The following is a 56,330-nucleotide window of genomic DNA, read 5'->3' as shown; positions in this document are numbered from 1 at the left end:
ATCCACATCGTGGCATTTCCGAATACTGCCAGTCCAAGGAACACGACCTTGATCCCAAGAGCCAGGGCAATGTTCTGCCAGAGTACGGCGTGGGTCTGGCGAGACAAGCGTATGGTTTCCGGAATGCGCCGCAGGTCATCGTTCATGATCACCACGTCGGCTGCTTCCATGGCCGTATCGGTCCCGGCAGCACCCATGGCCACGCCGATGTCGGCACGGGCCAGGGCAGGTGCATCGTTGATGCCGTCGCCGGTCATCGCGGTCGGGCCATAGCGAGCCTGCAAATCTTCGATGGCCGCCAGTTTGTCCTCAGGAAGAAGATTTCCCCGGGCGTCGTCGATGCCGGCTTCCTTGGCGATGCTCGCGGCCGTCGCCGCATTGTCGCCGGTCAGCATGACCGAGACGACACCGAGCCGGTGCAGATCGGCCACCGCCTCCCGTGAGCTTTCCTTGATGGTGTCGGCCACCGCAAAAATCGCCAGCACCTGCTGTTCCGTCGCCAGCATGGTGACCGTCCGGCCTCGCGTCTCGTGCACCTGAAGGCGAGCCTCAATTTCTGCACTGCACAGAGCGCGTTCCTCAATCAGGCGATGATTGCCGAGGATCAGCAGTTGGCCGTCGGCACGCGCTTCCACACCCCGTCCGGCAAGGGCGAGAAAATCGGTCAAGCCGTTCTCCGGAAGCCTGAGACCGGTCGCAATCGCTTTTGAGACCGGATGGTCCGAGTGCCCGGCGAGGCTGGCCGCCCAAGCGAGCACCTGGGATTCGGGGATCGTCGAGGGAAGGAGTTCCGTGGCGACCAGACGGGGTTTGCCTTCGGTAATGGTGCCGGTCTTGTCGAGGGCAATGACGCGCAGTTTGCGGGCCTCCTCAAGATAGACGCCACCCTTGATCAGGATGCCGCGTCGGGCCGCTGCCGCCAGCCCGCTGACGACTGTCACCGGCGTTGCAAGCACCAGTGCGCAGGGGCAAGCGATGACCAGCAGCACCAGGGCCTTGTAGATCGCCTGCGTCCAAGTCCAGCCGAGGAGCCAGGGTGTCAAAATGGCCACGGCAAGTGCGATGCAGAACACAGCCGGGGTGTAGATTGCGGCAAACCGATCCACGAAGCGTTGGGTTGGCGCTTGCGTCCCCTGCGCCTGTTCGACCGCGTGAATGATGCGGGCCAGCGTGGTGTTGTCGGCAGCAGCCGTCACACGGAACTCCAGGATGCCGGTTTCGTTGATCGTGCCGGCAAATACCGGGTCGCCTACCACCTTGTCAATCGGGATACTTTCGCCGGTGACCGGCGCCTGATTGACCGCACTGCTTCCTGCCGTCACCTGACCATCGAGCGGTATCCTGGCGCCGGGTTTGACCCGCACGCAGGACTCCAGCGTTACCGCTGCGGCCGGAACGTCCAGCCACGTTCCATCAGCCTGCCGAACTTCCGCCGTCTCTGGCGTCAGGTCGAGCAGGCCCTTGATGGCGTTACGCGCCCGATCCACGGAGCGGGCTTCGATCAGTTCGGCAATGGCATACAAGGCCATGACCATCGCCGCCTCGGGCCACTGTCCTATGAGGAAGGCCCCGGTCACCGCCACACCCATCAGCGCGTTCATGTTCAACTGCCCGCGCCGCAATGCCGCCACGCCTTTGCTATAGGTGGAAATGCCGGACAGCCAGATGGCGACGACGGCCAATGTCATACCGAAGCCCTTGAAAGGCAATGTGTCGGGCGCGAAGAAATCCAGCGCTTCCGCGCCGACGGCTAGCCCCAGTGCCACAATGCTTCGCCATAGCTCACTGACGCTGGCGTTTTTATTCGCTGCCACCCCTGCCGACACCGGCTTGGGGTCAAACCCCGCCTTACGGATGGCGGCCAAGGCAGCATCGAGGGCATCCGTCGTCGCATCTATTGAAACGGTGCGTGCCGACAGTTGGAAACGCAGGGAACGGATCCCCTCGATACCGGCCACCGCTCGACGGATGTCATTCTCCTCGTTCGGGCAGTCCATGCTTGGAATCAAGAAAACGGGCACGCCATCGCTTTGAGCGAGATCGGATGCTGCCGGTCTTTCTGCGACTGCGGGCGCTGCTGCCGAACAACCGCCGGCACATCCGCAATGGGCGGTTTCCTGAAGGGGCTTGGGGTTGGGATCAAGACTCATGGCGTTCTCCTTGTTTCCCACATTAGAAACCCTTGAGTGACTACAGAGTCAAGTGATTACAATAAAGAAAAATATTCGGAGCCAAAGCAATGCTTGAGTTCGTCAAAGTTCTGGGATTGTTCGCCATAACCGCGCTGGCCGAGATTCTCGGCTGCTATCTGCCGTGGCTGGTGCTGACCCAGCAGCGTTCAGTTTGGCTGTTGATCCCCGCCGCCGTTTCCTTGGGGCTGTTTGCCTGGCTGCTGACCCTACACCCAGGTGCCGCCGGGCGAATCTACGCCGCCTACGGTGGTGTTTACGTGGCGATTGCCCTGATCTGGCTATGGCGAATCGATGGCGTTGTCCCAACTCGATGGGATCTTGTCGGCAGTGGGGTCGCACTGGCCGGTATGGCGATCATCATGCTCCAACCGGCTCGGCCCGTTTGAGCGGCAGGAGACGAAGATGAAAATCGGGGAGCTGGCCCGCCTTGCCGGTACGAATGTGGAAACGATCCGCTATTACGAGCGTGATGGGCTGCTGCCGGTAGCGGCACGCAGCGACGGCAATTACCGCATCTATGGGGATGCCCATGTCCAGCGACTATCTTTTATTCGGCGTTGTCGCAGTCTGGACATGATGCTGGATGAAATCCGGGTATTGCTGCACTTCAAGGAGTCACCCCAGGAAAACTGCGCGGATGTGAATCGTCTGCTTGATCGGCACATTGGGCACGTCGCCCAACGGATGCAAGAACTCCAAGAACTGGAGAGGCAACTAAAAGACCTGCGTGAGCGGTGTGGCGAGGCGCGGGATGCTGCCCACTGTGGCATTCTTGACGGCTTGTCTCAAGCGTTTGTACCTTGCGGCAAGACGGCATCCCATGTTCAGGGAACGCATCGGCATGGCGCAAACCGCAGCTTGGCGAAAGGTAATCAAGGCAACCAAGTTTGATGGCATTAGCTTAGCGTACGATTTATTCCGTTTTCTGTGATGGCCCCAATCAGCGCTAAGTCCAATTTTGACACGTATGTCTGCTGTACCTGTATCCGACACCGAGCAGGACGCCGTGTTGGTTGGCTGGACGTCGACGAAGCCCCGCGCGATACCGTACGAACGATAAGGAGGAGGCTCTTCCAGGGAGTTCATTACCTGATAACTCTTATTATCAGTTATACGTTTATACGCCAGATCGGGCATAATCGCGCTATCCGACCTCCCGGGAGCCTGCCATGTTGCGCCAGATCCGCTATGAATCCGCCCAGCGTTATTACCTGGTGCGTTGCGCCCGCAATCTGTTTGGCGACCTGGTGCTGTCGCGCTACTGGGGTGGCCTGGGCAGCCGGCGAGGCGGCGAGCGGCATGCCGTCATGGCCGATACTGACGCGCTGGCCCAGGCACTCGCCGAGATTGCCCGGCGCCGGCAGCGCCATGCTTATCGCGAGGTCAGCCGCCAATGAGCCAGAACAGCGAAGTCCTGCTGCCGACGACGCGCTACACCCGCGCCGATTTCACCGCCTTACGGGCGCATCTGAACCGGCTGCCGGCCCACCAAATCAGCTCACTTTATTACGCGGAAGACGATCTCGAGGAACTCGGCTGTAGCACGCCGAGCGCCTTGCTCGCTCGCCTTGAGGGGCTACGCGATCGCCTGATCCTGCGCGCTTCTGAGAAAAACCCGAATCTCGCCGAATTGTTGCGCTCGGCCCGGCAAAAGCAGCTCTGGTCGGCGAAGGTGATCGATTTCCTGGTCCAGGCGGCGGAAGACGACATGGCCGTGCCGCGCCGCCAAGATACGGTGTCAGCCTGGTTCAAACCGCGTATTGCGCAGGTGCTGCGGGGCGAGCAGGTGCGCTTCCTGGGCGAGCTGATGGCGCTGATCGAGGTCCGCGGTGAGGGCTGGTGGCGGCCCGTTCCCCGGATCGGCGCCGGCAAGGCGGCACGCCTCGAGGCCTGGCTGGGTCAGCATGCCGCCAGCCTGGGCGAATTGCAGCGTCAGCCTTTGTCGGTGCTGAGCGGAGAACTGGTGCTCCTGTCGCCGGACACCTCCCGGCTGGTGCCGATCGAACGTGCCTTACTACCGTCCGCGCTGGACGGCCACGATGGCGTGAACCGCAATGAGCGATTTTGTCAGATCGCGGCCCGCAATGACTACCAGGCCATCGAAGCCTACCTCACCAAATTTCGCCATCAAGAAAAAACGCGGCGCGCTTACCAAAAGGAAATCGAGCGCTTCTTGTTGTGGTGCATCACCGTCCGTAAAACGGCCTTGTCGTCAACGCTGCAGGACGATTGCGAAGCCTACAAGGACTTCCTAGGGCAGATTCCGGCGCCCTGGATCGGCCCGCGGCGTCCGCGTTCCGATCCGCGCTGGCGGCCGTTTGTCGGGCCCCTATCGCCGGCCAGCCAGCGCTACGCCGTACAGGCGATCCGTTTCTTCTTTAACTGGCTGGTCGATGTCCGCTATCTGGGCGGCAATCCCTGGGCGACGGTGGGCGATCCCGCCGTGGCGCGGTCGATCTTGCCCCTGCAGATTGACAAGGCGCTGTCCACCACCCTCTGGGACAAGCTCAGTCAAAATGGGGGAATACTCGATCAACTCTGTTACACCGATGATAATTCCCTGCGTGTACGCTACAAATTGCGGGGCGCTACGGCAAAGTTGTCGATGTCAGCCCAATTTCGCCTGGTCCGCGCCGCCTTGTTGCTCATTGGCGATACCGGCCTGCGCCGCGAAGAGGCGACTTATGCCACCCGCGACAAGCTGAAACCCCTGACCGACGCGGATGGGCTCTGGGAACTCGACGTACTGGGCAAGCGCAACCGGTGGCGAACGGTATTTCCTTCCCCACGGGCGATAGCGGCATTGCAGGCCCACTGGGCAGATCGCGGCAGCGATTTTAGTTTTGCGATGGTAGAGACGCCCTTGTTGTCGCCGCTCTCGGCCCCCGGTACCCGAACGGCCGCACTCAAGCATAGGGATAGGGAGGGCCAGATGCGGGATCAGGGATTTAGTGGGGACGGCCTGTACCGGGTGATCAAGACGGCGCTGCGGCGGATCGCGGCGGATGAAGGTTTTACGTTGAGCGACGCGGAACGAGCCCACTTACGCCAGGCAGCTCCGCATGCGCTTCGCCATACCTTCGGGACGCAAGCCGCAGCCGGGGAGGTACCGCTCGACGTGATTCAAAAAGTCCTGGGGCATGCCAGCCTACAGACGACAACGATTTATGTGCAGGCGGAAAAGCAGCGGAGTATTACTGAGCTCGGGAAGTTTTTAATAAATCCGAATAAGCGCTTTTCTGACCCGTCAAATTGACACCCTGAAAAGAACACAGGCCGGTATCCCGGCCTTAATAAATCATCTGCAAGCACAGAATTAGGCGAACTGACTCACGACCATGAGCAATGCGCTGATGTGGCAGAAATAACGCTATTTAAATCCTTTGGGTGCTATTTCCCGTAACAACTCACCTAACGGCGCTCGGTGGCAATGGCTGGGATATCGAGGTGCTTGGCGAGCGGAGCAAGCTTCGAACTGTGCCGATTCCGAACGCTTCTAGAAACGGCAGCCGATGTCCGAGTTCCAGATCTGTCTTAAGCTGAACCGCTAATCGACTTTAGTCTGTCGTCAATTTCGCGCTTCCATGCTCGCCAAGCGTAAAAGTCATCTTTCCCTGCGAACCAGGTGACGTGATCGCCAGTGCCCTGGTACGGATGCCCCTTGGGTGAGATATCGATCCATGCTTTTGCCGCGAGACGAGCCAGCTCAGCCGTATCCTTCGATTTAGCGTGGTGAGTGAGATCCCGTACGAGACCTGAGTTGCCGAAGGTGTCGATCAGTCCGCGAGGCGTGTTTCGATTGGCTTTGCAGAAATCGTTAATCTGATGCTCGAACTCGGCCAGATCGACTGAAAAGCTAACCACCTCCAGCTTCTTCGGATTCTTTCCAAACAGCTCAACGACCATGTCATCCAGACGTGCTTCTTCGGCTTGAAGGCGGTCGCTATCTCGTTTGACTTCGGCTTGCTTTGCCGTACGCTGAGCCAGCTCGAACGCATTGCCCATCTGATCAAGAATCTCGAAGGCTCGCTTGAGGGCAGTGATGTCCTCAGCAATGATTGCACGATCACCGTCGTTGAGATGATTCGTAATCCCCAAGACCTCCTTGCACGTTGATGCAGCAGCTCTCGATCTGGTTCTCAGGCGTTTTGCCTCATCTGCCGATCGCCATGCACTGTTTGCAAAGTAGTCAGCGAAGACTTCACTTCTCGTTTTCTTTTTCTTGCCAGCCATAGGTGTGTATCCAACAAAAAACTCCCCGGAGGGCGTTAGTTATTGAGCAATCAGATTGTCCAGGTTGTCTTCAAGCAGCTTCTTGAGCTTACCGACATCAAGCCCCTCGGCCTGGATTTTCGCCTCACGGTCAGTGTAAATCAGCTTTATCGGTGAACGGAGGCCCGGTCTGGAGATTTTGATTTCCTGGCGACGCTGCATGCGAACCGATGAGGATTTGAATTTCGACTCAATCCACGAGCGAATCTGGTTCTGACGGATCTTGTCTTCAGCCAACAGGGCAATAGCCTCAGTAAAAACTTCAGGCTCGTCACGGGCGATATCTTTTAACTCGTTGGCCTGAGTGGCACCAAGAATCTTCGGATTCACTTCGAGGATAGCTTTTGCCCCATCCGGAAAATCGTCGAAGCCAAATAGGAAGCCAACGAGTTGGCGCGAAACACCAAGCACCTGACCGATCTCGCTATTGGTTTTGCAGAACGCGTGATCTTTGAGAAGCTTTGCATGTTTAAAGCGCTCGTAGTCAGAAAGCTCTTTGCGAACAAAGTTATCCGATGCCAAAGCACATGCAGCTTCTGAGTCGGTCATATGGCGAACCACAACCGGCACATTGGCGTGGCCAAGTCTGCGGCACGCTTCGAGACGGTGGTGGCCAGCGATTACTTCGTAATTGCTAGAGTCTAGCATTCGCACCACTACCGGGCTGATCACGCCGGATTGGACGATGCTGGCCATTAGCGTCTCTATGTAGTCGCTGTCGGCAACAGCACGCACCTGGAAGGGGGAGGGTCGGATTAGAGCAACAGCAAGCTCAGTAACGGCAGCTTTATGAGCGCTAGAGTCTAGCGTTGTCGGCTTTTTGACCTTCACAGGGGCGGTGCTAGAGTCTAGCGCCGGGGTCTCGGGAGTGATTTCAACTGGAGTGCTAGAGTCTAGCATGGCCGCTGCGGGAGCATCGGGCATCGCATCAACGACCTTCTGGTCTGGCTTGCCGATCTTTCCGCTGCTCATCAAACCGCTTACCTTCGCCATGGCAATCTCCCTTAGTTTCCGCGTGTGGACGGAATAGATTCGTCGAATCCAGCCAGCGTAATCTTGTAACGTCCGAGCAGCGATTTCGCAAGATCAAACATAGCTTTTGCACCTGGACTATTTTGGTCTTGCTCGACAACAGCACCTTTGGATTCCGCACCCGGCAACGCCTGTTGGCGATGAAAACCCGAGAACTGCTGGATCACATTTTCGTTGAGCTGATGCGGATACTTGGCCACCAATACTTCGAGCGCTTCTTTCGATTGCTTGTAGATCGCCGAATAACCATTAGCCACGATTTCAACGTCAGAGGCGTGATTTGGAAAGGCTGCGTTGATTTCATCAACGTTGCCCAATAGGATCGGCAGGGCTTTGAGGTTTTCGCGATCGAGCCAGCATACGGCAAGTTGAGTACGGCTCGCCACCATGACGTTCATCGAAAGCAATGATGTACCAGGAGCTGAATCAACAACGATCACGTCGTATTGACCAAAGAAATCGGTATTTGCAGCGAACAGACGCTCGAAAACAGTTTCTCGCTGCATCTGGTTCATTAACCAACCGTCAGCGTTGGTGAGCGTAATGTCGGCTGGGATGATATCGAGCATACCACCCAGAAACACAGTACGGACAGCACGGCTGACATCTGCATGACCCTTATTGGCCACTGACTCTTCCATCAAATGGCCTATGTGGGTGATGTCTTCGCTTGAGGCCTCGATGCCCATCATGTTCGTCAACGAGGCCTGCGGATCTGCATCGATCATCAAGGTCTTGTAACCCATAAAGGAGAAGGCAGTAGCCAAATTGGCAGCGACCGTTGTCTTGCCAGTTCCACCCTTTGCCATGCGGCAATTCACAACTGGTGGGCGTTTCGGCTTGATTGTGGACTCGTCGATCTCGTACTGTGCAAGCTTGAGATTACGAACATCAGACGGGCGATATACATGCCGGGAGCCGTCGCCAGACTCCTTGCCGGTCAGCTTTTTGAGTATATGTAGAGAAATTGACGGCCAGATAAGTGCATCACAGACGTATTTGCCCCGAAATGTGGGGTCGCGCAGCGCTTGTGTTTCCGACATGACATACCTCGTTTCGAATATCAACGAGCGTTATCGTATATGACAACAGTGTCGATAACAATATGTTTTTCGATTTTAAGCGAATGTAACTCAAATATCGAAACGGCGCGAAATATCATGATGGCTGGAGCAGGCTCTTTACGAGCCAGTTGTTGAACGTACCTGAAACAAGTTGGGTTTTGAGTCCGGACTTGCGGAATGACGCCAGGGTCGGGCCTTTAAGCGTTTCCTCGAATGTTGCCAGTAGCGCTTCTTGCTCTGCAGGAGGCAGGTTGTCGAATTGATCCCTTGCCTCGTTAGCCTGACTGCGACGAAGGCCATCCTCAGCCTCCACGGTTGCCTTGCGCTTTGCTTCAGCCTCTGCGGTCTTCTTGGCCTTGAGCTCGACCGCTTCAGTTTTGGCCTTTCGCCCTGCTCCGTATTGATTCTTGAGAGCAGTCTTTAGGTAGGCAGCAGGCGACTCAAGTTCAGGCAAACTTGTCTTTGCTAGGCGCTCCTCGACAACCGCCAGGTTGTTTCGCAGATCATCTTCGCCGTGTTTCTGGATCAGCTTTTCTGCCTCTGCTGTGGATACGCCTAGCGCGGTGATCCGCGACAGCAAGGCATTATCGATTGGCGGAGGATCAAGGTCGAAAGCGCTCTGCTTGCTCAACTCAACCGTAAATTGGAGCTCCTTAACCCAGCGGCCTTCCTTGAATTCGATGAGCTCGATGCGAAGGTCTGTGACCGTGTTGATCTCGTCGACGGCCTTCTTAATCACATCGCGCTTGAAATATTTGTATTCAGGCGGTGCTGAGCCTTCTGCGGCCCCAGTGAGGATTTTCCACCACCATTGCCACGTTTCCCGATTGGTAACGCCAGACGGGTTCGTAGAATAGCGCTTGGTGATCTCGTAAAGAACCAAGCCGCCGATTGTGCGAAGGCTCGCAACATAGACAATTGGAAGCACCGTGTAATTGCTACGCGGATTAAGCAATAGCTCTTTGACGCCAACCGGCAGCGAAAAGCCCACGATAAGCTTTCCCCCTCGCCTCTTCTGGCCGGTAGGAAGCGATTCGTTTGTGCCATGGACAGTGTTATCCAAGGTGAAGCTAGGAATCAACACGTCCGACGTAATGCCGCCGTTCTCGGTAGGTCGAATGATCTTTACTGACTGGAGCTCGTCCAGGCTCTCGCGGAGCAATTCGTAGTCGCGTGAGTTGAACTTCGCATCCTTGACGATCTTGGATACCTCAACCCAGTATTTGCCTTCATTGTCTTCCTCGCCCCTCATTCGTTGAGCGTAGTAAAGCAATACGTTGATCAGCTTCCGGCTCAGCAAACTCAGGTGGCCAGACTGGACGCGATAACCAATCTCTGTGTTGTGCTTACGAACCTCGCGGCCACGGTCTAGCACGACAACGGCTGTCGGTTTTTCGGTCGAAGAAGTGCTAGCGATTTCGGACATGATTCGCTAATAATGCACCATAGGTGATTCAAGTGCAATCACCCAAGATCACAGCCATTTCACTTAACGCTCACCTATCAACGTAGCCTGAACAGCGACCCCTGAATGCTTTCCCTTTTAGCTCACCCAAAGCAATTCCTTTTGAGCTCACCTAAGACGGTAAGAGCGATGGGTTTCCTTGTACGCTCACCTCAAGACGTCGATTTCACGTTGCGCTCACCTGAATTTCCTTCAGCGCTCACTTACAGTACGGATCTTTCCTGCATGCCTCACCTGAATCCGATCGGTTTCCTTTTTGACTCACCAAAACGCCTTGAAACCGTTGCTACATAAGGATTTGCGCTTGCTTAATCTTGTGTACTTAAGCTTGTAGACTTAATAAAACACTCAAACAGCGGCGTGTTTTTCATAGGTTTCCTTTTTTGCTCACCCAATCAGCCTCCGTTAGTGCGCGCTACAGCAAAATGATTTCCTGTAGAACTCACCTGACGGTCACTTCATAGGTTTAGGTGAGAGGTAACGGGAAATAGTGTGTAAGCGCTTGCTATGCTGGAATGTCAATTTACACATAACAACTACACAAATTTCCATCTATGATCGCTCTTCAGGTGAGGGCTTACGGGAAACAAATAGCGATGGCCATGGAGATCAGCCCCATTTAAATTGCGAGATCCCAATTTTGGGCGTTAAGCCAAGCTCCTTTCCTGGGTGGCAGGCACTTAGGCACAAACATCTATTTGCGCGTGTCGTCCGTATCTGGGACGAATGACATGTCATCTGGGGCAGCCACGGCGACACCAACATGGAGTACTTTTCCCGCGATAGCAACGATCTCTGCTGGCTTCCAGGCCGCATTTGCGTTGGCTACGGGCCTTTGCGGTTGCTGCGTGCGCCTGTGGGTGATCTACATCACTGGTGGCGCCGGGTAAAATAGGCCCATGCAGATATCAATTAACAACCAGAGCTACGACCTGTCGCATCTAGCCCCCTTTACGCGCGCCATGGATCTCGATCTGCGCGGCGGGCTGGTTAAGAAAAATGCTCGGCTCAGCTTCCGGTTTTCGCAGCACTGCTACTCGCGCGGCCCGTCGGTCGGCGAAGCCATCCCGGTTGGCTGGCGTATCCCGGAAGGCCCGGCCGACAAACCGCGGGATCGTATCTTTTGCCTCCAGCGCTACGCGTACTCGTTGCAGCTGGTAACTCACCTGGATACGTTGATCCAAACCAACGGCACCGTGCAGCGCTCGCGGCACCTCAATTTCTTCGCCACGACTCTGGTGTTGGCGGATGCAGCAGGTGCACAGGTGTCAGTGCCCTATTACATTTTCCTCAAGGCCAGGAAAAAACAGGACCCGAACCAGCCGCCGCGGCTGGACATCTTCGTGGAGTCGGCCTACACGGACGATCCGCACATTCCGGGGCCGTACGGGGTGGGTGCGCCGGTTCCGCTGTCAGTGCTGCTGGGGCAGATTTGGGCGGCGGGGTAGCCAGAAAGACAAAGCCCCCAAGTTTCCCTGGGGGCTTTAAAGATTAGTGCGAGGAACCTGGTGGTACGCAGCTACCTTTACGGCGACCTCGCTGTGCTGCGCTTCTCACGTCATGGTTTTGCAACCGGACGCTGTTTTGCCAAGTCCTGTGTCTCAAGGGCGACAGGCGGGCTAACACTTGGATTAAGTATTACGTAATCCCGGATCCGTGTCAATCACGTTTAACCACGTACGATCATTATCGATCACGCAAAAAGGCCCCGAAGGGCCTTGGGTTGTCGTTTCCCGCATCCATTTTGGTCGGCCCGACTTACTATGATGGCGTGCCACCTTGGAAAAATTCTCAAGAGGGTGCAAAATATCTATGCACTTGTTGTACCGCCATCGCGCAATGTGATTGGCGTTTGAATCCGGTCAGCCCCTGCGACCGGAGCAGCCGCAAGGCTTGGGGCTTTACTCAGTTCCACAACCCAGTCGGGAGATCGCCTCCTGACCAGGGGCAATCTCCATTTTTCATTTCAGGAGATTTGCATGAACAACGCACGCCGCAAGCAACTGCAGGAAGCCATCAACCTCATTGAACAGGCCAAAACCCTGATCGAAATTGCTCGTGATGAGGAACAGGATGCATTCGATAATCTTCCAGAAAGTCTTCAGTCCGCAGGCACGGGAGTGAAGATGGAAGAGGCTGTATCGCAGATGGAGGAAGCTCTCAGCGAGAGCGAAAACATCGTAGACGCCCTCGGCAGTGCCATTGAATAGGCTTGTTTAGTTCAGTTTCGCCACCCGATCGGGAGATATCGCTCCCCGACAGGGTTCGTGTGATCTCTCTATTTTCCATGTACAAAAGGAGATCCACATGTATTTTCAGACTCAGGCTGAGTACGTGCATTACCACTCGCCCGAACAACGGGCGATGCGGAGTGCACGAGCTGAGAGCGAACGCCTCTCGGTAGTTCGTAACGCGCAAGTGTTGTTCAACGATGGCGATATCGCCGGTGCTCGCCAGGTGCTGTTCGATGGCGGGATATCCGACGACGGCGTGGGTGAATATCTACGCCTCTGGCGTGACAACTAATCCGCTTTTTCCGTAGGACTTGAAATGTGACCGCATGGAGTATATATTTAATATATACCTTTTGAGGGCCACGCCATGTCAAACCTACTGTTGAAGTTTCGTGAAAAAGATTCGCCGCTCGGGGTTTCGAGAGAGACTTTGAAGGCGCTCGCAAAGGAGTTAGAAGTGGCCGAAACAATGGTCGTTCATCTGGCGCTTGCCAGTTATGCAAAAGACGTTCTGCCCGGCTACGAAGCCGATGATGGTGCGTTGTCGAAAACCGAGCTGGGGATGATTCGCGATCGTGCGCGTGGCGCATTGCCGAAGGGCAAAGCCATTAGCACGAAGTCGCTGATCTAACTGACCATCATGTGGTCCCCGCCAGAGCCTGGCGACATCGTCTGGTGTCGCTTTCCGGAGCGGGTGCGTGATGTTCCTGGTCCCAAGCCACGGCCTGCATTGGTGGTTACGGTCACCGAGCACGAAGATGGCTACGCAGTGAAGGTAGCCTATGGCACGTCGAAGAAGGTTAATCAGCTTGTTTCTGGCGAATTTGCCATTCGCAAGCTGGATAGTCTGCCGGCCTACACCTTGGCTGGCTTGTCTTTCGACACGAAGTTCAATCTTCGGGAAATGGTGGACTTGCCGTGGAACGATGAGTTCTTCGGTGTTCCGCCTCATCCAACGTATGGCCAAACGCCCAAGCTTGGCAGCTTGCATGCCTGTTTGATGAAGGCATTGACCAGTGCAGCACGCGCCGCACTGCGGTGATTTAAGCCGCAATACCCTGTAACTCGGCGACCGGTCCCCTTGGGCTGGCCGCCTTTTCTCATCTACCCACTGCGGGACGCTTCCCGCAATGGGGATCGTTCCGCGTTCTTTGGAGAGCCCACCATGAACGTAGAACTCGACCGAATCATCGACAAAGTGAAGAAGTGCATTGCACTGTCGAAGTCGGACAATCCACACGAAGCAGCTGCAGCATTACGCCAGGCGCAAGCGCTCATGCGAAAACACGGGATCGACGAGGCTGGAATCGTAGCCTCAGAAGTCAGTGCCGCCGACGTGGAGCACAAATCAGGAAACACTGCCCGCCCACCAGCATGGGAGACCATGTTGATGATGCTCGTTGGGACTGCATTTGGATGTAAGGGACTGTTTGTTCCTGCACCCAAGGTGAATGGTCGACGAGGTGCTGGCAGCTATCGCTACGTTGGAGTATCCCTTGCTCTTCCGGAGGAGCGCCTGCGCATCAAGGAACTGCTCGGCAAGCTCCCGCCCGGGCCAGAGACGAAGGTACGGAAAATCCTCGGGGCCCTCGGAGCCCTATGGAGGCAGGATCCGACAGAACGGATCGTGATCTTCGCCACCTATCTGGGCAGCGTCGAGATGCTCGGCGAGACCATCGCCACGACCTATCCCGGGCAGGGCGTCGTCGTCCTCAAGGGCGGGGACCACGGGTCGAAGGCCGCAGCCGAGAGGCGCTTTAAGCAGGCAGATGGCCCGCGCGTGATGATCTGCACGGCGGCCGGGCGCGAAGGTCTGAACATGCAGCATGCCCGCATTCTCATCAACTTCGACCTGCCGTGGAACCCGATGGACATGGAGCAGCGCATCGGCCGCATCCACCGCTATGGCCAGAAGCACACCGCCCAAGTCTACAACCTCGTCCTGTCCGACACCATCGAGGGCAGGATCTTCCTCCTTCTCGACAGCAAGCTGACCGAGATCGCCAAGACCCTCGGGAAGGTGGACGAGACGGGGGCCGTGGCCGAGGATCTGCGTTCGCAGATTCTGGGACAGTTGTCCGAGCGCCTAAGCTATGAGCGCCTCTATTCCGAAGCCCTCGGCGATCCCGAGTTGAAACGGACTAGGGTCGAGCTCGAGGCCGCGATGAGCAACGCCAGCGAGGCACGGGCCGTCGTGTTCGAGCTCTTCCAGGACCTTTCCGGCTTTTCCGTCGACGAGTACAAGCCGTTCTCCGACGCTGAATCCGGTCTCGGCGCTCTGGACAAGTTCGTCAAGGAGGCGGCCCGCGACGAGGGCGGGCGCTTGGAGCCCGCAGGCGAGGGACTTTCCAAACTTCTCGACCCATCCGGGGCCGTCAGCGCGATTTTCTGCCACGACAGGGACCGGGCGCTTGCCGACGACGGACTCGCGCTCATGGGCCTCGACCACCCGATTGTCGAAGGATGGATGCGGGTCGCGCGTGAGTCCCCCCCTGAAACCCTCGGCGTATCCGTCAGCGTTCCCGGCAAATCGGGTGTGCTTTCGCTTTGGCACGTGGTCGCGACGAACGAGAAGGGACATCGGGTTGCCAAGCGGTACGCCGTCGTCGTGAAGGTGGCCGACGAATGGATCACCGAGGTGGAGGCCGACTGGGCCAGATTCAAGGGAGGATCACGGACCGAGGCTCTCTTCTCGTCGGTCCGTACATACACCCAGGAGGTTTTCAGAAGGCTCTCCGCCGCCATGGTGGACGAGAGCTCCGAGGACGTCCTGGTAAGACACCGCGAGCAGTTCAAGCAGCTTTCCCCGTTGAGCCGCATAGAGGTCGCGAGTTTCACGGAGGAACTCGTGCGCGGCAGCCCGGCCATCCTTCCCGAGATCCTATCCTCGGCCGTGCAGGCCCTGATCAACTTGGAAAAATCGAGGGGAGGGGCCGCGCTCCTCGAAAAACTGACAAAACTCGACGAGACGGATATTGAGGGTCTCGACAGACTCCTCGGTCAGTGGACCGTGCGCGACGCCCTGTCCGTCCTGGACGAGATAGACCACCGCCTTGCCGTCATATCTGCCATCGAGAAACTTTGCGGGGACCCCGGCACGGACGAACTGCACACGCTTCATCCTTTGGTCACCCAGGCGCGATGGCTTTTCGGCCCGGAGTTCGACAGCAGCGAATACGCATCGAACATCACGCTCCGGAACGCGGCCGAGAAGGTCTTCGGCCGAAGGGTCTCCACGGAGGCGTTCTCCAATCCGCGGCAGCGGCCTGACATCATGGCCCTGGCCGACGCGACCTGTTCGATTGTCGGCACCGATGCGTTCGACGGCGGCGAGGCCTCCCTCACGCGCATCCAGAGCGTCCTCATTATCGAGCTGAAGAAGGGGAACTCGACCATCGGCAGGGAGGAGGTCAATCAGGCCACCGGATATGTCCAGGACTTCCTCGGAAGCGGGGCGATGGACGGGACGCCGATGTTCCGGGCCTTCGTCGTCGGGCACGCCATCGACGCGAAGACGATGCGCGACTTGGAAATCAAGGACGAGTCCGTCGTCAGGGGCCGGGTTCAGGCGACCACCTACGGTCAGCTCACCAGATCCGCCCACCAGCGGCTCTTCCGCTTGAAGGACAAGATACCCGCTCGCTACGAGGACGTCTCCGGGTCGGAGCTCTCCGCAAGGGTCATGGGTCTCGCGAGCCAAGCCGACCTTGGCCTGTCGGGCGGCGGCGCGGAATGAAAGACGACTCCGAGGTGCTTGTTCTGAACCAGAAAACAGGGTTAATTGAATTCCCGGACGCCCTTGCTGACCCGGCAGCGCTCGACGCAGTCTCGTATCAGGTCGGCCACGGTCAGCGGATCGGGCACCGCTTCCAGGATTACGACCGGCGTACTGATATCGCTCGTTTGCAGGATTACTCGGCCGCATCCAGCAAGGCGCTGCATGAGCGGCTGATCGACTGAAATATCCTTGACCCGATAGAGCTCCAGGACATCGGATTTTCGAAAAAGCACGCCCGTCTGTTCGCGCAGGCGCTGCATGGTCAGCTCGTAGCTATGATTCGACACGCGAACGTACCGGATCAAGGCAAGGACCATGGGGACCACTAGCCAGCAAAGTAGAAAACAGACCGTGTAATAGGCAAATGAGGAAATATGGCCTTCGGACTCTATCCAGATTGGCTGCGTATCCGGGGCGAATTGGGCCTGGGTATAGTCAATGGGTTCAGTCATCGGTGTCTCGACTTTACTGAGAAATTTGACCGTCGGTGGTAATCAGTACAGGCCATACCGGGATCCCGGCCGCCGTCGCCAGCGCATCGAGCGAGCCGGGAGTCAGTGGTAGCTTTCCGGCAGATTCCCTGAGGCGCTTGAGCGCAGTCTCATCACGTACTGACACGACTAGACAAGACGCATGCATATTTTCCAGAGCGGCCAAGTTCAATGCCAACCAATGCCTGGACAACTGGTCGTCACCAATGACGCAGATAGGAATGTCAGGCCCGCCCTTCAGCTTTCCGCGGATCGGGGGTCCTAACAGACCTGGCTTCGCTTTGGTGGTGACGACTGGAAACATCGGTATTGGCATTGGCGCGCTGGCCATCGGCCGGCGATCACGCTGTGCCTTTTCCGGTGTGATGTATTTGAGGTATTGCGCGATCGGCTCGCCACCGGCGTCGTAGATGACGGTCGGGATGGTCCGTGTTGGAGCCGGCACCGACTGGGCGAATATCACCGGAGACACGATGCTGGCGATGAGACAGGCCATTGCTCGCAAGGATTTTGACATCACCACATCCCCCAAATAATGGCGAACAGGAACGTACCTTTAGTGTCACAGCACCCATATGGGCGCCAGAGCGAATAAGCGTAGGACTCGACCTTGCTGGTCTCGAAATCACCGTAGCCCACCGGCGACGCTGAGTCATTTTGCCCGAACACATGGCAGACCGTTGGGGGAGTCCCCTTGTACGGCGCCGACATCTGCCATTGGCCACCGGTCAGAAGATTTTCCATCGCGGACGGCGGATCGAACACTGTTTGCCCATTGCGTTGGGTGGTGCCACCCGATGAAAGATAGTTGTAGGTATGCGCTTCACCTTGCCGTGTGACGATATCGGCCATGCGCTGTGACAACACAGCAGCAAGCTTGACGTCATGTTGTTGTACCAGCCAACCTGTCCGTGGAAGCACGTTGCCCCAAGTGTTTAGCGGGAACGATCCGACCTCGCGCATGCCCGGGATCCATGTCTCGATACGCAGCATGTCGACGGGCAGGTAGTCGCGCCAGGGCATGGCATCCGAGAAGCTGGAAAAGTAACTGTTGCCGCCCGTGGCTGCACTGTTGCAGAGGTAGCTGGCGGCAAACATTCCTCCCGGATGGCCAATGGCGTCGCCATCACGGAACTTCACGTTCTTGTTCGAACGATTTTTCGTGTTGCTTCGAGTACCCGAACTATCGTTGATCAGCAGTCCGTAAATCGTCGACATCCCCTGAAGGATTGTCTTTTCGATCATCTTGCCAATCATCGGGTAGGGGTGATTATCGAGATCGTGGTAGGTCGACACGATCAGGTCTGGCAACATCATTGAATATCGGTCAGAGGTTTCAATGTGGCATTCGTAAATATCGCAGACCAGGAAGTAACAAATACCGCTCGAATGCCACATCCCACATGACTGCCAGCTATTACTGGCCTGCATGTAGACGGTCATCATGTCCGTCGTTTCGTAGATCGTCGTAGCAGTCGCCGACCCAGACCCGGTCGTTGCTGCTGTTGCCGGCAAATGGCAGAGCAGGGCGGCCAAAAAGACAAGCATTGTTTTGCGCATGGTCACTCCCCTTGCTGCGCCCGCCAGGCGCGATACATTACCCGGGCCTGCTCGACATCGTTCATGCCGTAAAGCACAGCCTTGCCATCAAAAACGATGGCCGGCGTTTTTATGATCTGGTACTCGGCAGCGCGGATCCGCGCGGTCGACGCAATGCGCATCGCCTGTTTGTCTTGAGGTGTCAGCGCATTTAGGCGCTGCGTTGCAATTCGAGCCGCTTCGGCCTTGTTCGGGGGCAAGCCGACAGATAGGCGCTGGGTGACAATGTTCATTGCATCGACGATGTAGACAGTTGCGCCGGCCGAATTCAGGAAATCGGGCTGGGTGCTGAGTCGGAAGACTTCTGTTGTTTCAGCGGCCGCCGTCATGGGAATCATCAGCAGAGCAACAAAACTTGCCGTGCAAGCGTTCATCTGACTACGTTCTTGAACGATTCTGCGACAGCATTCGAGTAGGACATTTCTACTCCTACAAGGCAATACTCGGCATCAATGCTTGTGCCACCTGCCTTGGTTTTTTTCAACTTGGCACCGGCAAACATGACAATTCCTTTGCCGTCCGGAGCTTTATAGTTAAAAACAGTATCCCGCATGTCGTACAAATAGCCAGGAACAGCCCGATGTTTAAATCCGTCGTCTTTCATTCGTCCTGCCCGCTGTTTCAGCCAAGCCGCCTTTTCCTCCAGAGTCATAAAGCCAAACTGATCGATAATGGAGGCGTATGCATAATCAATATTTCCCGGTCCAGAAGCATTTACTGTGTAGCATTGCTGCGGGGATTTCTGCCAACCGGAATCGTCAGTTCCAGATGGGGTAGGGCTGCCCCCTGCGCCTTGTCGCTGCCGGTTGTAGTCCTCAAACTTCTGCTGCGCCTGTGCCTTGCACGTTTCCACATCATCTGCCGCGGCACATTTGACTGAATAGATCATGTCATCGAGGAAACCGAGTGCCATGGCTGGGGTATTGATAACTGCGCCAAGCAGCAGAACAGCCGCCAAATATCGGCGCTTCATTGAGTGATTCATGGACAATCCTTTCGCTACCAGATAAGCACTACGAACAACATGACCACCACCAAGCCGCGAACAACGTCACCATTCATTTCGTATAACTCAGTGCGGCCATCGGCAAACGCTGTCCAGAGACCAAGAAGAACGTAAGCAAGCCAGGTCAAACATGCAGCACCGGCAACTAGCGCCAACATGTTGCGCGTACTGCTCATGGTGCTACCCGATCCCCCTGCGTATCCATCTAGAGCGTTCGCATAAGCCGGTGCTGATGGCGTCGGGAGAATAGAAGCCCCTCCCATCGATGCCGGGATCGAGGTGTGCGTATTTCCTGTCGAGGTGCTATTCGTCGTGCCACCGGAAGTGCCGCCAGTTGGATGGGCGGCAAGGACCGACGCGTAGGTTGTACCGGCCACCGGCAAGTCGTAGCCGCCAAATTGCGCGATGTAGGTCGAAATTCGCGTGTTGTTTGCATCCGTACCGACCACGCCAGTCTGCAAAAACGCTCTCAGCCCCGGATGCGCGCTATTACCAATGCCCAACAGGTGGTAGCCAGCAAGCAACCCACTCTGGGTGATTTGAACCCCGTTTACCGTCTGGCCAACATAGCTATCCAGTCCGTAGTGTTGGATCGTTGCCCAAGCTCTGGAGTTATAGGCGGTTACCGCATTTGTCTGTGCCTGCGCATTGGCGAGAAATGAAGCTTGGCTTGTAATTCCATCCCTGCCAGTCCAAGCGCCGGAAGCGGTCTGGTAGCCGGCGTCTTGCAGGGCCAGGCTCCCCATTTGATAGAGCCCGGCGTAGCCAAACCTGTTAACAGCGTATTGGTTCATTGATGACTCGCGCTGCGCCAATGCTCTGAGATAGTCCGCATAGGTCGTTCCTGCCCATGCAGCAACGCTTACGAAGAGCAGGCTCAACAACCAGTGTCTCCGCACCCAACGAGTTACTGTCGGCATCGTTCAGCTCCTAGAAGTCTTTGCAGGCATTGGGCACTTTTGGATCGGGCACGCGACCTTTGAGAACGTACTTTTGTTGAGCGTCGGCATAGCCATAAACCGGGTAACAGAAGCCGGGGACGGCGGGCATGATCTCCGGCCAAACGCCAGGCCGAGCTGGGCGCTCATCAAAAGCATCACCGTCAGCGGTCATGATCGCGCGCCACCGACCTTGGCCATCGCTGGCCAAAGCATGGACGACTTTGCCCATCATTCCGTAAATGCAACCATTGCCCTCGACCACGATCACTTCAGCGCGCCCATCACGGTTCATGTCACGTACCGTGACAACGGGGTTGCTCGGCTGTTTGCATTCGCGGTCCACCAGCCCTGCAGGGCCAACAGCCATGGGCAGCAGTGCTGCAATTGCCTGACGGTCAGCGACAGTCAGTACCTGCGCATTGGCAACCCCCTGGAACAACAGGTCGACTACAGTCGCCGCCTGACTCGTGCCCGACAGCAGGCAGGCGAGGGCAAGAGACAGTGTTCGGCACATACTTTTCATGGCAATCTCCTATTCAATTTGCCGAATTACTTGGCCATGGATACATCCAGGGCGGTCGCCAGGATTTCGATAGGTACGCGCCCCACCATGCGTTGGCCGTTGCCAAGCACCATCGTTGGTGTGTTCTGGATCTTGTACTGATTGCCGAAAGCAAGGAGCTTCCCGACCTTCTCGAGCGCTGGCTCACAGCCCGCTTCCACTTGGGCAGGGATGGATTCGGTACCAGACATATAGGCATGCCATTTCGCAGCTCGTCGGCCGGCAGGTGCGCATAGCGTCATTGCGACCGCAGGCGTCGAATCTTCAGAAATGATCGGCAGTGGAATGCTGTAAATCGTTACGTCAGTTAGTTGTGAGAGGGTGCTGTGCAATTCCCGACAAACGGAGCAGGAAGGATCCTCGAATACGGCCAGTTGGCGCTTGCCAGAGCCGATCACGGTTTTGATGGCCAGATCAAGGGGCAACTTCTTGAAGTCGATACTCGACACTTTTTGCAACGTCGCCTGGGTCAGATCCTGGCGCTTTTCAGTATCGACAAGACGACCATCAACGAGCGCATAGCGTCCCGTTGAGTCGCTATAGAACACATCGGTACCGGACACAACTTCAAAGATGCCTTGGATAGGCGTGGTGCTCACTGAAGTCACTTCAACCTTGCCACCGGTATAGCGAGCAATGCCGGCTCGAACGCGATCAGTATTGGCATCAGCCAAAACCAAAGACGAAGCAAAGATGCCAACAGCAAGGGCGATCGCAGAGAGTTTTGCAGACATGAGGGCTCCTGTTTTTAAACTGAGGGTTGCAGAATATTTGGGCGCAGCGGAGGACGAAATCCGAACGCTGCAGTGGCACCCGAATGAAGACCAGGACGACGTCCAGACCTTTGGTGCCAGCAATCAGAAAAAACAGGGAAGGCTCCAACAAGCGGTGATATGCCAGAGGTAGCCTTCGCATCACTTTCGTGATGCAAGTCGGTGGTTGGCGCCGAACTGTTGTCCGATGGAAACCACTGCTTACGAGTGAGCATGATAAGTCTTTCAATGACAACGTCAACTATTGCAAGCTCAGTAGCGTTAATTCCTGAAGGGGTAGGCGCCTTATCGCTCGCCTTGACTAAATTCATTCCGTTGTCCTATCCTGATGGTGCGTCTTGCGGCGCTATGGGTTTGCAACACGCACCCTCTTTTATCTAATGACGTTCCGCCATGCAGCCAACGGCCGCATTGATCGAGGCGGTGATTTACCCCTCGCATCAAATTCTTGGCTGAAGGAACTCGACATGAACATCCTGGATCTCCTGAATAAACTGTTCGCTGTCTTTGCTGTAGCGTCGATGGTGTTGGCTTGTGTTGCAAGGCCGTTTCTGTTGCTGCTTAATTGGCTGCCAGAAACGACTAATGACGATGGAGATGATGACGAATGGCATACTTGTTACTCGGGTAGTGTTAATCACGGGCAAGGGCCACTTCCGGGCGATGTCCGCACGTTTTTTGAGGATTAGCCTGCGCGCTTCATGTGATAAGTGCCTCTGCATTTATCGCTTAACAATCCGACCAATTTGTCTTGCCGCTCCGAGACCCTTTTGACCCGCTTGGGTGGCAGTTTTGATTGCTGTTTCCTTCATGCCAGACACCCCTTGCATGATGTTGTACCCGACCCAGCCCATCATGCCGGACCAGACCAGCGGAATACCGAGGTACATGCTGACGAGAACGGTATTGAGCGTGACTCGTTTGATCACACCATCAGCCCCTCCGGATTGCCAACCATCGAAGAACTGGCCGAATACGGTTACGGCATCGGGATACATCGCCTTCAACAGGTGGTCGTCCATCACGCGCGCAATGAACCACATCAGCGGCCACATCTTGACGGTAAAGATTGCCAGGCCGCCCAGGAACATCACCTGCAGGCTGTAGCGGCCAACGACGACAATCAGTGGTAAGAACATGTAGATCGTCATCAGGATCAATGGCTGGGCCATTGTGACGAACTGGACGAGCGGATAGAGTGACATCCTGGCTTCGGCCGCTTTGCTTACGCCACCAGCGATACCAAATATATCGAAGGGCGCCTGCATCAATTTCTCCCCGACGCCACGGTCCTCTCCAATAATCCCAACTGTATCAACCATTGCCGGCCGTTGTTTGGTGATGGCCAGGCGAATAACTGAGTCTTCGATCGTGGCGTTACTGGTTCCTGGATACAGGGTCGTCAGTGCTGTCGTAATCGACGTGGAAAAGGCCCCGCCGCTTGTTACAAAGCCACTCAGAATGTCGGATTTCAGTTGCCCCCACCAGGCATTACAGAGTGGGCGGCCGTTGTCCGGTGGCACTGTCGTGCCGGAAACATCGGCATCAGTCGTTGCGCTCACTGCGAATCCCTCGACCCCACTGGTGGCCGATAGGGTGTCGTAATAACCTGGTTCTGTCTGATAGAAGTGTGAGCCGATCCAGTCCACATCAGATGGGCCATAGGTGCTCAACGTCGAGGCGCCAGTGCCAGAAACAGCAACCGTATTCGAATAGTATTTGGAACGTGCAGGAGTAAAGCATTCAACGTTAAAGCGCTGGATATTCGCCCGCAACTTCGGGTCGTTAATACTGGCCGCTCTCGCCATTTCTTCCATTTGACGAAATCCGGCCATGTCGTTTCCGATCCCGGCCTTGGCCGCCTCGGTAACGCCAGAGGAAACGCCCATGACGAAATACCACCAAGCGGGGATTTCGGCTGTCGCCGGAGCCCCCGAAAATGCATTGGTATACGAGCCGGCTGAGGCGCTTGTCGCGGTCGTTGCGGTGTTGATCGCCGTGGCGTCCGGAGTGTGGTTCAAGGTCACCTGACTCAAGTTGAGACCTGGAATCGTCGTGAAGCACATGGCCAGCACGAAAATCGCGATGCCGAGCTCGACCTCCATCACGCGAATCATCCAGCCGGCATCAGCTCCATCAGTTGAAGCCCGCTTGTGCGCCTCCATCCATGTGCCGAGTACCAGAAAGATGAACGGCAGGTAGATCAGCCCTGTGCCAACAAGGATGTCCTTGAAGATGGCGGCAAAGCCCCATCCGTACATTGTCGTGAAAAGCTCAAGATAACTCTGAACGGTCATTGCAGGATTCCTCTATCAAGCCGACCAAAGAAAGACGCTCAGACCCATCAGCGCCAGTCCCCAGTAGAACATTCGGTCGCGAGCGGCCAACCAGGCCGCCTCGACGTCCGCTGCAAAATGGGCGCGCTTGATAATCGCGGCCCATTTCCACCAGACTGTTGCAAGCCCGGCGAATTGCAGGGCAAGTACCAATGGTCGAGCCAAGGCCAGCCAGTGATGAACACGGGCTGCCAGCGTTTGCGGTGCGCTGCTGTGCAACATGAGTGACGCAGTGAAGGCGCCGACGGCGAACAGAACAAGAACGAGTACGGTGCCGGCCGCTGCTCTAGCCAGTACAGTCCGGAGCACCCGTTTGCTTTGGCGTGGAAGAGCTTCTTCGGAGACCATTACTGCACCTTCCCGTTTTCGAGTGGGCGGGTATCAATTGGCTTGGTTGCAGGCAGGGCGGCTGACGATGCCCTTGCGGCTTGGTATGTCTGCAGCAAGGTGCCGGCCGAGCTGGATATCAGCTCTTTCCTGACGCGCGCCTCATACATTAGGCTGTCGATGGCCTTGTTGACTTCCTCTAGTTTGACATTCACCGGCTCGGTTACATTGTCCGATGATGCTGCGGGGATGGTTTTGCCGGTCATTAGCATTTGGCGAACCAAAAGTGCACGATCAACGGTTCTGGCCAGTGCTATTTCCTGCGATAGGCGACTATAAGCAATCGCCTGCTCCGGCTTTGGCAAAGAGCGTATGGCATCAACCAGATCCCGGGTAACCAACACGCCAGGTGCGGAAGCCGTCTCCAAGTCACTTGCGCTAGGTACGCTGGCGCCCAGAACAGTACCCAGTTGCGTCTGCGCGATAGGAATTTCGTCTTCGAATTTTTTGCTAAGACCTATGCCTGTTTCTGTCCCTTTTGCTGGACAAGTTGGTTGATCGCAAGTCGCAATTTCAAGATCTCCCACCGCGTCCACCGCAAACTCCGATGCCGCCTGAGGCGTAGGAAAAGCCTTAGCGAGACGTGCGCCTGTTCCTGTGTATCCAGCGGTCGCCGAAGCCGTTGTCGGCTGCATCATCGTCAGGTTGTAGGCCCCCTTGACGAGATCCTTCACAATCCGTATCGGCTCCTGCCCCTTTCCGCCTTGCTTTCCGCCGAAGATCCAGGTCATCCCTCCTGAACCAGAATCAGTCTGCACAGTCTGCTTCGCAGTCACCACATCGCCGCCCGAACTGGCTTTTTCCTTCCACTGCTCGCCCATGGCCATCGTTACGTATTTGTCGTATGGGTTCTTTCCGTCCCGAATCTGCGTTTCCATCTGTTCGCACGATTCGAAGCTCATATTGACCAGGTCGCGCGCTTTTTGAAGGTAGGTCTGAACAAGCTCGTATAGACCGGGTTGAGCGCGCTGCAGGATGTACATCGGCAGGGCAGCGATCGCAGCCTTGATCGCGTTCATCACCACATCGTCGAGATTCTTGAGGCTGTCAATCGTGTTCTGCATGGAGGCCTGGACATCGAATTTGCCGCAGGAGTAGTTAAAACGGCCACCACCACCCAGTCCGAGGTGCAAACGCAAGCCGGCCGGGTTCGGTGCCCGGGCGGCTGCATCGCTACCCCCCAAGTGGTAATACAACGTTGAGCCTTTGCCAGAGGAGGGCATAGTGACTGCCGCATGGGCCATTGGCGTTACAACCACCGCCACGGCGAGGACCGCTGCGCGAATGGGAAAATGGTTCTTGCTCATGAATTCGATCCTTCCTGGCCGGATTGCGTTTGTCGCATGAAGGTGGCGGCGATCAGTGCTGCGCGCTGATCGCTCACTGCGTCAGTGGCGATCAGTTCGTCGGACACGATCTGCAGATGGCACAACAATGGGTGCCGAATGAAAGGCGCTGCGCTGGTGATTGGTGCGACCGTCAGCGGGCTACGCCACGCGCAGCGCGCGAGAAACTTCAACAGGGCCGGCATTGCGGTGTGTGCGGCGTTGTTTACGCCATCGAGCACGACGATATCGGCGTTGGCCAGACGGTCAAAGAGGCTGCTATAAACGCCAGCGTTGGGTGCCTGCAGGTCGTATAGGTACTCCTGGCGGCCACAACGCACCTGAAAGCAGCCGTTGGCCAGGTCCGAGAGATCGACCAGCGCCGTCGCCGGCGTGCGGCGCCCAAATGCGTGACACCATGCCGCGGCTGCCAGCATCGCGCTCGTCGATATGCCGGTTTCTGCGAACACCAAGTCGACAGTGCCGAAGCTTTCCAGCACCAGGTCGTCGAGCTGGTCCGCAATCGTCCGGCGCGGCTGCAGATTGTCGGTGGAGATCATCGGCGCGGCCTCAAGCATATTCGCGCCGGGCGGCGAGTTTCTTGGCCACCACCCCGGCCGCCTGCAGTTCGGTGCACCCCGTTTCGTTCATGATGGCGCGACGTTCGGCCTTTTCGTGCATCTCGGTCATGGCCAGCGCGATCGGCAGTGCCGGCGGCACGTTCCGGAACAGCGCCTGCATTACCGATGAAATGACGACGCCTTCGGTGTATTTCGGCGGTTCCTTGGTCGCCGACTCCATCAGCCGGCGCTGCTCGTCGGTCAGTGTCTTGAAGCGGGCGACATGCTCGATTTCATCGGGCGGCATAGTCAGCAACCACCACCACTCACACATCGAGAGAATGCGCGCCACATCGTCCGGGAAGTCCTGCATGTTCTGGGTGGCCAGCCAGAACCATGCACCCAGCTTGCGCCACATTTTCGTGATCTTGACGACGTAGTCGGAGAGCAGTTGATTCTTGGTGACCAGGTGGCCTTCGTCGGTCAGGAAAATGAGCGGCCGACCTTCGTACTGGGTGGCCTCAGCCAGCGAGTGGACGTGGCTGACCAGGGAGGTATAGGCAACAGAGAGCGCATCCTCGTAGCTCGACATGGCCAGCGTGCCCATTTCGACGTGAACCACATCGACATCGGGCCAGCTTTGTCCGTATCCATTGAACAACTTCCCACGCAAGCCATTGCAAAACACCATCATGGCCTGGCCCATGTCTTCGGCACGTTCTCGCCGCAACTGCCCCAAATCGGGGGAGTCGCGCATGGCCATCAAAGCCTCTGCAACATCTTGGACACGCGGATGCGGCTTGCCTGCATCGCGGGCCTTGCGGGCAGCACCGAACAGCGCTTGCTCAATCAAATAGCGGTCTGCCCGGCTCATCTTGTCGATTTCGCGCTTCTCCCCGCCGGTGATCATCAAGCTGGCCTGAATTACCATCTCGCCGAGTAGGTCGCGTTTTTCATCTTCCTTCTCTTCGTCGGCATCAATGTCCTCCTCGATGCTCGAGATCAGCGACTCATCAACCGCATCAGCATCACTCGCATCAACGGCCGTGGCCGCCAAGCTCGGATCCTCAAGCAGCATGTAGGCATCGGCAAATGGCGGCAGGCTTTCTTTCGAGTCGGGCGTAAAGCGCAACTTGTGCACCGAAAGGCCATGTTCCGCAAAGTGGTCGCTCAACAGTCCCATCGAATTGCCGGCATCGACAATCACAAGCCGGACGCGATAGATCGCCATTACCAGCATGCATAGATAGTTCAGCATTGCCGACTTGCCAGCGCCAGTCGGGCCGAACACCAGCATGTGCGCGTTCTTCTTTCGATCGCGCTTGTTCAGAGGGTCGCAAAACAGGGGTTCGCCTCCCCGATTCCAGAGCCAGATGCCAGGATTGCCAGTCCCGCGAGCCCGCCCGTAGAGCGGCAACAGGGCGGAAATCTGTGACGCCCAGACCAGGCGTGCGCGGCGCAGCTCTCGCGTATCAAAATCGGGGTCGAAATTCATGGGCAGGCCGCGCATAAATACATCGCAGCCGACCAGCTCGTGACGCGGGTCGATAAAGCGCAGGCCGGAAGCCGTCAACGAGGCAGTGACCTCGGCAATTCGGTTGTCCAGATCCAGGTCGTCGTCGCCACGGACGTAGAGCACCATGTAGAAGGGATAGAGCTTGTCGCCCTTGCTCATCCACTTGAGCACCCGTTGTGCTTCGCCATGGGCCAGTTGCGCATCAGGTGTCTTGGCACGGGAAGCTGACTGAACGCCCTGTATCCGTGATTTGACCCGGTCCTGAGGATAGATCACCATCGTGCACGACAACAGGGTGCCCGGCGGCATCCGGTCAAATCGGGCAAAGCGCTTACTGCCATAGAGCCGTTCGGCCGTGAAATGGCCGCCTTGCGGTGCTTCGCGAATGCCCTGCAGGGCCAGCGCCCGCATCGGCTTGCCATTGAAACGCCAGGTGCCTGTCTCGGGATCGGATTCGGGCGGGCTCAGCAATAGGCGGTCACCCATGTCCATCCCGAAGGGCAGGGGAGCATCACCCTCCCGATCGTCTGGATACGGACAGCGCTTGAGAATGTCGCTGACCGTCGTTGCCAGATCGCCGAACGGCCGAGGATTGAAGAAGGGCAGCAGCCAGGCGTAGAAGTCTGGCGCCAGCATGACGCGAGAGCGAACACCAGCTTCGCGCAGGCCCGATATCAAGCCATTGGCACCTTGCAGCAGGTTGTTACGCGGTGTGCCCGGTTCGTTGGAAAAGTCATGCTTCGCCGGGAAGCGGCGGTAGAGCGCCATCCGAACGCGGCGGAATTGACCGCGCCAGATATTGTCGGAAACCGATTCGTCCCGGAAAAATCCTTCCGGCTTGGCCACCGATTTCAGGTGCTCGGCCATTTCACCAATGAAGGACTGGGTGAAGTCCGACTCCAGCACCTCGCGGGCGCGCTGTCGCTGACTTTCGGCATCGCCCTGTGCATCCAGGATGTAACGGGTGAGTTGGTCGATCAAGGTGTCGAGGCCCGTGTCGTCATTGACAAAGAACTGGATCACCCATTGCCCCGAGTCCCACTCGGTCTGCGCCGACAAGGCTGACTTGACCTTACGCATTGCAGTCTGCAAATACTCGTCGTCAGAGCCTTCCGTAGGGATCGGGTCCAGTTCGTACATCATCCCGCAGGACACACCATCTTCGAGCAGGATCACGCCATCTTTGTCGCACTCCATCCAGGGCAGCAAGTCGGTAAAGGAGGGCGGGCGCAAGCCCATGGCACGGCGCTTGTCGGCCGTGATGCCGGGCAATGCTCGGGACTTCGCGTCATCCTCATTCAAGAGTGCGGCCGTGCTGCCTTCGGGAATATCCAGCGCGGGCTTTTTCTTACCGCGAAGCAGGGCTTCAATCACGGAGTTGATCATTAGCGTAGACCGTCATAGTTGCTGGAGGCTTCGCCGGGAAGCAGGTATTCCACCGATTCGTACATGGGGAACATCGTCACGTAGCCTGGTACTGGATACTTACCCTTGGCCAGGTGCGGAAACACCGTCATCACCAAGTCCGGATTGGCAGCCCGGGCAAAGCGCCGCTCGATCTGTTCCTGGGCACGCGTCCGTGTCGGCCCGGGATTGAACTCACTGGCAGCGCGCAACGGCAAGCGGGAGCGAGCCTCCTTGTCGGCCATCTCGGAGCTGCCGACCCGGTCGTTGTGGCCACGGTAGATCTCTTCCATCGTGCTGCCATTTTTCGGAAGAGGTGACTCATGCGGCATGACGGTGCAGGCCGGCAAGCAGATCGCCAACAACGCAGCTAGCGGCAAGGCGCGGAATTTAGTCGAAATCATGGTTGTGTCCCTTGGCAGATTGCGAACGGTTGTCGGCGTCTATCCGGCCGTAGTCGAGCCGCCTTGCATCCGGCTTCTTGTCGATCGGTATTTCCTGGTCGATATTGACGACGATGTCTGCACCAGCCATCGTGACGATCGCGTCGAATGAGTTGCCCATGCGCTTGGTCAGCCACTGGCTGACATCGCTGGTAGCACCAGCAGCCGTCTTGCCGAGGATGTATTTGCCCTGGTTGCCGGTGACTTGGCTGGTCGAGGATGTACCGCCGAATCCGGTGCTGTTGGAGACCGTGGTTTGTGCCATCGCAGCCGCTTCGCCAGCCAGCGACAGCGCCTTGAGGCCGATGGTGTCGGTCAAATAAGCCGGGGCATTGGTGATGAAGGTGCCGGCAATGCAAGGATTGCCATACCGATCGCTGATATAGCCGAGCTTCGTGGTCTGAGCCAGTCCTTTCATTGATGAACCGCCGGAGCCGCTACCACCCGCCATCATGTTCGGCGTTGCGCCGGCATTGCGTTGGGATACTGTCTGAATCGTCCCGTCGTTGAAAACGAAGGTCATGGACTGGATCAGTCCTTCCGAGCACTGCAGGTTCATGTCGCCGATGGCGATACCCGACATGATGATGCCGGAGAGGTCGCGCGGCAGAAAATGGCCGTTGGCCGCCAGATTTTCGGGGCCGATGATCAACTTGAACTGCATCGGATCGGTGACTCGGCCATCCACCGGGATCCGGCCGACGATGGCGCTCATTGAGGTTACGTTGAGCAGTGTGGCGTTTTCCGGAATGGTGAAGTAGCGCTTCGGTTCCTTCCGCTTGCCTTGGCCTTGTTGCACAGGAAGTGGGTTGCCCTCACCATCGAACGGGGCAAGGCCGCTGGCCGGTGCTGCAGTTCCCATTGCACCCTGCGGGCGGTGCGTGTTTGCCACGCCGGCCGTTGTTCGAATCAATGCCTCCTTGCCATCCACTCCCTTGCCGACGGTAACGCCCATCGGCAGGACGGTGCGTTGAGTTGCGGGCGCCATTCCCATGTTGGGATCGGCCGGTGCATGGTTGCCAGTGGCGCCACCCTGCAGGCCATCAAAACCGAAACCATTGGGGAGTTGGGCCATCAGGTTGCTGGGATCGAGCAAGCCGGGTTTTGCTGCAGGCGCAGGAAATGATCCCGCAGCAGGATTGAATGGTGCCAGCGCGCTTCCCGTTGGCGAGCCGGCCGGTGGCGTGCTGGCACCGGTGAGCGAGCCGTCGTTGCGCAGTTCATTGCGCAACTCCTCTTTCATCTGCTGCCGATCCACTTGGGATTGCACGGCTTGCGTCCGCAACTGGCGGTTTTCATCGGCGATGCGCTGCATTTCGGTTCGAGCAGCCATCACCTCCGAGGTCAATGTCTTGAGCGACTCGTTGGGAGTATCCGCATCCGCATTCAGGGCCTTCTGCTTGCCATCCTTGATCCCGCCGAGCATGCCCCCCGCTTTTGCGGGTTCAGATGCCGGTACTTGCGCCGGCACGGCATCAAGGGGGGATTCAGTCGGTGCAGCCTGGTCGCTGTTGCTCACTTTGAGGGCAATGAAACCAACCACCAGGAGCGCGATGATGGCCAGGAGCGGGATAAGCTTGTTGGATTTGATCGCTGACATGATGTTCAAGGCCGTGATGCATCAAAAGATTGTTCGGAGATGAGGCAGACCGCCGTCGTGTCGGCGTCGCTGCCGCTTTCGGCCAGGACGTGGTGTTGCGACGTCGCAGCGACCCAGCGGCCGCGCAGCATGTCCATATCCAGCTCAAGCGGGGAATGGCTACGGTTGGTGAAACGCACCGCCGTTACGTACAGCGTGGCGCTGCGCCAGCCACCCACCGGCGTCGTAAGCACGGCGCCACCACGATAGAGGCCAGCGACCGGCATGTGGCGGAGCTCGATTGATCGAACACCCGGCGGGGTTTTGACCAGGCGCTGCGGAGCGTAGAGCTGCTGCGAACAGTAGCGCGTCAGTTGCACCAGGTCGGGTGCGACGGGTTCTTCGTCGTCATCGTCGTCATCGGTGGCGATATTGCGGCGTGCTGTTTTGCCGCGCCCGTTGCCCCCTTTGCCGCGCGACGCGACGGAGATCTCCATTTCGTCGGGTACGCCCGCCAGTTGGTCGCGCACCTGGACATCGAGCGGAATCATCCCTTGACCATCCAGGCCCTCGGCAATGATGCGGACGATCGGCTGGCCGCTCTGGCCAGTCAGATAGATCGTCGATCCGACAATCTGTGCCTGCAGGCCGCCGGCCTCCGGCGGCAGATGTAGCGCAGCTTCCCAGGGAAGGTAGATACGCCGCTCGCGGCCTGCAGCAAGGGCGACACGTAGCGGGGAGCGGTCATAGACGAGGCGTTCAGTACCCTGGATCGGCTGGCGTTGCTGCTGGAGTTGGCCGTCCGGCGGAAACGTTTCCAGCACCTGGGCAGGGGCCTTGGCAGCAACCTGTTTTTTCCGCGAGGTCGCAATGATCTTTGCTGTCGGCTCTCCTGTTGTAGCAATCGGACGTTCATCCGGGGCCAGTTCGGCTGGCGCCGGGGCCGGCGCCGACAGTACGGTCGTTTCTGCGGCATGAGAAGACGCCAGCCCGACAATAGCAAGCATCAGAACGATGGGACGCATAGGGGTCATCGACAACTCCATCTCAACGATTTTCCGGAACAACCGGATTGGTGACTGGTGAAACAGCCGGTGTGCCTGCCTGTTGGTTGGCGGGCGTGGCGCTATCCGGTGCCAGGGTGGAAGCCGCCGGTTCTTTTTGCGGGAAGGGAGCCGGGAAGCCTGGTAATTGCGGCATGGTGGCGACGGGCTTGGGCAACACTGCCGGAATGGACACCGTTGGCGCCATGACTTGCTCGACCACGATGTCTTTCTCTTCCAAGCGTTCCGGCCGACGATTGCCAAAGCAGTCGATGGCCAGGCCGAAGGGGTTCGATTCGCGATCCGCCTCGTAACGCACAATGCGTAGCGGATAGCGGATGAAGGTGCGTTTGACAGCAACCCCATGGGAAGTCTCAAGCAATGCGGTATCGAGCAATACTGTCCATGCGCCGTTCCCGTGATCGGTCACGCGATTAGCGGCGAACCCCTGCCCGGGAATTTCCATTACTGAGCGCGTGCGTTGCACCAACTCGCCATTCCCGAGCTTGATCTTGAGATCCGCGTCGAGCTGCGAGCGACAAGCCGGCGTGATATACGCCTGCAGCGCGTAAATTTGCTTGCTGTAATCGGTCCCGCCATCCTTGGGCCAATTGTTGATCTGTTGCCAGATGTAGAAGCCAAAGGCATAGACGTTGGGCGTTGGCACTTGCGGCGTGCCGCCGATCTTGAGTGACATGCCATTGGACAAGTCAGGGGGGATGTGGGCGGTCAGTTGCGTTTCCTTGTACCGCCAGCCGGCCAGCGCAGCGAGGGTGACAACGGCCATCACGCCAATCGTCCAGCGTTGCAGGCGCACGGTCGACGTGGCTTGCGAAATTGCGTGCAGATAACGGGACATTCCGTCTATCTCCTTGAGAACAGGGTGCGCCCTTTGCTCGGCGCAGCCACGTCTTGAAAACTCCGGCCGACATCCCATTCGCCGACATGGGTGATGTAACGGGAGCGCCGAATGCCTTTCATTGCCGCCCATTTGCGCATGGCATGGACGTAGTAAAGATCGGGGCGATTGCGTTTTACGGCGGCCATCTTCTTGGCCATGATCCAAACGGTGAGCAGCGGCAAAGAGGTCGCCAGCAAGATGAACAGCGGAAAGCTGGATCTCATAGCCGCGATCACGCCGGCAATCGGGATCCAGATGGCGAATGCCACGCCTATCGTCCACAACGCCTCCGAACTGGAGAGGCCCAGCAGGATTGCCGGCTCGACATTGACGCGATCAATTTCGGGGGCTGCGTCGACCTCGATGTCGGCAAGTAGGTGGTGTTCGGCCATCTGGCGTATCCGATTACAGGATGGTGGAGGCTTCGGTCAGCAGGTACACGATGATGACCAGGATGACCACGCCGACCACGGCATATACGACAACGTCACTCAACTCGGCGCGACCGATACGGAACTCGTTGAACTTGGAGATCGCGCCGCCGGCCACCGCGTAGAGGGCATAGGCGGCGAGCAACAAACCAAGGAAGAGAAATCCTTGCTTGAAATACTGCTGAGCAATGGAGATGTAGTCACCGGATGCGGTGCCGGTACCGGCAGCGACCGCCGTCGGCAGGGCAGCCAGGGCGGGAGTGGCCATGATGCTGGTCATCAGCAGGGCAAAGGCAGCAGCGAAGCGACTGGTCAGGTGCGACCGTTGAGTTCGGCAATACGCCAGAAGTTGAGACAGTTTATGCATATCAATTGCTCCAGTTTGAGGAAGTCAAGGTTCCCGCAAGTTCAGTTCAGCCAGTGCTGTGCGGGAAAGCAGCATTGGCCGATTCAGGCATTCAGGATGGCCACCACCAGGAAAATCAGCACCAGGACGCGAACTTTGTGAGCAAACAACTTGCTGGCCGTGATTCGCCCGGAAAGGAACTCTTCACCGAGCTTCATTACGATGTAGGCGCCCCACAACAGCAGCGCGGCAGCGCCGATCAAGGCGAGCAGCAGGGCAAAATTGCCGGGCAGGTAGCCGCCAGCGGGTCCGCCCACTGCGCTTTTGAATGCGGTGATTTGGTCGCTGGTCATGTCAATCAATCAGCGACGGTAACTGCCCTTGAGCGGTGCCACAGGGCGCGGTTGGCGCGGCGCATCGAAATGTTCCTGGATACCGCGCTGGATCAATTCCAGGTCACGGTCCAGCCAGTCATAGCGAAATTGCACGCGTGTCGCACCGGGTGCCTGACGCGCCGCATCGGCAACTTGATGCCGCAGATAGGCGACTTCCTGCGCCAGGTTGGCGAGGCGTTCGCGCTCGACGTCGACTTTGTCGAGCACGCGGACCTCTGGTTCGGGAGCGGCACCCCGGGGAGCCTCGACTTTTTGGGCGGATTTCGACTTGAACAGCCCAGCAAAGCCTTGCTCGGCATCGCCATCAACGTTATCGGCTGCATGGGCAACCATCCCCTGAGCCAGCATCAAAACCAGCAAGCAACGACCAATAGATGATGAAATTGACATCAAAAGCTCCTCAGAGATATTTTTTAAAGGATGCGACAGTGACGGAGAGCGACATCGCAACCAGGGCAGCAAAAATGAGCACCATCCAGGCTGGGTTGAATCCGCCAACGGGCCAGGACAGGTAAAGCGCAAAGCCAGCCGTCAGGAACCAGGCGGTGTAATGTTTCGAGTGGTGATACACAAAACTGGATTCGCGCCCACCGGCCCACTTGCGCAGATCGCGCTTGACCAGGCCGTCGACCAGACCAAGCAGGCAGGCCATGGCGAAGGCCGGAAGCGCGAAAAAGGCGACAGCGAGCCGCACGGCGGTGTCCTGGGTGACGTAAAGCAGGATTTCCAGCAGCCGTGCACCCTCAATCAGGAGGCGCTGCAGGATTCGCGGCATCGGCTTGGCGGGAATCTCTCCCTGGTCGGCCGCTCGGGCTCGTTCGAAAAACGCCGGAGCATTGAGTCGATTCCAGGGCAGCGATACCAGGCGCACCATGTCTTTAGCGAAAGCCACCGTATCCGGCACCAGGATCGACCGAGGGAATTGTTCGATATAGCTGAGATCTTCGACCACTTGCGCCTTGGCATGCTCAATGCCCTGACCCTTCCACCACACGTAATTGCCGACGACCTCAATGACCGTTCCGATAAAGAGGGAGGTGATGATCGAAGCAATAAAGCCCATACAGGCTGCCAGCAGCACGGTCAGCGGGCCGCGCGGGCGAGGACGGCCGGATGGTCCTTGCGCGGGCGAGCTGCGCGGTGCAGATGTGTTGGCGGCCGCCACCATCACACGGCCCCTGCCGCGCCAGCGGCGTTGTCAGATTGATCGACTGGCATGTTCGGTGTGGCCGCCATCTCATCAGGGACGACCGTATCGAAAACAATTTCACCGGCGTCAAGCAATGCCGGCGAGCCAGCCAGCCCGATCGGCATATCCAGCAGCCAGTCGTTTTCGGAAGCCCAGCCTTCGGAGGTGTGATATCGCGCCCGCATGGCATCACCGATCGAGCGCAGGGACTCCGGCAGGAACTCATCATCAGCGGCCGAGACCGGCAAGGGCATCCGGATGTGATGCAGACGATTGCCCTCGAGCAAAGCGAAAGCCTGCCCCTGGGGCTGAGCCATGATGTCGGCCGGCGTCAGCATTTCGGTTTGTGTGGTGCTGACGCGATCTTCGTTGCGCGACACGAAGTCGACCGGCCCCTGGTCGGCCGAGGTATCCGTGACACCCGAGACAGAGGTCAGGGTGGTGATATCGACCTTCGGCAACTGGTCGGTGAAAAACTGGGCGGTCTCCGCGCTCTTGACCCGCAACATGACCAGGTGGTTGAAGTTACCCAGCACCTGCTTGGCCTTGGCTGTGTCACCGAGGCGGGCCTCGATGTCGGGAATGGTCTGGGTGTAGGCATGAAGCCGAAAGCCAGAGCCGCCCATCTTGTTGACCATGGGTACGAACTCCGGTCCCATCAGCTCGTTGACTTCATCGAAGTGGCAATTGACGGTCGGCAAAGTGATCTTGCCTTCCGGGTGATGCGGATCGAGGCCGGTCTTGTAGAGCTTGCCGCCGACTGACACCAGGTCAGCCAGCATCGAGTTGCCGACGGCGCTGGCCACCACGGGGTCGGACAGCGCATCGAGACCGACATAGACAATGCCCTTCTGGCGAATGACGCTCATCCAGTCGAAGATTGGCCGCTTGTCTTCGGTATCGAAGTAGTCCGGCGAGATCAGCTTGCCGACGGCGCCGGTGGTCAGCTTCTCCAGGAAGGGGCCGAGGCTGGCCACAATCTTTTCGAAGAAGGTGCGCTCATAGCGCACGGCGCTCGCCAACCCTTGGACCACCGGTTCCGGCAGTTGCAATTCCTTGAGGACATGGACCAGGGCGATCAGGCGCGGCGTGCGGTCCTGCAGCGCGCGTGGCACAGCATATTTTTTGGTCTGGATGGCTGCTTCAATCGCTTCAATCTTTTTCATCCAGCCGGTCGGGCCGAGCTTGCCGAGGACGTGCTCGGAATAGCGCACGAATAGCGGCTCGATGTCGGTGATGTCGCGCAACAGCAGGTCGTAGGTCGGCACCATGCCAAGCGCCACTTGGGCCTGGGCGATCAGATTGGTAAAGCGCCAGGCGAATTCTTTGAAGGCGGCCGAGTTGCCGCCATTCGGCAGGGCATTGGTCGCGCGATTGGCCACTTCAGTGATCCGCGCAAAATTGCCGATGCCGTTGTAACGCGCCGAGAACTCGGGATAGCCCAGATGAAACACGTAAAGCTGATCGAGACGCCCGGCGCGTGCCGCTTCGGCATAGACCCGCATCATCAGGTCGGCATCGCCCTTCGGGTCGATGACGATGCAACAATCGCCATCGCGAATATCCTGGGTCACCAGCAGTTCCATCAAGCGCGTCTTGCCGACGCGCGTGGTGCCAATGACCAGCATGTGGCCAACACGGTGCTTTTGCGACAGCGATACCGCCACTTCATTGGGTTCGACACCATGCAGCAGGGGCGAGCCGCCGAGGTCGGGGATGTCGGCGATCGGGTTCCACCAGCGCGGGGCGAGGAGGGCATTGCACACGCTGGAAAAGCCGGGGAGCGGCGCCCGGGCGGCGCGCTTGACCAGCTTGCGGCAGGCTTTGGCCGTCAGGTTGCCCAGCGGGCTCGGCGCGAGGAAGTCACGGGCATCCGGGCGGCGGGCATCTGCGAGGCGCTGGGTGTGGCGCTGAGTCCATTCAAACCCTTGGCCCATGTAGAGCCGTTCGGGAATGCGTGGCAGTTTGTGCGGCGCGACCGAGCTGATCTTGTACTTCGTCAGACCGATGGTGTACCGCAGCACTTGGAAGCCATGGTTGCCGCGGTAGAGCGCAAAGCCGGTGGCCGCCCCAGCGGCGGCATAGCCCAGACCCGGTGATAGCATCAGCGCCCACGGCGCGGTGGCGGCGATGATGCCGATCGAACCCGCCGTCGCGGCCGAGTATAACTCGACCGGCGGGCGCAACATCGCTTCGGTGACGCCGTGTTTCATGCGGCCTCCTGGAGCTGCTCGATGCGCCGAAAAACGCCCAGAGCGTAGGCGTTGGCACGTGCGACATCGGTGGGGTGGTGATAGCGTCCGGCTGCGACAAACCAGTTGCCGGAATCACGGTAGTGACCGGCAAGGATTGATGCCCCGACCGCCAGGTTGATGTGGGCGTCCATTGCCCTTGCGAAGCTCTGCAGCTTGTCGCCGTGCCAGCGCCAATTGACCTGCATCGGGCCGCAATCGACGTTGCGGATACGTTGGACGGTGACCCAGTTCGTCAAGGCCCGCACGCCGTCCTCGTAGGTCGCGTAGCGGTGCGGTATCCCGCTCACATTGAGCGTCCATAGCCAGGGCAGCACACGTTCCCCCCACAGCATCGACGACTCCTGCAGGGCGACGCCGTAGAGCAGGCGGGGTGGAATGCCGGCGCGAATGGCGGCATCGCGATAAGCCGGCGGTACCTGGCGCAGCAGTTGGCGACGCGGCCGAGCGCTGACCGGGCTGGACAGTGCAGCCAGACCGCATCCGGCAGCGACCAGAAACGCGCGACGATGGGTATTGATGGCAGTGGGCAAATGGCTGTGCGTCATGGTCAGCGCAGATAGACTTCTTGCTTCTTGGGGATCTTGGTGTTCCCAAAGTCGAGGATCTTTTCGTCGGGATAAAGGCGCTTCGCCACCTGGCCATAGGTCACGGTCCAGGCCAGGACGCGTTCCGTATCGGCGCGTAACGCCTTGGCGAACAGCGTGGCGTAGCGCTGGCGCTCAGCGGCCGTCTGGGCATGAATGCCCAGGACCTCGATCGGCGAAATATTGGGTACGGAGAACGCACTGCGCGGACTGCCCGGCTGCGTCAAATACCGAGCACGCTGCACCTCTGCGATTGACAGGCCCCATATTTGTGCCTGGGCCTGATCCATCGCCAATTGCACGTCGGGCGTTCCCACTGCACCACCGCTTTGCGTGCGGCCGATCTGCGTTGTCGATGTCTCGACCGCATGCGCCGACACGTTGATGGCGAGCAAGGCGCTTGAGACCAAGATGACAAAACAAAAGGTGCGCGACCTCATTACGGTTTGTCCTTGCCGGTCACCGTGGACACCGAACCATCAGCCTGACGAATCGTCACGGTCTGGCCGGTTGCCTGGGCTGAGCCAATTACGCCACCGCCGGGAATCCGGTCACCGGTATTGGCGAACTGCACAAGACCGTCCGGGCCACGCAATGCGACAGAAGGTTTGCCCCCCCACATATCGACCGACAAGACAGCGGTGGAAGGTGCTGGAGCTGGCGGTGGTGTCGGCTTGACGATGCGGCGGCGTTGCAATGCGGCACGCTGGGCAACAGCGACCTTGGCTGCAGCAACTCGCTCGGCGGCTTCCTGGTCAAGCCGCTCACGAAGCGCCGCAACGTCATTCTGGATCGCGGTCTGCGTATCGATTGATGCGCTGATTTTATCGGTCAGATCGCGGACCATTTTTTCGAGGTGGTCGAGACGCCCGGTGAGTGCGTCAGGCAGTGCGGCAACGGTCTGGGATCCGGTTACCTCAGTGCCATCACCAATTGCGCCAGCAAACGTCGTGGTCAGCAGATGCCAACCAAAAGCAACGATTCCGAGGAAGACGAACAAGACCAACAGAACAATGGCAGTTTTCGGGATGCGGCGCTTGACGGGCGGTGCGTCAAATTGCGGGGTGTTCATTGAGCGTTCTCCACAGTGGATGGCGGCGCCACGACCGGGCAGGCTGGCCCACTGTTTGTGGCCTGGACAATGATCTGGCGGGTGAAGCGATCGATACACAGCCGGTAGCTGTTACCGGCAATGGCCTGCGCCAAAGAGGTGACACGGGCAGGGCCAAGCTGGCGTTGTGAATCAGGCAGCGGCAACTCGAAGAGTCGGTTGCTGTACTCATCGGTTGCCCGAACGGCATAGCCGGTGCGCTGCAACAAGTACCTTAGCGCTTCGCCGACGGTGCCGACGACGTCGCGTGGAAACCGCAGTTGAGCAACGACAGCCAGTGGATCAACCTCGGCTTCGCTGATCGAATCGATGGTGGTATAGCGACCAACCGTAACGGCGTCGGCGCTGTCGGCGGCGATCACGGCCAGAGGAAGCGCAGCCAGCATGGCGAGTGCGGCAAGCGAGCAGTGGCGACACGTAGGATGCATGTGGACCTCGTACTGTCATAAAAAAGCCCCCGGAACGGGTCCGGGGCCAAAGCGGGACAACGTCTGTCCCAGTCACGGCCGCCACGGTAAAAAATCAGGACGAACGATTCCAGCGAAAAGGGTGAAAAACCTTTTTCACCCTTTTCGCTGGACGTAAATATCCCGTTGTGGTATGCCGATGTATTGTTTTCTGAATCAGCCCAAGCCAGGTAGTCGGTGGGCATAGCCTGCGGTAATGTCGATATTGCGGCGCTGGTCGTGTTGCGGCGCCGCACCAGGCAATCTTGGGCCAATCTTGCCGAAAAATGCGAAACGACTGTGCGGCAAAGGAAAGGGCTTGGTCAAGCCGGCGGCGGCTTGCCCTCTACAGGAATACAGGCCCTATCTGAAAGGCCGCGCCAGCCCCTATAAATCCGGGGCTGGCGCAAAGGATTTTAAGGGGAAGGGGAAAGAGCGATTTACGGGAAAATCAACGGGTATTTCCGGATATGCGTGGCGCATATCAGGAACAAAGGGACGTGTCCAGCGAAAAGCCGTAATCGTTGATTACACCTTTTCACTGGACACGAAATGACCCCCCCAGACACAATCCGAGCCGCTGTTCACGGGTCCGTTTTCTGTCTCACTGAAAGGCAACAGAAAACCCCCGAGACGGCCGTCACGCCTCAATCGTCGTTGTGTCATTGCGTTATTCCTAACGGGTTTTTTATACACATTATCTATAACTTACGTGATAGAATCGTATTATGGTCGGCTTACCTCCCCTCAAACCCGAACGCCAGCGCGAGCGACTTGCGGCACTGGATCGTATCGGTTGCCACCTAGACACGCTCGGAGAACCTGCGTGGCATGGTGTCATTGTGGAATGGCTGCATCATTTCGACGGACTGGAACTCTATGTCTGGCCGGAGAACGATCCCATCATGCTGGTTCTGGGTGTGTTACAGAATTATGCCGAGCACGAACGCACTTTGCTGCCTGAAGACTTTGCCCGCGATCTTGCGGCGCTATCGTTTGTCGGGCTGGCGGCACGTCACGACGATGAAGGCAGTCGCTGGGATCCACTGACCGAGAGTTTCGACACGTGGACCCAAGGCAAGCTCGTCAACGTGTGGGAAGCTTTGGAACCTGGTTCGCTCCGGGACATGACTCAGACCAGGTTGCTGGTCAAGTTCACCAAGGCCCGCACACCCACCGCGTAACACGCGATGTCCCTACTTGCGGCCAGTCTGGCCGCGGGGTCATTTGCCGCCGCCGGCTGGATTGGCTGGCGATATTTGCGTCAGCGCCCTGAGACCACCAACAATCAGCCCGCAGTTGAACCAGAGGCCGCGCTACGCCTGTCCGGAAGTGCCGACAACTGGTGCAAAGTTCTACCCGGCGAAGTGTTGCTGCAGCATTGCCATGCACAACTGACCCTTGATGAGATTTTGCGCCAAACGCGCCTGGCGCCGGACGTGTTTGCCCGCGATCTGCGCAGCGCACTGGTCGCCTATGCCGAGTTCGTGCAACTCGCACCGGCTTCCGAGTCCCATCACCACGCCCACCCGGGCGGGCTGCTTGGCCACACGCTGGAAGTTGTTCTAGCCGCGACGACATTGCGCAACGGCTACCTGTTGCCACTCGGTGCGCCGACGGAACTGATCGACCAACAGAGGGATCATTGGACCTATACGGTTTTCCTGTCGGCGCTGCTGCACGATATCGGCAAGATTATGACCGACCTGCGCCTAATTGCCCGCGACACGCCCGAGTCGCCCGTGCGGCGCTGGCTGCCGCTGTCTGGGGCACTGACCCAATCGTATGCAAAGGAGTACCAGATCGGTTTTGCGCCAACCTCCGAGCGCGATTACCTAGCCCACAAAAAGCTCTCATTGATTTTGCTGCAAGCCATCGCACCCTCCAATACGCTGGCGTTCCTCGGCCGTGAAAACACGGTCCTGGAATCCCTAAGCGCCTTTCTGGGCGGCGACAGCAAGCCCGGGACGGCGGCATTCGAGGGTGCCAAGACCCTTGCTGCAATCATCAAGAAAGCCGACCAGATGTCGGTTGCCCATAATTTGCAACACGGGCCGCGCGAAAGGTTCGCCACTGCAACATCAGTGCCGCTCATCGAGCGGCTAATGAGCACAATCCGCAGCATGCTGGCACAAGGGACAGCATTGCCTCTGAATCGGGATGGCGCAGCGGGTTGGGTTTTTGATGGCGCAATCTACTTTGTGGCCAAGCGCTTGGCTGATGCCGTGCGCGAGCAGATACAGAAAGAAGAACCTGAGGACGCGGCCGGCGTGCCGGGGCCGAACAAGAATGATCGATTGTTCGATACCTGGCAGGACTATGGCGCAATCGACCTTAATCCGGTAACTGGCCAGGCAATCTGGCACGTTACGGTGGAAGGGGAGGGTTACAGTCATGGCTTGTCGGTGCTGCGGTTCCCGCTGCATCGGCTGTATGACGACCCAGCCCGCTACCCAGCGACGATGACGGGGCGCATCGTCCTGGTCGACAAAGGGGGGAAGGGCAGCAAAAAGGGCAGCCAGGCGATAGGGGCTGATCTGCAACAAGCAGCGGAACTGGATGCGCCAACGGCGGCTGATGCACAGTTGTCACTGGTTTTGCCAACAGAAACGGCGGCGCCGGCATCCCGCTCTCCAAAAGACTATGCCCGCGATCTAGATCCCGACGATGATCTGTTCGAGCCGGTAGATTCTGGCCCAGCTCTGCCGAGCGCGCCGGCGCTGGTGCCGCCACCTTCCGTAGGGCAAAGAATATCGATCGGGAGATCGGTGCCGGAAGGCCGTGCGCCAGGGAAGGAAATCCAGGCGCCGCGCCCACCTCGGCCTGCTGAGAGCAAGAAGTTGGCAAAGATCGATGTGAAGCCGCCGAAATCTGGGCCAACTCAGGTCCTTGCCAAGAAGCCTGCTACACCCGCAGGCGAGCGACCAAGCACATTGACTAAGGATGATCAGCTGCTCGATGACGAGGATGCTGTTGTCTCGCGTCGTCGCAAGCCGGCCAACGTGCCGGCCGCACCGGCACCGGTCGCTCCGTATGCTGTTGCACCGAAACTGGCATCGAATGTCGCCGAGCCTTCGGCGCTGGCCATCGCCTTCATTGAGTGGGTTCAACACGGCCTGGCTGGCGGCGGCATGACCTACAACGAACCTGGTTCGCCAATCCATTTTCTGCCCTCAGGCATGGCACTTGTTTCGCCACGGATCTTTCGGGATTACGCCGAGGCCGTCGGAGAGAGTAGCAATACCGTGCAACAACAGGTAATCGCGGCTGGCTGGAACGTAAAAGCGGCTGGCAACAGCAACATTCTGCACTTCGCGGTGGTCAAGCGCGACGGCGTTCGGGCTGGCAAGCTAAGCGCCGTGGTGATTGAACATCCAGAACGCTGGGTCAATCCGGTACCGCCTGTTAACGGCTGCATTGTGCCGTTCGAAATGTCGGTCGAGGCGTCAACATGAGCGTCCAGTCGCTGTCATGCGACAGGAGGGGCACCGATCAGAGCGACGGCGCGTTTAAGGTTGGCTACGAGTGACCGCGTATGCAATCAGGATATTTTCGTTGACACCCGCTAATTGTTTGGTGCAATCTGCGACTCGAGGACTGGACATGCTAATGGGTAATTTATTACCCATAAGGAAGACGCGCATTTTGAAATATGACCAAGTCATAAAAATGGCGCTTTTTCGGTTGGCAAAAACGGAATATCCATTCGTCCTCATCGTAATAACTTATTGAGGACGTCATGATCGGAATTACTGTAGTTTCCACAAAGGGTGGGGTCGGAAAAACCACACTCAGCGCCAATCTTGGCGCTCTATTGGCTGACCTCGGAGTTCGCGTCTTGCTCATTGACGCCGACGTTCAGCCATCTCTCACCCGATACTACAAAATTGTTAAGCGCGCCGAGTTCGGCCTGTCCGAAATCATCAAACGAGGCGCGATTACCCCGGACTGCATATCGCATATCGAGCTCCATGGCCCTGACGGCTTAGCGCTTAATCCTGATGGTTGCCTGGACATTATTGTGGCCAACGCACCAGAGGGCACTTTGCAGGACTGGCTGGCACAACGTATTGACCGTGCCATCCGGATCCGCAAAGCCGTGCGCAGCCCTTACATTGACGAAGCATACGATGTCGTCTTGATCGACACGCAGGGTGCAGTTGGCCACCTGCAGGATGCTGCCGTCTTGGCCGCCGACGTGCTGCTGTCCCCCGTCTCCCCCGATATTCTGACGGCCAGAGAATTCACCAGCGGCACGCTGGAGTTATTGAACCGCCTTGAACCCAGTGCTGACATGGGCATCACGGTTCCTCCCATGAAGGCCGTGATCTACCGAATGGAACGGACCAAGGATAGTCGCGATATTGCGAAATCCATCCGTAGCGAATACGTCAACCTGAGAGCCCGCGTCGATGTACTCGACGCAACGGTCCCCCACGCCGTTGCTTACAAGCAAGCGGCAACAGCTCAACTTCCGGTTCATTGGTCCGATCCCACACGAGCTGGCGCCACCATGCATCAGTTGGTCTGGGAGTTGATTCCATCACTGGCAGGCAGCGTCGCACCGAATTGCCACGGGCTCATTGATGTGACGCAGTTCGCAAACGAACCTGAAGATGCCGATGGACGACTGCCATGAGCACCAAAATTATTACTAAGCCGATGTACGTCCCACATTCAATTCCCATTGGTGAGGCCATTAAAAACGTGACTTCTCGAACAAAATTATCGCTACGCATCAAGGGCCAGAGCGAAGAAGAGCTTGCAGCCAATATCTCTCAACGCGGCCCGGAAAGCACCTCCAAGGATCTGCGACCAGGTGATGAGCACGACGGCAGCTTCATGGTTCTGCCGATCGACAAAATTCTGCCGTATGACAGGAATCCGCGCACCTCGACCAACCCGAAATATAACGAAATCAAGGCTTCGATTCGCGATCGGGGTGGTCTGCAGGGGAATTTGACGGTTACGAAGCGCCCCGGAACAACGGAGTACATGCTTTATATGGGTGGAAACACCCGTCTGCAGATTTTGCATGAACTGTATGCAGAGACTGGTAACAAGCGGTTCTACCAAATCAATTGCATCTACCAAGGCTGGAAGAGCGAGGCCGACATCATGGCCAGCCACCTCATCGAAAACGAAGCGCGCGGTGACACGCTCTTCATCGAGAAGGCGCGGGGCTTAATGATGCTGACCAAAGAAATTGAAACGTCCGAAGGACGTTCACTTACCTCACGAGAAATTTCCTCAATAACAGCCAAAATGGGGATGTTGGTACAACATACGATCGTTCTGCTATTCGCTTTCGCAGAGAAAAACCTTGATGTATTGGGCCCTTGGCTGACACAGGACAACGTAAATACGATCAAGCGCCGATATGCGCAATATGAAAACCTGGCCAAGACACTGAATCTTTCCGGCGAATATCAATTACGCCTCTCAAAGGCAGCGCCAGCTCTCATGGCGGCATTCGCTGAAGACCTCAAAGCACGCGCCCAGACTCTCAACGATGTTAGCAGCATTATTCCCTTGCGCGGCCCCGTCCTGGATGAACTGCTTCAAAGGCTCGATGAACTGGCTGCCGATATTCTCAAACTCAATCCTGTCGCAGCAAAGCGGATATTTACTGCATTTTCTGGCAAGGAAAGCCTGTCCGCAGATGCCTTGAATGCGTTGATCCACGGTCACAATAGCGACTCCGATGCAGTGCCGCCACAGGCGCAACAGCCAGTACCAAGCACCAATGTATTACCGCCTTCCAAAGCGCCTACACCGAAGGCGCCTGTTCAAAAATCCACTGTCGCAAAGAACGCCAGTGCCGTTTTTCCATCGCCCGTGGGCGCCGAACATAACGACGCTGGCCAGGACGTTGTAAATCCTGCTTCAACCTCGACTTCGGCTGAAGCAATAAGCGATGAGCTGATGCAAAGCGTGTCGAAAGAATTTGCAGACAAGCTTGAGCACTGGTGCAACCTGACTCACATTGGCCAATGGCTGCGCTTTTCGGAAGACAGTCAAATTCCGTATCTCTTCTGGCTTGAATTGCCTCCAGAAATTCTCACTTCGCGAGATTTTGGCCTGTGGAATCTGCCGGATCCAGAACTCGGTGTACTGACGGCGGAACAACTTGAAATTCGCGCGATCGGCTATCGGATGATCGCCTTGCTTTCAGGGCAGTTGGGTGGCGTCATCGTCACCAAAGTAGGTAAGCCGACCTCCTATCTTCCCTTCGCACTTCGACTTCCCGAAGAATCGACCTGGCGTCAAGCTGCGCTGATCCCGTTCGATTCGATGGACGTGCTCTACAACATCTGGGACGGCAATCTCGGCGGTGTCACTGCCCGCACCATGGATATGAGTCTGGCCCAGGATGATTTGCTGGTTGTACTGCGCAACCCCACGCTTGTGTCGTCCTGGATGTCGTTCTGCCAGTCCTATGACAAGTGGGGTAAATGCCTCCATCAATATCGAGTCGAGAAAGGCATTACCGAAGAATTGATCGATCTCCAAGGACTCGAATAATCACAGCGGTCGCCTGGCGCGCCCAGATCAGCAAAATCGTTTGAAAAGTGTTGAGCAAAGTCATGAATACGATACCCGTAGATGATGCAGAGGTTCGCTGGACGGTCTTAAGATACTTCGTCGGGTTGATTGACCTCGGCGAGTTTCAGCCACTGCTGCAGAGTGGAATGACCAATGAATTGCTCGAGGCATTACGCACCCGTAGCATGAGTGAAATCGCGCGGATCGCGAAAGACTCGTCGATCACGATAGAGATCAAAATCAATCCACGCCAACTCACCACCGCATTTCTTCGCCTTGACGACATTGTGCGCGATCAGAAATTGCTGGAATACTACGTCACACACCAATTGCCCTCCGGCTTATTGGCTCGCATGTTCAAGCGCAACAGCAGCGAACTGCGAGAAATGCGTGCATCGCTGTGCGGCCCGGAACACGAATCAGTTGGGCGGCCATCGATGCCGGATATTGAAGTCCGCGAACGCATTCATGTTGCATGGGACAGGATTCGTAAGACCCATCCCGAACGACAGCAGTTTTTTGAACTGCACCAACTTTTTCTCGAGCACCCGCTCAATCAACTCTGGTCCGTCGTCAATGAGTTCGGCGACATGAAGCCTCCGGCCACTGGCCGGTCAGCTTCCGCACGTAACAGCAGCTAGCAATGGCGGAACTAAATAGCCCATCGTGCCGCAGGCCTCACGCGGCCTTGGATGACATTCCGAGCGTTGAAGACGATTTTTTGGCGCGGGAGCAGAGCGTCAATCCGACCTTGCTCTTGGAGCTATTCGGTCAGACGCCCATTGTCTTTAACCGGATCTACATTGATGTCACGGGCAGCGTCAGCGCTGCATTGTGGCTTGCCTATGCGATCTATCATGTCTCCGAAGAAGGTGGAGACCGCGAGGGCTGGTTTATCAAGAGCCAGGCGGAATGGCTGCTTGACACGGGTCTATCGCGACGGGAACAAGAAACAGCGCGTGCGCGGTTACGCGCACTGGGCCTGCTCGAAGAACGACGGGCACCGAATACACCTCTCGCTTATCGCATCGTCTTCCCGCAACTACGCTTTGCGATGGAAGCTCACGCACAACGCTTGCATGCCGAGCGCCAAGTGCGGCGTGCCGCCGCTGGAATCCCGCTAACACGATGAGACTCTCAGTCGACATGGTAGCCCGTCGGCAAGCCCCGCCTAGCGGGTGCCCTGGCACCATGCCCTCTGAGATTTCTAATCGGGATGCTGGCGCTGCCGGTGATGCGACCCGCACGCACATCGAGACACTGCTTGCGCCAATTTCTCAACGCTACATTCTCTATTATCCAGTGCTGCAGCAAGTCACTGGCTCGGCCAAGGCCGCGCTCATGCTGAGCCAAATGCTGTACTGGACCCGCAAATACATTGGCGAACGGCCAGAGCGTGATGGTTGGTTCTGGCATACGGGAAGGGATTGGCGCAAAAGCACGGGGCTATCCCGTTATGAACAGGATGCCGCTCGATCCTATCTGCGGCAATGCGCTTGTGTCGAAGAGCGCCTCATGGGCGCCCCGGCACGCATGCACTATCGGGTCGATCTCGACGCCTTAGGTAAGGCGATCGCGCAATATGCGCATCGTACTTTCTCAACCTGGCACTGGAGCGACCGCACGACGCTGGCATTACTCGGCCGACCTGTAGCATTTCTACGCGGTTTTGCTGATCTGACCGGTTCGGTTACTGCGGCACTCTATCTATCTGACCTTTGTCAGAAACAACGTACGGCTGAGCGTGATGCGATCAAGGGGCATTGCACCCTCAACGGTAGCCAACGCGAACTGGATGCCGGCGACGGCTGGCTCGATTTACCACTTGTCCAGAGCGCCGAGCACCTGGGCATTACCGAAAAGCGTCTGCGCACCGCCAGGAACATCATCAAGACGCTGGGTATTCTGGATGAAACAACCAGTGGCGGCGTCCAACCAAGTACCTTGTCACGCATCAACATGGCGCAACTGGCCAAAGCTCTGGCGGCAAGACAACGTCGAGTCGTACCTGGTGCCGACACAGAAGCACCTCGCGCCGCGCACACCTCGACGGAGGTAATTCGTTCGGTGCCAGGTGCAATCAATGCAGCAAGGCGCCAACAAGCCTTTGATTTTTCGGGAATGGCGGAATCGTACATTCCAGACATTCCAAAACCAGCAAACTGGAATGGCGGAAACGTACATTCCAGACCTGCCGAAACCAGCAAACTGGATATTCCGAAACCAGCAAACAAGCTTGCGGGTTTCGGCACTTCTGTTAACGAAGTTAGTACACAGATAGGTGTACACCTACAACCACCTGTCCTTAACTCAACTGGAGTAACAGCGATAGAAGCTGCAGGTAGTAGTGGTTCTTTGGTGCCCAAAGGAAACCCCGCTCTACTGGATGCCAGTGCTCTGGTGTTGCCAGACAACCTGCACCGTGACATGAAGGCTTCCGCTTATGCCATGTTGGCGACCTTGCCGGATCTGGCAGCGGCACAACATGTCGCCGACGAATGGGCTGGCCAACTGCGGCAAGGCAAGGTCAGAGTGCCGCTCAATTATCTGGCCAGCCTGGTCAATCGGGCACGGCAAGGAGAGTTTGTCCCGGCCGCTGGCATTGATGAAGCGCTTAGGCGTGCGCGACAAAAACAGAATGAAGCCGCACTTGCACAGGCGCGTAATGAGTTGCCAACTGGCATGTCGGGATCGCCAGCATCACCCAAGGCAAAGCCACGGACTGGCGTTCCAGCCTTCTTCCGTGAGCAACTGAAAACGTTTGGAATGAATGTGCTCGCGGGGGTTGAAAAATGTGCCCTGTGATCTATTGCGCCAATTCGGCGCAATGTCTATATTTGAAACATTGCGCCAATTTGGCGCGCCAACTCTAAGGAGAACGAATGTTTCCCGCTAGCGCATTCTTCAGCAACTTGATGGACCGTTTATCTGGTGATTACAGCACCGTTTCTGTGTTGACCGTTTTATTGAGCCAGCAAGCTGATCAAATTTTCATTGCGATCAGCCATAGGGATCTGGCCGCGAAATTAGGTGGCCGGGTTGCGCATCGCACAGTGCTGCGTTCCATCAAGAAGCTCGAAAGCCTCGGTTTGGTCGAACTGAAGGAACACCCGAACACAACGACGCGCTATCACATCAACGTCGATGCGCTGCGTCAATTACTGGCGCAGCCGCCAGCCCCAGCTGACGTCATTCCTGGCATTACGCCGCTTCCTGCCTTGTCGAGAATCTTCGATGAGGTTTATCCGCTGAATCAAGAAGGAGTTGTCCATGAGCACTGAAGAAACATCGGTACGCGCTCCCCGCCGCACGGCGCCGGGGACGGGCCAACGTAAGAAGAAGGTTGATCCACCGCCGATCGGCGAAGTCGATACGATCTGGGGTCGTGTTGAGTTTTTAACTGAACCAGATTCGCCCTTTGGTGATGGCTACTCGATCACCAAAGAGCAGGTACTGTTGGCGGAACTGGATGCGATGGACGAACCGGATAAGGATCCTCGGTGGCCACGCTACGCAGCCTTACAGGATCGCAAGGAGCGTCTTGAGAAATCGCGCTTGACCTATCGCCTGGAGCAAGGTGCTGAGTCGGAAGTGCAGTACATCGATGCAAACAAGGTTCGCAATCTTGGGCGCCTGGTCAATGAGGGCGAAGACCAGATGTTGCTGCACACCAAGGAAGCCTTTCGCTTGTTCATGGGGCGACGCAAGGATCCTGACGGCAAATTCCAGCCAATCATTGGCGCCAAGTTTTGTGCTGCCGCACTGCGTAGCTTCTGGGTGCAAACCGCGCATGACAATCCCTATGCCGACTGGGCACTGCTGCGGGCGACCCAGGGGATGCAGCAATATGGCCGGGAACTGCAGCAACTGACTGATACACATCTCGGTAAGCTGCGCCAAATGGAAGCCAAAGGGCTGACCTTCACGGTGTTGAAGTCGGCCGATCCAAAGAGCGTCTCGCTGCAATTCACCAGCCCGTATGGCTTCATGTTGGCTGAGCTGGTAGTGGACTATGACTACACCGTCCGTGTGATCAAGACTGCAGTGCGCAAAGGCCGTCTGACCGATGTTGAGGGGTACGACATTATCCGCAACATGACGCGACGCATTCGTGGCTGGACGGAAGAGATTGCGCGTTTCAACCGTTTCCTGTGGCGTCCGGAACTGGCCAAGTTGTGCCGGGCCGATTTCCTGCCGACAGCGGATGAAGATGGGAAGAAGCGGGCGCAGGCGGTTGCTGCAATTTTTGGTGCGGTGCCGCCGGACATCTTTGCCGGAAAGGTGCTGCCGCCGCACACACGCCGCCACACGCAATTGACTGAAGCAGAACGGGCGCTGCTGGCTCGGATTGGTCAGGAGCTGGCCATGGCCGAGACGGATGCTGCGGCAACTGATGCGGCAACCGATGCCCTGCTGTGACATGGGATGCTGAACATGGCGCAAGGAGGGGTGATGGAAAAGCGGAATCTTGAGGCAAAGGGTGGTTACGGCGCGGCACTCATGAAGCCGTGTCAACACAGTGCTGACGTAAAGGCCTTTACGGGTAAGGGACGCGCAAGGCGTGCCAATGCTCGCATCGATGTCGTAACGCTGGCCGCTGAGCTTGACCAGATCCACGCCGAGATGGCTGAGCTGACCGACGCATCGCGGAAGGTGCCGGGCTACGCGTTCTATCTTGGAACACATCGCCGCCCGGACGTGGATCAGAAATACAAGCAACACTCCATCCGGTGGCGCGAAGTTGCGACGCAACGGCATATGTCCTGGGATGAAATGCCGGCACGTTTTGCTGAGCAGTTGCCAACCTTGGAACAGTGGTATCGGCAGGCTACCGAGCATGCCATCCGTTTGAACGCGGAGGAATCAGCGACACGCGGAGCACTGCGAGCGGCTGAGCGGTATCAGGCGCAGGCCAGCCAGTTCGGTGACGATCCTGCCTGAGCAGTTTTTCTCCCGCCAGTGTGCTGCGCCAACACTGATCCGGGCTTATAAATCGGCGCTATGGAGAATCACAATGCCTAATTCGTTTGTTGGTAAAGGTAATCTGGGTACTTCCCCGACGCTTAAGACGATTCGTGTTGGCAACGAAGACCGCAAGGTTGCAGAAATGCGCGTTTTTTTCGATGAGTATCAGTACGACGAAGCATCGCAGGAGTACACCCAAAGCGGTGGTTTCTGGATGCAGGTTTCGCTCTGGGACAAACGCGGCGAAGAAGCGGCACGTCTGCTGCGTCAAGGCATGCGGATCAAGGTGGAAGGTCGCTTGCGCGAGTTCGAATACAAGGTTGATGGAACAGAGATCAAGGTTCCGGGCTTCCAGATCATTGGCGATGAAGTGACGTTGTGCCTCAACCGCCTCGAATCGATTACGGTGAAACCGAAGCGCGAAGCAACCGAAGGCGCCACCGCTTGATTCATCCTGCCACATAGAATTTCCTCAACCCCCGGGCAACGTGCTGTTCCAGTCACCCGCACGCAACTAAATCGACACCGGGAGTGAGAAGCATGAACTACATTTCGACAATGAACGATCCGAAAGACCCGCGCTATGCAGTTGATGACCAGGATAATCGCCTGCGTCAGGCATTGACGGCGGTGATTCTGGAGCATTACAACCATCTGGCCAGCTATCTGGAGCAAAATCCGGAATCGGCGTCCGTGGTCAGCATGGCCCATCAGTTGCTCGGCCATTTGCGTGAATGCCTTGATGGCCAACTGACCAGCGAAGTCAACGTATCGCGCTGGTGGACTTTGCAGCAAGGCACTTGTGACAGGCTGATCAATTACCTGAAGCTCAAGGCTGCTGCACTCGATCTCCTGAAAGACATGTTCGCGTCGCTGGATAGGCTTGGCCTGAGCGTCGAGCACGAACCCCAACGCACGTAACGCCGTGGCGTATGTTCCACAGCCCGTTGCGCCGAAGCGGCGCGAGGCGGTGTTGCGCGCGGTTTGCGACGGTCGGCGGATCGGCCTAGCGATAGCATCGCTCGACTCACCGGCGCCGGCACTCCGTGCGCTCGGTGCTCACTGGTTTGCGCCACGGCGCCAGTGGATTTTCCGGAGCCCGCTGGACGGCGGCGATTTTTCCAATAGGCTGGCCAGCGCGTTCCCGACGGCGTACCTCGATGTCGATGCGTTGCCGGCGGTGATCGATGGCGCCCAGCAGGCGCCGCAATCTGACTACTTCACCGAGCTGCTCGACCTGCAGGTGATCCCCTTGGATCGCCCCGGGCGCTTCGCCGTGTCCGGTGCTTACGACAGCTATTTCATTGATGCAATGCGGGCCTTGGGTGGGCGTTTTCACAAGTTCGCCAATGCCTGGGAAGTGCCTGGTTCAACAACGCAGATCCTGGACGTCCTGCAGCGTGTTGCCGGTGTCGATCCGGTGTATGTGTTCATTCACGAGCACGTGATGCACCTGGAGGACCTGGCATCGAAGCCCAAGGCTGAGATGCCGATCAGCGTACCTGGTGCAGCGCCCTCGTTTGGTGATGGGGCAGGGGATGGCGAAGAGGAGGGGAGTGGATTCCTGTCGAGTTGCGCACGGCCGCTGGAGCATTTGCCGGTCGATGAGGCCATGCTGGCCAAGGCAGCGATTGATTGTGGATTGATGGATCATCAGCCGGCCGGCGTTCGGCACTTTTTGGCCCGTACCGGCGCCTTGCTGGCCGACGACATGGGCCTTGGGAAAACCAGGCAGGCCGTGGTGGCTTCCCGCCTGGCCGCCGGCGAGCGGCGAATTCTGGTGACATGTCCTGCTTCGTTGCGCATCAACTGGGAGCGCGAAATTCACATGGTCTTCCCGAACGATATCGTCGGGATGGTCGGCGAAGATCGCATGAGCACCTTGCATGGTTGCCGATGGGTCATCGCCAATTTCGAGCGCCTGGGCGGCCTGGTGCGCGAGAGTCTCGATTTCGAAGTGCTGACCGTCGATGAAGCGCACAACCTGAAAGAGCACAATGCCGGGCGAACCCGAAATGCATTTATCCTGGCGGAAAGAATACCGCGTAAGTTCTTGCTGACCGGGACGCCGATCCTTAGTCGGGAAATCGAAATGCACACCTTGCTGCGGCTGACTGGTCATCCGATCGGGATGCTGGAGCTGCGTGAGTTCCGCAAGCATTACAGCGGTGGCCAGGCGCAGCGCGAAGCGCTGGCCGAGGCGGTGGCTGACTGGATGTTGCGGCGCTCGAAGAAGGTACTCAAGGGGCTGGGAGCGAAGACGCGCCAGGTGCGCTATGTGATGCCGGCCGAGGGCCTCGACGAGTATCACCGGATCCTGGCCGACATGGCGCTGACGGTCATGCCGAAAATCGTCAAGCTGCGTCAGCATCTCGAAATCATCAAAACTGATTTTCTGATCGAGACCGTGCAATCCCTGCAGCAAGAGGACAAGGTGATCATCTTCTGCGAGTACATGCCGACCGTTGACTTTATGAAGGAAGCATTTAAGAATGCCGGCATAGACTGCGTTACGCTGGTGGGCAGTGACAACGGTAGCTCACGACAGCGTGCAGTGGATGCGTTCCAACAGAATCCCGCAGTAAGGGTGTTTCTAGGAACCTCTGCAGCAGCCGTCGGCATCACGCTGACGGCCGCCAACTATGTGATATTAGCCTCGCAGCCGTGGACGCCCGCAATGCAGCGCCAGCGCGAGGACCGTGCTTACCGCAACGGACAAACGCGCGATGTTTTCGTGATCATTCCGGTTATTCCTGGAACGATCGACGAGCAGGTTTTTGCTCTGCTCAACTCGAAAACAGAGATCGAAGAGTCTGTCGTAGAAAACGCGGTGCGTGCTCACCTTGCCCGTTGCCCGCCGGTGGCCAGCCGAGCCGGGACACCTCCGTCATTGAGCACGCCAGTTTCCCGATAGTAGTTATTGGAAACCGAACTGGAGGAATCATTCATGTCAGAAAACACACACGCATTGGCTGAGGTCATCCCGATCGGCCGTCATCCGGCGCTGTTCCCGCGCCACGCTGAAGCGCGCCATTTTGAGCACGGCTGGGTCATTGTGGAGGAAGTGGATGACAACCAGCGCCTGGTGCGCTGGTATGTCTTCGAAGAAGTGCCAGAGTGCGAGTTCGATGAGCGGTTCGGCGATGAACCTATCGTAGATGCGCATGACATTTCGTCGTTCACCGAGTGGGTCGATATCAGTAGTTTGCGTCAGGTCGATGAGCGCGATCGCCCAAACGATTGGCAGAACCTGCAGCGCTTTGGCGTTCTGCGCCGGCCGCACGAGATCCGCATGGAGTTAGAGCGGCGCGCCGAAGACTTTCGCGAGGCATTCTTGTTACCGCACTGAAGGAGGCAGCGATGGATGGATATCCCCAAACCGGGACTGGTAACGACGTTGGCGACTTCCTGGTGCTGCTGTTCCTGGTCTTCTTTGGTACGGCGCTGGCCTGTGAAATCACCAATCAGTTGACCACTGAATCTCACGGCACGTAACCAAGCGCTATCATCTCGTTGTCCGGTGATTTGGCAGAGGGCTGCTGTCGGCCTATTCTGTTGAAAAACACCCCATAGGGAAGGCGGCTTGGTAAAATATTCATAACGCATAGTTACTGATGGTGCCGTGATGATGGGTCAGCAGAGCGGGAATCAAGATCGACTGTTTTATTCGTTCGACCTAGAAAGCTTCGTTCCTCCCAACCATTTATTGCGAGGGATCGACCAATGCCTCGACCTTAGCGGGCTTCGCCAGCATCTGGCCAGTCACTACAGCCATACCGGTCGTCCGTCCATTGCCCCTGAACTGATGATCAGAATGCTGATTGTCGGCTACTGCTACGGCATTCGTTCTGAACGGCGCCTGTGCGAGGAGGTTCATCTCAATTTGGCTTATCGTTGGTTCTGCCGATTGGGTCTCGAAGATTCCATTCCCAACCACTCCACATTCTCAAAAAATCGACATGGGCGATTCCGGCAGAACGGAACCTTTCGCTGGATATTTGACGAGGTGGTGCGTGGCTGTATGGCCGCCGGTCTTGTCCGAGGAGAAGGATTTGCTTCGGATGCCAGTATCGTGGTGGCCGATGCCAGTGGCCAGAAGGGCATCCCCAAGGGGAAGCCGCTACAGTGGGGGGATCCCGCCTCAAGAACCCATGCGGTACGCGAGTATCTGGAGGCACTCGATAGCGAGTTGCCCGGTACGCCAGCCCCCCGCAAGATATCGATCAGCGACCCACAGTCCCGTTGGACAGGCGCCGAAGGCGGCGTACCTTACTATGCCTACTCGACCAATTATCTGATTGATACCACGCATGGGGTCATTCTCGACGTGGAAGCGACGCAGGCCTATCGAACCGCAGAAGTCGAATCCACCAAACTCATGATCGACCGAGTCGAATCTCGGTTTAGCCTGGTTCCGGATCGCCTGATTGCCGATATGGCTTACGGTACTGCGCCCATGTTGGCCTGGATGGTCGAAGAGAAGGGCATCGAACCCCACATTCCCCTTTGAGATAAGTCAGAGCGTCATGACGGCGCCTTCTCCCGCAATGACTTCCAGTGGGATGAAGCCGCCAACGAGTACCGCTGCCCTGCAGGCAAGGCGCTACGTTGCGACTGGCGTCAATTCAAGACTCCACGCACGCGCAGTAATCCGCCGCTTACCTACCGTTCAGCCCTAAGATGTCGCGAACAGCAGATTTGATTTCTGGCGAATGCGTACTCCGTGCTGCATTGCCCGTCACACATTGGCAACAGTGGGAACGTCTGAACGTGAAAAGCGAATGGAAAACCTGCTTAAGTCACTCTCGCACATTACCGCAGCCGCGAAGTGAAGCTACCGACGTCGCCATGGAGGCCGCAGGTATCACCCTGATGCGTGGCGACCCACGTCTCGTTGCCGACTCCTTTGATGTTTCGCGTCGGACTTATAGCAAAATCAAGCAGGGCCTGTTCTGGGCATTTGCCTACAACGTACTGGGTATCCCTCTGGCAGCTCTGGGCATGCTCAATCCGGTAGTGGCAGGTGCTGCGATGCCTTTTAGTAGTGTTAGCGTGGTCACCAAAGCTTTCAATAATGTAACGCAGAGGTCAGCATCCTGTTGGTATCAGAATCCTAAGATGACATCACGGTTGGACGAAAGAGGTCCGACACGATTAAC

General features: G+C 57.5%; 58 protein-coding genes and 2 pseudogenes (1 of these 60 running past the window's edge). 28 read left to right on the top strand and 32 right to left on the bottom strand.

Translation table 11 applies throughout. The features are described 5' to 3' along the window. Positions 1-2,150 carry the 5' portion of a heavy metal translocating P-type ATPase gene (locus WBK19_RS17770; RefSeq protein WP_511292132.1) on the bottom strand. 91 nt of this gene lie to the left of the window's left edge, so the window shows 2,150 of its 2,241 coding nt (coding positions 1-2,150); its start codon is at positions 2,148-2,150; the stop codon falls past the left edge of the window. An 89-nt stretch (positions 2,151-2,239) separates the two neighbouring features. Here WBK19_RS17770 and WBK19_RS17765 point away from each other — a divergent pair, with 89 nt between their 5' ends. From WBK19_RS17765 to WBK19_RS17750, 4 genes are all read left to right on the top strand, one after another. Next, positions 2,240-2,578, top strand: a complete 339-nt coding sequence (locus WBK19_RS17765; protein ID WP_511292130.1) for a YnfA family protein — start codon at positions 2,240-2,242, stop codon at positions 2,576-2,578. 16 nt (positions 2,579-2,594) lie between these two features. Further along, positions 2,595-3,083: a Cd(II)/Pb(II)-responsive transcriptional regulator gene (cadR, locus tag WBK19_RS17760; protein ID WP_511292128.1), complete on the top strand. Its 489-nt coding sequence runs from the start codon at positions 2,595-2,597 to the stop codon at positions 3,081-3,083. Positions 3,084-3,361: 278 nt separating this feature from the next. Further along, a complete protein-coding gene (locus tag WBK19_RS17755; RefSeq protein WP_511292126.1) occupies positions 3,362-3,589 on the top strand; it encodes a WGR domain-containing protein in 228 nt (75 codons plus the stop codon). Continuing rightward, positions 3,586-5,448: a site-specific integrase gene (locus tag WBK19_RS17750; protein ID WP_511292124.1), complete on the top strand. Its 1,863-nt coding sequence runs from the start codon at positions 3,586-3,588 to the stop codon at positions 5,446-5,448. The genes WBK19_RS17755 and WBK19_RS17750 overlap by 4 nt, the downstream gene beginning before the upstream one ends. Before the next feature lie 278 nt (positions 5,449-5,726). On the opposite strand, the gene WBK19_RS17745 is transcribed toward WBK19_RS17750, so the two are convergent. From WBK19_RS17745 to WBK19_RS17730, 4 genes are all read right to left on the bottom strand, one after another. Continuing rightward, positions 5,727-6,425, bottom strand: a complete 699-nt coding sequence (locus WBK19_RS17745) for a hypothetical protein (RefSeq protein ID WP_511292122.1) — start codon at positions 6,423-6,425, stop codon at positions 5,727-5,729. A gap of 39 nt (positions 6,426-6,464) precedes the next feature. Beyond that, the gene (locus tag WBK19_RS17740; protein ID WP_511292120.1) at positions 6,465-7,457 is read right to left on the bottom strand and encodes a ParB/RepB/Spo0J family partition protein; all 993 of its coding nucleotides are present in this window, start codon (positions 7,455-7,457) and stop codon (positions 6,465-6,467) included. A gap of 11 nt (positions 7,458-7,468) precedes the next feature. Beyond that, positions 7,469-8,539, bottom strand: coding sequence for a ParA family protein (locus WBK19_RS17735; protein WP_511292118.1), 1,071 nt, complete (start codon positions 8,537-8,539; stop codon positions 7,469-7,471). 115 nt (positions 8,540-8,654) lie between these two features. Then, positions 8,655-9,986: a RepB family plasmid replication initiator protein gene (locus WBK19_RS17730; RefSeq protein WP_511292116.1), complete on the bottom strand. Its 1,332-nt coding sequence runs from the start codon at positions 9,984-9,986 to the stop codon at positions 8,655-8,657. Positions 9,987-10,924: 938 nt separating this feature from the next. Here WBK19_RS17730 and WBK19_RS17725 point away from each other — a divergent pair. From WBK19_RS17725 to WBK19_RS17700, 6 genes are all read left to right on the top strand, one after another. Continuing rightward, positions 10,925-11,473, top strand: coding sequence for a YjaZ family protein (locus WBK19_RS17725; protein WP_511292114.1), 549 nt, complete (start codon positions 10,925-10,927; stop codon positions 11,471-11,473). 531 nt (positions 11,474-12,004) lie between these two features. Continuing rightward, positions 12,005-12,235, top strand: a complete 231-nt coding sequence (locus tag WBK19_RS17720) for a hypothetical protein (protein ID WP_511292112.1) — start codon at positions 12,005-12,007, stop codon at positions 12,233-12,235. A gap of 97 nt (positions 12,236-12,332) precedes the next feature. Continuing rightward, complete coding sequence (locus tag WBK19_RS17715) at positions 12,333-12,551, top strand: hypothetical protein (RefSeq protein ID WP_511292110.1); 219 nt, start codon at positions 12,333-12,335, stop codon at positions 12,549-12,551. A 75-nt stretch (positions 12,552-12,626) separates the two neighbouring features. Continuing rightward, positions 12,627-12,890 (top strand): hypothetical protein, encoded by a 264-nt coding sequence (locus WBK19_RS17710; RefSeq protein WP_511292108.1) that lies wholly within the window; start codon positions 12,627-12,629, stop codon positions 12,888-12,890. 63 nt (positions 12,891-12,953) lie between these two features. Continuing rightward, complete coding sequence (locus WBK19_RS17705; RefSeq protein WP_511292106.1) at positions 12,954-13,301, top strand: hypothetical protein; 348 nt, start codon at positions 12,954-12,956, stop codon at positions 13,299-13,301. 123 nt (positions 13,302-13,424) lie between these two features. Continuing rightward, on the top strand, positions 13,425-15,995 hold the full coding sequence (locus tag WBK19_RS17700) for a helicase-related protein (RefSeq protein ID WP_511292104.1): 2,571 nt from the start codon (positions 13,425-13,427) through the stop codon (positions 15,993-15,995). A 41-nt stretch (positions 15,996-16,036) separates the two neighbouring features. Here the strand turns inward: WBK19_RS17700 and WBK19_RS17695 are convergent, their stop codons facing one another. Genes WBK19_RS17695 through WBK19_RS17660 form a run of 8 tightly spaced genes read right to left on the bottom strand, consistent with a single transcriptional unit; the run spans position 16,037 to position 21,370 of the window. Continuing rightward, the gene (locus tag WBK19_RS17695; RefSeq protein WP_511292102.1) at positions 16,037-16,489 is read right to left on the bottom strand and encodes a PH domain-containing protein; all 453 of its coding nucleotides are present in this window, start codon (positions 16,487-16,489) and stop codon (positions 16,037-16,039) included. A gap of 13 nt (positions 16,490-16,502) precedes the next feature. Beyond that, on the bottom strand, positions 16,503-17,045 hold the full coding sequence (locus tag WBK19_RS17690; protein ID WP_511292100.1) for a PFL_4695 family integrating conjugative element protein: 543 nt from the start codon (positions 17,043-17,045) through the stop codon (positions 16,503-16,505). After that, complete coding sequence (locus WBK19_RS17685; RefSeq protein WP_511292098.1) at positions 17,045-18,088, bottom strand: TIGR03756 family integrating conjugative element protein; 1,044 nt, start codon at positions 18,086-18,088, stop codon at positions 17,045-17,047. The genes WBK19_RS17690 and WBK19_RS17685 overlap by 1 nt, the downstream gene beginning before the upstream one ends. 2 nt (positions 18,089-18,090) lie before the next feature. Further along, a complete protein-coding gene (locus WBK19_RS17680; protein ID WP_511292096.1) occupies positions 18,091-18,456 on the bottom strand; it encodes a TIGR03757 family integrating conjugative element protein in 366 nt (121 codons plus the stop codon). Between the two features lie 41 nt (positions 18,457-18,497). After that, the gene (locus WBK19_RS17675; protein WP_511292094.1) at positions 18,498-19,112 is read right to left on the bottom strand and encodes a hypothetical protein; all 615 of its coding nucleotides are present in this window, start codon (positions 19,110-19,112) and stop codon (positions 18,498-18,500) included. 14 nt (positions 19,113-19,126) lie between these two features. Next, on the bottom strand, positions 19,127-20,014 hold the full coding sequence (locus WBK19_RS17670; protein WP_511292092.1) for a hypothetical protein: 888 nt from the start codon (positions 20,012-20,014) through the stop codon (positions 19,127-19,129). Positions 20,015-20,063: 49 nt separating this feature from the next. Next, positions 20,064-20,597, bottom strand: coding sequence for a hypothetical protein (locus WBK19_RS17665; protein WP_511292090.1), 534 nt, complete (start codon positions 20,595-20,597; stop codon positions 20,064-20,066). Positions 20,598-20,623: 26 nt separating this feature from the next. Next, complete coding sequence (locus tag WBK19_RS17660; RefSeq protein ID WP_511292088.1) at positions 20,624-21,370, bottom strand: DsbC family protein; 747 nt, start codon at positions 21,368-21,370, stop codon at positions 20,624-20,626. 506 nt (positions 21,371-21,876) lie between these two features. Between WBK19_RS17660 and WBK19_RS17655 the strand changes: the two genes are divergently transcribed. Further along, positions 21,877-22,098, top strand: coding sequence for a hypothetical protein (locus WBK19_RS17655; protein ID WP_511292086.1), 222 nt, complete (start codon positions 21,877-21,879; stop codon positions 22,096-22,098). Between the two features lie 33 nt (positions 22,099-22,131). Here WBK19_RS17655 and WBK19_RS17650 read toward each other — a convergent pair whose 3' ends face one another. From WBK19_RS17650 to pilL2, 19 genes are all read right to left on the bottom strand, one after another. Beyond that, on the bottom strand, positions 22,132-23,706 hold the full coding sequence (locus WBK19_RS17650) for a conjugal transfer protein TraG N-terminal domain-containing protein (protein WP_511292084.1): 1,575 nt from the start codon (positions 23,704-23,706) through the stop codon (positions 22,132-22,134). 15 nt (positions 23,707-23,721) lie between these two features. Then, complete coding sequence (locus WBK19_RS17645; protein ID WP_511292082.1) at positions 23,722-24,093, bottom strand: hypothetical protein; 372 nt, start codon at positions 24,091-24,093, stop codon at positions 23,722-23,724. Further along, positions 24,093-25,439, bottom strand: a complete 1,347-nt coding sequence (locus WBK19_RS17640) for an integrating conjugative element protein (protein WP_511292080.1) — start codon at positions 25,437-25,439, stop codon at positions 24,093-24,095. The genes WBK19_RS17645 and WBK19_RS17640 overlap by 1 nt, the downstream gene beginning before the upstream one ends. Continuing rightward, a complete protein-coding gene (locus tag WBK19_RS17635) occupies positions 25,436-26,035 on the bottom strand; it encodes a hypothetical protein (RefSeq protein ID WP_511292078.1) in 600 nt (199 codons plus the stop codon). The genes WBK19_RS17640 and WBK19_RS17635 overlap by 4 nt, the downstream gene beginning before the upstream one ends. After that, positions 26,028-28,919: a conjugative transfer ATPase gene (locus WBK19_RS17630; RefSeq protein ID WP_511292076.1), complete on the bottom strand. Its 2,892-nt coding sequence runs from the start codon at positions 28,917-28,919 to the stop codon at positions 26,028-26,030. Before WBK19_RS17630 ends, WBK19_RS17635 begins: the two co-directional genes overlap by 8 nt. Beyond that, entirely contained in the window at positions 28,919-29,341 is a 423-nt protein-coding gene (locus tag WBK19_RS17625) for a TIGR03751 family conjugal transfer lipoprotein (protein WP_511292074.1), read from the bottom strand. Before WBK19_RS17625 ends, WBK19_RS17630 begins: the two co-directional genes overlap by 1 nt. Next, a complete protein-coding gene (locus WBK19_RS17620; RefSeq protein WP_511292072.1) occupies positions 29,328-30,980 on the bottom strand; it encodes a TIGR03752 family integrating conjugative element protein in 1,653 nt (550 codons plus the stop codon). The genes WBK19_RS17625 and WBK19_RS17620 overlap by 14 nt, the downstream gene beginning before the upstream one ends. A 5-nt stretch (positions 30,981-30,985) precedes the next feature. Continuing rightward, complete coding sequence (locus WBK19_RS17615; protein WP_511292070.1) at positions 30,986-31,993, bottom strand: TIGR03749 family integrating conjugative element protein; 1,008 nt, start codon at positions 31,991-31,993, stop codon at positions 30,986-30,988. A 13-nt stretch (positions 31,994-32,006) separates the two neighbouring features. Next, entirely contained in the window at positions 32,007-32,861 is an 855-nt protein-coding gene (locus WBK19_RS17610) for a PFL_4703 family integrating conjugative element protein (RefSeq protein WP_511292068.1), read from the bottom strand. A 5-nt stretch (positions 32,862-32,866) separates the two neighbouring features. Then, the gene (locus tag WBK19_RS17605; RefSeq protein WP_511292066.1) at positions 32,867-33,295 is read right to left on the bottom strand and encodes a TIGR03750 family conjugal transfer protein; all 429 of its coding nucleotides are present in this window, start codon (positions 33,293-33,295) and stop codon (positions 32,867-32,869) included. Positions 33,296-33,308: 13 nt separating this feature from the next. After that, entirely contained in the window at positions 33,309-33,701 is a 393-nt protein-coding gene (locus tag WBK19_RS17600) for a TIGR03745 family integrating conjugative element membrane protein (protein ID WP_511292065.1), read from the bottom strand. Positions 33,702-33,784: 83 nt separating this feature from the next. After that, on the bottom strand, positions 33,785-34,033 hold the full coding sequence (locus WBK19_RS17595; protein ID WP_511292063.1) for a DUF3262 family protein: 249 nt from the start codon (positions 34,031-34,033) through the stop codon (positions 33,785-33,787). Between the two features lie 9 nt (positions 34,034-34,042). Next, on the bottom strand, positions 34,043-34,465 hold the full coding sequence (locus WBK19_RS17590) for an integrative conjugative element protein, RAQPRD family (protein ID WP_511292061.1): 423 nt from the start codon (positions 34,463-34,465) through the stop codon (positions 34,043-34,045). A gap of 10 nt (positions 34,466-34,475) precedes the next feature. Beyond that, on the bottom strand, positions 34,476-35,243 hold the full coding sequence (locus WBK19_RS17585; protein ID WP_511292060.1) for a TIGR03747 family integrating conjugative element membrane protein: 768 nt from the start codon (positions 35,241-35,243) through the stop codon (positions 34,476-34,478). Then, positions 35,243-37,477: a type IV conjugative transfer system coupling protein TraD gene (traD, locus tag WBK19_RS17580; RefSeq protein ID WP_511292058.1), complete on the bottom strand. Its 2,235-nt coding sequence runs from the start codon at positions 37,475-37,477 to the stop codon at positions 35,243-35,245. The genes WBK19_RS17585 and traD overlap by 1 nt, the downstream gene beginning before the upstream one ends. Beyond that, the gene (locus tag WBK19_RS17575; RefSeq protein ID WP_511292056.1) at positions 37,474-38,064 is read right to left on the bottom strand and encodes a lysozyme family protein; all 591 of its coding nucleotides are present in this window, start codon (positions 38,062-38,064) and stop codon (positions 37,474-37,476) included. The genes traD and WBK19_RS17575 overlap by 4 nt, the downstream gene beginning before the upstream one ends. A 2-nt stretch (positions 38,065-38,066) precedes the next feature. Continuing rightward, entirely contained in the window at positions 38,067-38,543 is a 477-nt protein-coding gene (locus WBK19_RS17570) for a hypothetical protein (RefSeq protein ID WP_511292054.1), read from the bottom strand. Next, positions 38,543-39,175 (bottom strand): hypothetical protein, encoded by a 633-nt coding sequence (locus WBK19_RS17565; RefSeq protein ID WP_511292052.1) that lies wholly within the window; start codon positions 39,173-39,175, stop codon positions 38,543-38,545. The genes WBK19_RS17570 and WBK19_RS17565 overlap by 1 nt, the downstream gene beginning before the upstream one ends. Then, a complete protein-coding gene (gene pilL2, locus WBK19_RS17560) occupies positions 39,172-39,642 on the bottom strand; it encodes a PFGI-1 class ICE element type IV pilus protein PilL2 (protein ID WP_511292050.1) in 471 nt (156 codons plus the stop codon). The genes WBK19_RS17565 and pilL2 overlap by 4 nt, the downstream gene beginning before the upstream one ends. A gap of 746 nt (positions 39,643-40,388) precedes the next feature. On the opposite strand from pilL2, the gene WBK19_RS17555 reads away from it, so the two are divergent. The 17 genes and pseudogenes from WBK19_RS17555 to WBK19_RS17475 form a co-directional block, all read left to right on the top strand. Then, positions 40,389-40,844, top strand: coding sequence for a hypothetical protein (locus WBK19_RS17555; protein ID WP_511292048.1), 456 nt, complete (start codon positions 40,389-40,391; stop codon positions 40,842-40,844). A gap of 6 nt (positions 40,845-40,850) precedes the next feature. Further along, the gene (gene mobH / locus WBK19_RS17550) at positions 40,851-43,115 is read left to right on the top strand and encodes a MobH family relaxase (protein ID WP_511292046.1); all 2,265 of its coding nucleotides are present in this window, start codon (positions 40,851-40,853) and stop codon (positions 43,113-43,115) included. A gap of 284 nt (positions 43,116-43,399) precedes the next feature. Next, positions 43,400-44,299 carry a ParA family protein gene (locus tag WBK19_RS17545; protein ID WP_511292044.1) on the top strand — a complete coding sequence of 300 codons (900 nt, stop codon included), beginning with the start codon at positions 43,400-43,402 and terminating at the stop codon, positions 44,297-44,299. Then, complete coding sequence (locus WBK19_RS17540; RefSeq protein ID WP_511292042.1) at positions 44,296-46,185, top strand: ParB family protein; 1,890 nt, start codon at positions 44,296-44,298, stop codon at positions 46,183-46,185. The genes WBK19_RS17545 and WBK19_RS17540 overlap by 4 nt, the downstream gene beginning before the upstream one ends. A gap of 62 nt (positions 46,186-46,247) precedes the next feature. Next, the gene (locus WBK19_RS17535; RefSeq protein WP_511292040.1) at positions 46,248-46,847 is read left to right on the top strand and encodes an STY4526/YPO1902 family pathogenicity island replication protein; all 600 of its coding nucleotides are present in this window, start codon (positions 46,248-46,250) and stop codon (positions 46,845-46,847) included. Between the two features lie 47 nt (positions 46,848-46,894). Continuing rightward, entirely contained in the window at positions 46,895-47,338 is a 444-nt protein-coding gene (locus tag WBK19_RS17530; protein ID WP_511292038.1) for a hypothetical protein, read from the top strand. A gap of 59 nt (positions 47,339-47,397) precedes the next feature. After that, complete coding sequence (locus tag WBK19_RS17525) at positions 47,398-49,011, top strand: hypothetical protein (RefSeq protein ID WP_511292036.1); 1,614 nt, start codon at positions 47,398-47,400, stop codon at positions 49,009-49,011. A gap of 77 nt (positions 49,012-49,088) precedes the next feature. Continuing rightward, positions 49,089-49,487 carry a hypothetical protein gene (locus WBK19_RS17520; RefSeq protein ID WP_511292034.1) on the top strand — a complete coding sequence of 133 codons (399 nt, stop codon included), beginning with the start codon at positions 49,089-49,091 and terminating at the stop codon, positions 49,485-49,487. Further along, positions 49,477-50,625 (top strand): PFL_4669 family integrating conjugative element protein, encoded by a 1,149-nt coding sequence (locus WBK19_RS17515; protein WP_511292032.1) that lies wholly within the window; start codon positions 49,477-49,479, stop codon positions 50,623-50,625. Before WBK19_RS17520 ends, WBK19_RS17515 begins: the two co-directional genes overlap by 11 nt. 33 nt (positions 50,626-50,658) lie before the next feature. Beyond that, positions 50,659-51,147 (top strand): hypothetical protein, encoded by a 489-nt coding sequence (locus tag WBK19_RS17510; protein WP_511292031.1) that lies wholly within the window; start codon positions 50,659-50,661, stop codon positions 51,145-51,147. Positions 51,148-51,220: 73 nt separating this feature from the next. Then, positions 51,221-51,619: a single-stranded DNA-binding protein gene (locus WBK19_RS17505; RefSeq protein WP_511292029.1), complete on the top strand. Its 399-nt coding sequence runs from the start codon at positions 51,221-51,223 to the stop codon at positions 51,617-51,619. 92 nt (positions 51,620-51,711) lie between these two features. Further along, the gene (locus WBK19_RS17500) at positions 51,712-52,092 is read left to right on the top strand and encodes a hypothetical protein (protein WP_511292027.1); all 381 of its coding nucleotides are present in this window, start codon (positions 51,712-51,714) and stop codon (positions 52,090-52,092) included. Between the two features lie 259 nt (positions 52,093-52,351). Then, on the top strand, positions 52,352-54,085 hold the full coding sequence (locus tag WBK19_RS17495) for a DEAD/DEAH box helicase (protein WP_511292025.1): 1,734 nt from the start codon (positions 52,352-52,354) through the stop codon (positions 54,083-54,085). Positions 54,086-54,118: 33 nt separating this feature from the next. Beyond that, a complete protein-coding gene (locus WBK19_RS17490) occupies positions 54,119-54,520 on the top strand; it encodes a hypothetical protein (RefSeq protein WP_511292023.1) in 402 nt (133 codons plus the stop codon). An 11-nt stretch (positions 54,521-54,531) separates the two neighbouring features. Further along, positions 54,532-54,666 carry a hypothetical protein gene (locus WBK19_RS17485; protein ID WP_511292021.1) on the top strand — a complete coding sequence of 45 codons (135 nt, stop codon included), beginning with the start codon at positions 54,532-54,534 and terminating at the stop codon, positions 54,664-54,666. Positions 54,667-54,796: 130 nt separating this feature from the next. Continuing rightward, a pseudogene (locus tag WBK19_RS17480) lies at positions 54,797-55,846 on the top strand (transposase); the annotation flags it as partial. Positions 55,847-56,010: 164 nt separating this feature from the next. After that, positions 56,011-56,238, top strand: a pseudogene (locus WBK19_RS17475) (copper-transporting ATPase); the annotation flags it as partial. Positions 56,239-56,330 lie beyond the last annotated feature (92 nt).

This window comes from Azonexus sp., assembly GCF_049652925.1.
GTDB lineage: Bacteria > Pseudomonadota > Gammaproteobacteria > Burkholderiales > Rhodocyclaceae > Azonexus.
This window is presented reverse-complemented; position numbering and strand designations above follow the sequence as displayed.

What these genes read in the sequence shown, in the direction of transcription:
- WBK19_RS17660 (WP_511292088.1), bottom strand. Translation starts at nt 21,370, where the DNA reads ATGTCTGCAAAACTCTCTGCGATCGCCCTTGCTGTTGGCATCTTTGCT.
- WBK19_RS17535 (WP_511292040.1), top strand. Translation starts at nt 46,248, where the DNA reads ATGAATACGATACCCGTAGATGATGCAGAGGTTCGCTGGACGGTCTTA.
- WBK19_RS17590 (WP_511292061.1), bottom strand. Translation starts at nt 34,465, where the DNA reads ATGTCAATTTCATCATCTATTGGTCGTTGCTTGCTGGTTTTGATGCTG.
- WBK19_RS17735 (WP_511292118.1), bottom strand. Translation starts at nt 8,539, where the DNA reads ATGTCGGAAACACAAGCGCTGCGCGACCCCACATTTCGGGGCAAATAC.
- WBK19_RS17515 (WP_511292032.1), top strand. Translation starts at nt 49,477, where the DNA reads ATGAGCACTGAAGAAACATCGGTACGCGCTCCCCGCCGCACGGCGCCG.
- WBK19_RS17500 (WP_511292027.1), top strand. Translation starts at nt 51,712, where the DNA reads ATGAACTACATTTCGACAATGAACGATCCGAAAGACCCGCGCTATGCA.
- WBK19_RS17685 (WP_511292098.1), bottom strand. Translation starts at nt 18,088, where the DNA reads ATGCGCAAAACAATGCTTGTCTTTTTGGCCGCCCTGCTCTGCCATTTG.
- WBK19_RS17650 (WP_511292084.1), bottom strand. Translation starts at nt 23,706, where the DNA reads ATGACCGTTCAGAGTTATCTTGAGCTTTTCACGACAATGTACGGATGG.
- WBK19_RS17730 (WP_511292116.1), bottom strand. Translation starts at nt 9,986, where the DNA reads ATGTCCGAAATCGCTAGCACTTCTTCGACCGAAAAACCGACAGCCGTT.
- pilL2 (WP_511292050.1), bottom strand. Translation starts at nt 39,642, where the DNA reads ATGCATCCTACGTGTCGCCACTGCTCGCTTGCCGCACTCGCCATGCTG.
- WBK19_RS17645 (WP_511292082.1), bottom strand. Translation starts at nt 24,093, where the DNA reads ATGGTCTCCGAAGAAGCTCTTCCACGCCAAAGCAAACGGGTGCTCCGG.
- WBK19_RS17505 (WP_511292029.1), top strand. Translation starts at nt 51,221, where the DNA reads ATGCCTAATTCGTTTGTTGGTAAAGGTAATCTGGGTACTTCCCCGACG.
- WBK19_RS17570 (WP_511292054.1), bottom strand. Translation starts at nt 38,543, where the DNA reads ATGAGGTCGCGCACCTTTTGTTTTGTCATCTTGGTCTCAAGCGCCTTG.
- WBK19_RS17635 (WP_511292078.1), bottom strand. Translation starts at nt 26,035, where the DNA reads ATGCTTGAGGCCGCGCCGATGATCTCCACCGACAATCTGCAGCCGCGC.
- WBK19_RS17680 (WP_511292096.1), bottom strand. Translation starts at nt 18,456, where the DNA reads ATGACGGCGGCCGCTGAAACAACAGAAGTCTTCCGACTCAGCACCCAG.
- WBK19_RS17725 (WP_511292114.1), top strand. Translation starts at nt 10,925, where the DNA reads ATGCAGATATCAATTAACAACCAGAGCTACGACCTGTCGCATCTAGCC.
- WBK19_RS17575 (WP_511292056.1), bottom strand. Translation starts at nt 38,064, where the DNA reads ATGACGCACAGCCATTTGCCCACTGCCATCAATACCCATCGTCGCGCG.
- WBK19_RS17555 (WP_511292048.1), top strand. Translation starts at nt 40,389, where the DNA reads ATGGTCGGCTTACCTCCCCTCAAACCCGAACGCCAGCGCGAGCGACTT.
- WBK19_RS17605 (WP_511292066.1), bottom strand. Translation starts at nt 33,295, where the DNA reads ATGGCCGAACACCACCTACTTGCCGACATCGAGGTCGACGCAGCCCCC.
- WBK19_RS17695 (WP_511292102.1), bottom strand. Translation starts at nt 16,489, where the DNA reads ATGACTGAACCCATTGACTATACCCAGGCCCAATTCGCCCCGGATACG.
- WBK19_RS17625 (WP_511292074.1), bottom strand. Translation starts at nt 29,341, where the DNA reads ATGATTTCGACTAAATTCCGCGCCTTGCCGCTAGCTGCGTTGTTGGCG.
- WBK19_RS17600 (WP_511292065.1), bottom strand. Translation starts at nt 33,701, where the DNA reads ATGCATAAACTGTCTCAACTTCTGGCGTATTGCCGAACTCAACGGTCG.
- WBK19_RS17610 (WP_511292068.1), bottom strand. Translation starts at nt 32,861, where the DNA reads ATGTCCCGTTATCTGCACGCAATTTCGCAAGCCACGTCGACCGTGCGC.
- WBK19_RS17690 (WP_511292100.1), bottom strand. Translation starts at nt 17,045, where the DNA reads ATGTCAAAATCCTTGCGAGCAATGGCCTGTCTCATCGCCAGCATCGTG.
- WBK19_RS17720 (WP_511292112.1), top strand. Translation starts at nt 12,005, where the DNA reads ATGAACAACGCACGCCGCAAGCAACTGCAGGAAGCCATCAACCTCATT.
- WBK19_RS17620 (WP_511292072.1), bottom strand. Translation starts at nt 30,980, where the DNA reads ATGTCAGCGATCAAATCCAACAAGCTTATCCCGCTCCTGGCCATCATC.
- WBK19_RS17615 (WP_511292070.1), bottom strand. Translation starts at nt 31,993, where the DNA reads ATGACCCCTATGCGTCCCATCGTTCTGATGCTTGCTATTGTCGGGCTG.
- WBK19_RS17740 (WP_511292120.1), bottom strand. Translation starts at nt 7,457, where the DNA reads ATGGCGAAGGTAAGCGGTTTGATGAGCAGCGGAAAGATCGGCAAGCCA.
- WBK19_RS17750 (WP_511292124.1), top strand. Translation starts at nt 3,586, where the DNA reads ATGAGCCAGAACAGCGAAGTCCTGCTGCCGACGACGCGCTACACCCGC.
- WBK19_RS17715 (WP_511292110.1), top strand. Translation starts at nt 12,333, where the DNA reads ATGTATTTTCAGACTCAGGCTGAGTACGTGCATTACCACTCGCCCGAA.
- WBK19_RS17540 (WP_511292042.1), top strand. Translation starts at nt 44,296, where the DNA reads ATGAGCACCAAAATTATTACTAAGCCGATGTACGTCCCACATTCAATT.
- WBK19_RS17765 (WP_511292130.1), top strand. Translation starts at nt 2,240, where the DNA reads ATGCTTGAGTTCGTCAAAGTTCTGGGATTGTTCGCCATAACCGCGCTG.
- mobH (WP_511292046.1), top strand. Translation starts at nt 40,851, where the DNA reads ATGTCCCTACTTGCGGCCAGTCTGGCCGCGGGGTCATTTGCCGCCGCC.
- WBK19_RS17485 (WP_511292021.1), top strand. Translation starts at nt 54,532, where the DNA reads ATGGATGGATATCCCCAAACCGGGACTGGTAACGACGTTGGCGACTTC.
- WBK19_RS17675 (WP_511292094.1), bottom strand. Translation starts at nt 19,112, where the DNA reads ATGAATCACTCAATGAAGCGCCGATATTTGGCGGCTGTTCTGCTGCTT.
- WBK19_RS17665 (WP_511292090.1), bottom strand. Translation starts at nt 20,597, where the DNA reads ATGAAAAGTATGTGCCGAACACTGTCTCTTGCCCTCGCCTGCCTGCTG.
- WBK19_RS17640 (WP_511292080.1), bottom strand. Translation starts at nt 25,439, where the DNA reads ATGAGCAAGAACCATTTTCCCATTCGCGCAGCGGTCCTCGCCGTGGCG.
- WBK19_RS17510 (WP_511292031.1), top strand. Translation starts at nt 50,659, where the DNA reads ATGGAAAAGCGGAATCTTGAGGCAAAGGGTGGTTACGGCGCGGCACTC.
- WBK19_RS17700 (WP_511292104.1), top strand. Translation starts at nt 13,425, where the DNA reads ATGAACGTAGAACTCGACCGAATCATCGACAAAGTGAAGAAGTGCATT.
- WBK19_RS17595 (WP_511292063.1), bottom strand. Translation starts at nt 34,033, where the DNA reads ATGACCAGCGACCAAATCACCGCATTCAAAAGCGCAGTGGGCGGACCC.
- cadR (WP_511292128.1), top strand. Translation starts at nt 2,595, where the DNA reads ATGAAAATCGGGGAGCTGGCCCGCCTTGCCGGTACGAATGTGGAAACG.
- traD (WP_511292058.1), bottom strand. Translation starts at nt 37,477, where the DNA reads ATGAAACACGGCGTCACCGAAGCGATGTTGCGCCCGCCGGTCGAGTTA.
- WBK19_RS17655 (WP_511292086.1), top strand. Translation starts at nt 21,877, where the DNA reads ATGAACATCCTGGATCTCCTGAATAAACTGTTCGCTGTCTTTGCTGTA.
- WBK19_RS17630 (WP_511292076.1), bottom strand. Translation starts at nt 28,919, where the DNA reads ATGATCAACTCCGTGATTGAAGCCCTGCTTCGCGGTAAGAAAAAGCCC.
- WBK19_RS17520 (WP_511292034.1), top strand. Translation starts at nt 49,089, where the DNA reads ATGTTTCCCGCTAGCGCATTCTTCAGCAACTTGATGGACCGTTTATCT.
- WBK19_RS17710 (WP_511292108.1), top strand. Translation starts at nt 12,627, where the DNA reads ATGTCAAACCTACTGTTGAAGTTTCGTGAAAAAGATTCGCCGCTCGGG.
- WBK19_RS17490 (WP_511292023.1), top strand. Translation starts at nt 54,119, where the DNA reads ATGTCAGAAAACACACACGCATTGGCTGAGGTCATCCCGATCGGCCGT.
- WBK19_RS17745 (WP_511292122.1), bottom strand. Translation starts at nt 6,425, where the DNA reads ATGGCTGGCAAGAAAAAGAAAACGAGAAGTGAAGTCTTCGCTGACTAC.
- WBK19_RS17755 (WP_511292126.1), top strand. Translation starts at nt 3,362, where the DNA reads ATGTTGCGCCAGATCCGCTATGAATCCGCCCAGCGTTATTACCTGGTG.
- WBK19_RS17565 (WP_511292052.1), bottom strand. Translation starts at nt 39,175, where the DNA reads ATGAACACCCCGCAATTTGACGCACCGCCCGTCAAGCGCCGCATCCCG.
- WBK19_RS17525 (WP_511292036.1), top strand. Translation starts at nt 47,398, where the DNA reads ATGCCCTCTGAGATTTCTAATCGGGATGCTGGCGCTGCCGGTGATGCG.
- WBK19_RS17545 (WP_511292044.1), top strand. Translation starts at nt 43,400, where the DNA reads ATGATCGGAATTACTGTAGTTTCCACAAAGGGTGGGGTCGGAAAAACC.
- WBK19_RS17585 (WP_511292060.1), bottom strand. Translation starts at nt 35,243, where the DNA reads ATGGTGGCGGCCGCCAACACATCTGCACCGCGCAGCTCGCCCGCGCAA.